The 44,200-nt window shown below is 69.7% G+C and carries 34 protein-coding genes, 1 tRNA gene and 1 pseudogene; 13 read left to right on the top strand and 23 right to left on the bottom strand.

Annotation, left to right across the window (positions count from 1 at the left end):
- Positions 1-180 precede the first annotated feature (180 nt).
- The 5 genes from SD455_RS14290 to SD455_RS14270 form a co-directional block, all read right to left on the bottom strand.
- Positions 181-267 (bottom strand) — tRNA-Leu (locus SD455_RS14290).
- A gap of 112 nt (positions 268-379) precedes the next feature.
- Positions 380-1,477, bottom strand: a complete 1,098-nt coding sequence (locus tag SD455_RS14285; RefSeq protein WP_445508497.1) for a lipoate--protein ligase family protein — start codon at positions 1,475-1,477, stop codon at positions 380-382.
- Positions 1,478-1,746: 269 nt separating this feature from the next.
- Positions 1,747-2,004 carry a type B 50S ribosomal protein L31 gene (locus tag SD455_RS14280; RefSeq protein ID WP_070158779.1) on the bottom strand — a complete coding sequence of 86 codons (258 nt, stop codon included), beginning with the start codon at positions 2,002-2,004 and terminating at the stop codon, positions 1,747-1,749.
- A gap of 139 nt (positions 2,005-2,143) precedes the next feature.
- Positions 2,144-3,493 carry a flavin monoamine oxidase family protein gene (locus SD455_RS14275; protein WP_445508496.1) on the bottom strand — a complete coding sequence of 450 codons (1,350 nt, stop codon included), beginning with the start codon at positions 3,491-3,493 and terminating at the stop codon, positions 2,144-2,146.
- The gene (locus SD455_RS14270; protein ID WP_070158796.1) at positions 3,490-4,326 is read right to left on the bottom strand and encodes an NAD-dependent epimerase/dehydratase family protein; all 837 of its coding nucleotides are present in this window, start codon (positions 4,324-4,326) and stop codon (positions 3,490-3,492) included. The genes SD455_RS14275 and SD455_RS14270 overlap by 4 nt, the downstream gene beginning before the upstream one ends.
- A gap of 135 nt (positions 4,327-4,461) precedes the next feature.
- Between SD455_RS14270 and SD455_RS14265 the strand changes: the two genes are divergently transcribed.
- On the top strand, positions 4,462-5,139 hold the full coding sequence (locus SD455_RS14265) for a Type 1 glutamine amidotransferase-like domain-containing protein (RefSeq protein WP_445508495.1): 678 nt from the start codon (positions 4,462-4,464) through the stop codon (positions 5,137-5,139).
- 98 nt (positions 5,140-5,237) lie between these two features.
- Here SD455_RS14265 and SD455_RS14260 read toward each other — a convergent pair whose 3' ends face one another.
- From SD455_RS14260 to SD455_RS14250, 3 genes are read right to left on the bottom strand one after another with little or no spacing between them, the layout of a single operon-like run.
- Positions 5,238-6,113, bottom strand: a complete 876-nt coding sequence (locus tag SD455_RS14260; protein ID WP_445508494.1) for a TrmH family RNA methyltransferase — start codon at positions 6,111-6,113, stop codon at positions 5,238-5,240.
- Positions 6,110-6,952, bottom strand: a complete 843-nt coding sequence (locus tag SD455_RS14255) for a sulfite exporter TauE/SafE family protein (RefSeq protein ID WP_344743946.1) — start codon at positions 6,950-6,952, stop codon at positions 6,110-6,112. The genes SD455_RS14260 and SD455_RS14255 overlap by 4 nt, the downstream gene beginning before the upstream one ends.
- Positions 6,953-6,959: 7 nt before the next feature.
- On the bottom strand, positions 6,960-7,748 hold the full coding sequence (locus SD455_RS14250) for an ABC transporter ATP-binding protein (RefSeq protein WP_344685487.1): 789 nt from the start codon (positions 7,746-7,748) through the stop codon (positions 6,960-6,962).
- A 39-nt stretch (positions 7,749-7,787) separates the two neighbouring features.
- Between SD455_RS14250 and serB the strand changes: the two genes are divergently transcribed.
- The 7 genes from serB to pgl all read left to right on the top strand — a co-directional run bounded on the left by serB (position 7,788) and on the right by pgl (position 17,905).
- The gene (serB, locus tag SD455_RS14245) at positions 7,788-8,840 is read left to right on the top strand and encodes a phosphoserine phosphatase SerB (protein WP_445508493.1); all 1,053 of its coding nucleotides are present in this window, start codon (positions 7,788-7,790) and stop codon (positions 8,838-8,840) included.
- A gap of 323 nt (positions 8,841-9,163) precedes the next feature.
- On the top strand, positions 9,164-11,290 hold the full coding sequence (gene tkt / locus SD455_RS14240; protein ID WP_445508492.1) for a transketolase: 2,127 nt from the start codon (positions 9,164-9,166) through the stop codon (positions 11,288-11,290).
- Positions 11,291-11,360: 70 nt separating this feature from the next.
- Complete coding sequence (gene tal, locus SD455_RS14235) at positions 11,361-12,482, top strand: transaldolase (RefSeq protein ID WP_311024132.1); 1,122 nt, start codon at positions 11,361-11,363, stop codon at positions 12,480-12,482.
- Between the two features lie 325 nt (positions 12,483-12,807).
- Positions 12,808-14,448: a glucose-6-phosphate isomerase gene (locus SD455_RS14230; protein ID WP_445508491.1), complete on the top strand. Its 1,641-nt coding sequence runs from the start codon at positions 12,808-12,810 to the stop codon at positions 14,446-14,448.
- Positions 14,449-14,498: 50 nt separating this feature from the next.
- Complete coding sequence (gene zwf / locus SD455_RS14225; protein ID WP_070158775.1) at positions 14,499-16,097, top strand: glucose-6-phosphate dehydrogenase; 1,599 nt, start codon at positions 14,499-14,501, stop codon at positions 16,095-16,097.
- Positions 16,098-16,121: 24 nt separating this feature from the next.
- The gene (locus SD455_RS14220; RefSeq protein WP_070158774.1) at positions 16,122-17,066 is read left to right on the top strand and encodes a glucose-6-phosphate dehydrogenase assembly protein OpcA; all 945 of its coding nucleotides are present in this window, start codon (positions 16,122-16,124) and stop codon (positions 17,064-17,066) included.
- A gap of 32 nt (positions 17,067-17,098) precedes the next feature.
- On the top strand, positions 17,099-17,905 hold the full coding sequence (gene pgl, locus SD455_RS14215; RefSeq protein WP_311024128.1) for a 6-phosphogluconolactonase: 807 nt from the start codon (positions 17,099-17,101) through the stop codon (positions 17,903-17,905).
- Here the strand turns inward: pgl and SD455_RS14210 are convergent.
- The 12 genes from SD455_RS14210 to uvrA form a co-directional block, all read right to left on the bottom strand.
- Positions 17,896-18,636 carry a metallophosphoesterase family protein gene (locus SD455_RS14210; RefSeq protein WP_445508490.1) on the bottom strand — a complete coding sequence of 247 codons (741 nt, stop codon included), beginning with the start codon at positions 18,634-18,636 and terminating at the stop codon, positions 17,896-17,898. The genes pgl and SD455_RS14210 overlap by 10 nt on opposite strands.
- Positions 18,637-18,837: 201 nt before the next feature.
- Entirely contained in the window at positions 18,838-19,089 is a 252-nt protein-coding gene (gene secG, locus SD455_RS14205; protein ID WP_070158772.1) for a preprotein translocase subunit SecG, read from the bottom strand.
- A 55-nt stretch (positions 19,090-19,144) separates the two neighbouring features.
- A complete protein-coding gene (gene tpiA / locus SD455_RS14200) occupies positions 19,145-19,969 on the bottom strand; it encodes a triose-phosphate isomerase (protein WP_311024124.1) in 825 nt (274 codons plus the stop codon).
- 69 nt (positions 19,970-20,038) lie between these two features.
- The gene (locus SD455_RS14195; protein ID WP_311024122.1) at positions 20,039-21,265 is read right to left on the bottom strand and encodes a phosphoglycerate kinase; all 1,227 of its coding nucleotides are present in this window, start codon (positions 21,263-21,265) and stop codon (positions 20,039-20,041) included.
- Positions 21,266-21,388: 123 nt separating this feature from the next.
- Positions 21,389-22,396: a type I glyceraldehyde-3-phosphate dehydrogenase gene (gap, locus tag SD455_RS14190; RefSeq protein ID WP_070158770.1), complete on the bottom strand. Its 1,008-nt coding sequence runs from the start codon at positions 22,394-22,396 to the stop codon at positions 21,389-21,391.
- Between the two features lie 314 nt (positions 22,397-22,710).
- Complete coding sequence (locus SD455_RS14185; RefSeq protein WP_311024121.1) at positions 22,711-23,334, bottom strand: superoxide dismutase; 624 nt, start codon at positions 23,332-23,334, stop codon at positions 22,711-22,713.
- 185 nt (positions 23,335-23,519) lie between these two features.
- A complete protein-coding gene (gene whiA, locus SD455_RS14180; protein WP_311024119.1) occupies positions 23,520-24,500 on the bottom strand; it encodes a DNA-binding protein WhiA in 981 nt (326 codons plus the stop codon).
- A 140-nt stretch (positions 24,501-24,640) separates the two neighbouring features.
- Positions 24,641-25,705, bottom strand: a complete 1,065-nt coding sequence (locus SD455_RS14175; protein WP_311024117.1) for a gluconeogenesis factor YvcK family protein — start codon at positions 25,703-25,705, stop codon at positions 24,641-24,643.
- 2 nt (positions 25,706-25,707) lie between these two features.
- Positions 25,708-26,601, bottom strand: a complete 894-nt coding sequence (gene rapZ / locus SD455_RS14170; protein ID WP_070158767.1) for an RNase adapter RapZ — start codon at positions 26,599-26,601, stop codon at positions 25,708-25,710.
- Between the two features lie 42 nt (positions 26,602-26,643).
- Entirely contained in the window at positions 26,644-28,665 is a 2,022-nt protein-coding gene (gene uvrC / locus SD455_RS14165; protein WP_344685463.1) for an excinuclease ABC subunit UvrC, read from the bottom strand.
- On the bottom strand, positions 28,658-29,347 hold the full coding sequence (locus tag SD455_RS14160) for a lysophospholipid acyltransferase family protein (protein WP_311024435.1): 690 nt from the start codon (positions 29,345-29,347) through the stop codon (positions 28,658-28,660). The genes uvrC and SD455_RS14160 overlap by 8 nt, the downstream gene beginning before the upstream one ends.
- Positions 29,348-29,577: 230 nt before the next feature.
- Positions 29,578-32,478 carry an excinuclease ABC subunit UvrA gene (gene uvrA / locus SD455_RS14155; RefSeq protein ID WP_445508499.1) on the bottom strand — a complete coding sequence of 967 codons (2,901 nt, stop codon included), beginning with the start codon at positions 32,476-32,478 and terminating at the stop codon, positions 29,578-29,580.
- Positions 32,479-32,671: 193 nt separating this feature from the next.
- On the opposite strand from uvrA, the gene SD455_RS14150 reads away from it, so the two are divergent.
- The 4 genes from SD455_RS14150 to SD455_RS14135 all read left to right on the top strand — a co-directional run bounded on the left by SD455_RS14150 (position 32,672) and on the right by SD455_RS14135 (position 38,409).
- Complete coding sequence (locus SD455_RS14150) at positions 32,672-33,541, top strand: HAD hydrolase-like protein (protein ID WP_445508489.1); 870 nt, start codon at positions 32,672-32,674, stop codon at positions 33,539-33,541.
- A 10-nt stretch (positions 33,542-33,551) separates the two neighbouring features.
- Positions 33,552-34,214: an MBL fold metallo-hydrolase gene (locus tag SD455_RS14145; protein WP_085437397.1), complete on the top strand. Its 663-nt coding sequence runs from the start codon at positions 33,552-33,554 to the stop codon at positions 34,212-34,214.
- 8 nt (positions 34,215-34,222) lie between these two features.
- The gene (locus SD455_RS14140) at positions 34,223-36,811 is read left to right on the top strand and encodes a DEAD/DEAH box helicase (protein WP_445508498.1); all 2,589 of its coding nucleotides are present in this window, start codon (positions 34,223-34,225) and stop codon (positions 36,809-36,811) included.
- A gap of 200 nt (positions 36,812-37,011) precedes the next feature.
- A complete protein-coding gene (locus SD455_RS14135) occupies positions 37,012-38,409 on the top strand; it encodes an alpha/beta fold hydrolase (protein ID WP_070160142.1) in 1,398 nt (465 codons plus the stop codon).
- A gap of 74 nt (positions 38,410-38,483) precedes the next feature.
- On the opposite strand, the pseudogene SD455_RS14130 reads toward SD455_RS14135, so the two are convergent.
- The 3 genes and pseudogenes from SD455_RS14130 to coaE all read right to left on the bottom strand — a co-directional run.
- A pseudogene (locus SD455_RS14130) lies at positions 38,484-39,458 on the bottom strand (TerC/Alx family metal homeostasis membrane protein); the annotation flags it as partial.
- 238 nt (positions 39,459-39,696) lie between these two features.
- Positions 39,697-41,853, bottom strand: coding sequence for an excinuclease ABC subunit UvrB (gene uvrB / locus SD455_RS14125; RefSeq protein WP_070160143.1), 2,157 nt, complete (start codon positions 41,851-41,853; stop codon positions 39,697-39,699).
- Between the two features lie 167 nt (positions 41,854-42,020).
- A complete protein-coding gene (coaE, locus tag SD455_RS14120; protein ID WP_237090015.1) occupies positions 42,021-42,578 on the bottom strand; it encodes a dephospho-CoA kinase in 558 nt (185 codons plus the stop codon).
- Positions 42,579-42,761: 183 nt separating this feature from the next.
- On the opposite strand from coaE, the gene SD455_RS14115 reads away from it, so the two are divergent.
- Positions 42,762-44,096 (top strand): cytochrome P450, encoded by a 1,335-nt coding sequence (locus tag SD455_RS14115; protein ID WP_445508488.1) that lies wholly within the window; start codon positions 42,762-42,764, stop codon positions 44,094-44,096.
- Positions 44,097-44,200 lie beyond the last annotated feature (104 nt).

The following is a 44,200-nucleotide window of genomic DNA, read 5'->3' as shown; positions in this document are numbered from 1 at the left end:
AGGCCTCTGGACCCGCAAAGGCTGGGCCGGAAGGGGATGACACGCCCGGGCCATACACACATTCTGGCCAATAACCCCCCTGTGAGCCACCGGTCACGCCGAGGACGGGCCGCTGGCCTGGATGACGAAAGACCCCGGTCTGGTCAGGATCTCGCCTGATCAGACCGGGGTCTCGAGTCGTGCGCGGAGCGGGACTTGAACCCGCACCCTCATTAATAGAGGACTAGCACCTCAAGCTAGCGCGTCTACCTATTCCGCCACCCGCGCAGGGGGTGAATGCCTTGCGGCAACGACATGAGACTCTAGCACGGCCTCCAGGCGCTCCACCAATCGAGTGACCTGCCTCTCACTGGGAGCCGCGGTGTGCGGGCCGAGCCGATCAGGGCACTCGCGCCGTCCATGCCTCGGTGCTGAACTTCTCGTCCACGAGCTGATGCGCGCGAGCCAGTTCGTGCTCACGGATCTCCGCGGTGCGCGCGCCGTAGCGGCGGCCGAAGACCTCCATGAACGTCTCGAAGATCTCCAGGCGGCTGCGTCCTGTCTGGCTGCGCAGCGGGTCCACCCGCTTGACCGCCGAGGCGATGCCCTTGTCGGAGATCTTCTCCCGGCCGATGCGCAGGACCTGGAGCATCTTCGCCGCGTCGATGTCATAGCTCATGGTGACGTGGTGCAGCATCCCACCGTTGGCGAGACGCTTCTGAGCGGCCCCGCCGATCTTCCGCCCCTGTCCCTCGCCCTCGGCGGCGGACACGATGTCGTTGAGCGGCTTGTAGGCTGCCTCCACGCCGATCTCTCGCAGCGCCTCCATGACCCAGGAGTCCAGGAACGGATAGGAGTCCGCGAAGCTCATGCCGTCGACCAGGGACTGCGGGAAGCACAGGGAATAGGTCACGCAGTTGCCGGGCTCCATGAACATCGCGCCGCCTCCGGAGATGCGACGCACCACGGTGGTCTCCGTGGCGCGGGCCGCTTCGGCGTCGACCTCATTGGCCAGCGACTGGAAGGAGCCGATGACCACGGCACGTTCGTTCCAGTCCCACAGCCGCAGCAGCGGCGGGCGGGCACCGCGTCCGACCTCCTCGGTGAGGACCTGATCCAGAGCCACGTTGACCGCGATCGGCAGCGCCACCGGCGGCAGGATCTCCCACTCGTGGTCGGTCCAGGTGGTGGCGTGCCCGAGCGCCCGCCGGACCGCGACGCCGACCGCGTCGGCGTCGAATCCGACCATCTGCGCATCCACGGGCAGCCCGGCCTCCACGGCGCGGGCGATGGTCTCACGGGTCGAGCCGACGTCGAGCCCGACCAGCGAGCGGTTCAGGTCCTCGAGCGCCTCGTCGGGCTCCAGGAAGAAGTCACCGTTGACCGAGGCCGCGGCGATGCGCCCGGCCTCCTCGTCGACCGTCAGATCGACCACCACCAGCTTGCCGCCGACGACCTTGTACTCTCCGTGCCGGGTGGTGGACGCGGTGGGATCCACCGGGCCTGCCGCCGGCGCAGGGACACTGGACGCCGGACCTCCAGACGCCTGACCTGCGGATGCCTGACCTGCGCTGCTCTGCTGTTCGCTCGTCACGGCCTCCATCCTACTGACGCTGGGCACAGCCGGTGCACGAGACAGCACTCCTGAGGGGCCTGCGACGGTGCACGGGCCGGTCGTGCGCCCGCAGACACGACGAGGGCCGCGGCAGATGCCGCGGCCCTCGTCCGTGCTGCCCCCGACGGATCGTCAGGGGCGGCGGCGCCATGTCACTTGCTGCCGCCGAAGCCCTTGAAGCGCTTGTTGAACTTGTCCACGCGACCGGCGGAGTCCATGATCCGCTGCTTGCCGGTGTAGAACGGGTGCGAGGCCGCGGAGATCTCGACGTCGATGACCGGGTAGGTGTTGCCGTCCTCCCACTCCATGGTCTTCTCGGAGGTGGCCGTCGAGCGGGTCAGGACCTTCTCGCCGGAGGAGAGGTCATGGAAGATGACCGGCCCGTAGGTGGGGTGGATGTCAGACTTCATGGTTCGGATGTCCTTCGTGTCTGCCGCTGGATTTTGCCAGAAGCTCGTGGATCAGGGGGCCCTCTGCGGACCAGCACACCATGCTATCCCAGACCGGTCCGCCGACCCAACTCCCCTGGCCCGATTCCTCCGGGCACCCTCAGGCCCCCGTCTCCTGCTCTGCGGCGGCCCCGCCGCCCGCGCCCGCCCACGTCTCGCAGATCGGGATCGGGCGGCCCAGCACGTTCTCGGCCGCGCGGTGACCGGAGCACAGGGCCGCGGTGACGGTCGCTGGATCATCGCTCCAGGTCGCCTCGCCGGCGAGGTGCAGCACACCGCCGACCGGAGTCGCGAGGGTGTCATGGTCCTCCGGTCGGGACCCGACCGGCAGATAGGCGTAGGACCCTTGGGCGAACGGATCCTCGCTCCATTGGGTGACGTGCACCTCGGTGGGAGCGGGGACGTCCGGATGCAGCCGTCGCAGCTGATTCAGCACGGACTCGGCGACCTCCTCCTCGCTCCAGGAGCGGATGGCCTGCGCGGCCGGTCCGGCGGCGAAGGTCAGCAGGGTGGGCACGCCGTCCAGCCGGGTGAGGTCATACCAGGAGTGCCACCAGTGCCCTGCGGGTCCCAGCTGTCGCAGGGCATAGGCCTCCTCGTCCCAGAACCGGTGCGGGAAGCGCAGGATGATCTTCTCGAAGGCGTTCATCTCCAGGCGCCCGAGGGCTGTGGAGACCGGCTCGGGCAGCGGGGGCTCCACCCGGAGCAGGTCGGACCTCAGCACACCGACAGGAACGGTCAGGACCGCGGCGTCCGCGGCGAACCTGCCCCGGTCGGTCTCGGCGACGACGCCGTCGCCGCCCCAGACGAGCCGCGAGACCGGATGCTTCAGGCGGACGTCGAGTCCGGAGGCGAGATACGCCGGCAGCGCGGCATAGCCGCCGGGGAAGATCACCTCGTCGCCGATGATCTCATCGTCGTCGAGTCCGTGCGCGGCGAGCTCCTCGATCCCGACGCCGTACTGCTCCTCGCTGCGGTGCGCGAGATGCTCGCGGACCCTCTGGGCGCGATCAGGGGGCCACGCCTGGGCAGCGAGGGCGGCCTCGGTGACGTCGTGGTACGAGTCGGCCGGGCCGGAGGATTCGATCAACGGCAGGAGCTCCCGGTCGATCGCATGCACGTCCGCCGCGAAGGCCCGCACCTCCTCGACCGGCAGACGCGCGCCGTCGGGCCCGAAGTACGCGATCGGGCGGCCGTCCACCTGGTACCCGCCCACCGTGAACTCAATCATCGGCATGCCGAGTGCCGCCGCGGCCGCGGCCACCGGGTTGTCGTCCACCCCGTGGATCCAGCTGGCCCCGAGGTCGAGCCCGTGGGCGGTGTGCACCCGCCCACCGATGCGGTCCCGGGCCTCCAGCACGATGACGGACCGCCCGGCCCGGGCGAGCAGCCGGGCTGCGGTGAGACCGGCGACGCCGGCCCCGACGACGATCGTGTCGCCACGGGTCATGGGCGCCAGGTGTGCCGTGGCTCGAAGCCGAGCAGACGGCGTGCCTTGGCGATGGAGAGCATCGTGTCGTGCTCACCGAGGTCGCCGCGGATCGGCACGTCGGGGAACACGTCGGCCACGAGGTCGGCGTTGCTGCGCGTGGTGACGGTGTCCGCGGCGGCGATGATGAAACGGTCGAAGCCGGCAGGTGCGGACTGCAACGCCCTCTCGACGGCCTGCGCGCCGTCACGGGCGTCGATGTAGCTCCACAGGTTCCACTTGCGCTGCCGCGGATCCTCATCGAAGGGGAACGCGGCGTAGTCCTCGGGCCACATCACGTTGGAGAAGCGCAGGGCCGTGATGGACACCTGCGGATTCCACCGGACGAGCTCGATCGCCATCTGCTCCTCGAGGTGCTTCACCAGCGAGTAGACCGACTCGGGGCGCGCCGGGTACTCCTCGTCCACCGGGATGTAGGGCGGGGGCACGTCGAACGGCAGGCCCAGCACGGTCTCACTGGACGCATGCACGATGCGCGTGATCCCCAGCTTCGTCGCCGCCCAGAACACGTTGAACGTGGCGAGCATGTTGTTGTGGAAGGTGGCGACGTCGGGCGCGAGCCCCGGAGCGGGGATGGCGCCGAGGTGCACTAGCGCGTCCACTCCGTCGTGTGTGTCGTTGACGGAGGTCAGGGCGTCGACGACCTCGCCGTAGTTCATCAGGTCGATCTGGACGAAGTCAGGATCGCGCTCACCGACGCGATCGAGCCCGACCACCCGGTGGCCTGCGGCACGGAGCTCGCGGGCCACCACAGATCCGAGCTTGCCTGAGGACCCTGTCAGTGCAATGCGCATGCGCACCAGTGTGGCACAGGTCATGGACCCATGAGCCTGTGAGCCGGAGCGCGGACGTCCAGCACTCCCCCGCCGCCGTGCCCTCTGGCAGGATCAGATCACGGAGCCATCCCCTGAGAGACCCTGGAGGACCTGATGAAGCTGCTGCTGACCTCCGGAGGCATCACCAACGCGACCATCCGGTCCGCGCTCACCGACGTGCTGGGCCGACCGACCGACGAGAGCCGGGCGCTGTACATCCCCACTGCGATGCATGGCCATCCGTCGTGCACGCCGCAGATGACCTGGCAGGGCATCGCCGGACAGGGTCCGGCGGGCCGAGGTCTCATCGACGCACGGTGGGGCTCCGTCGGCGTCCTGGAGCTGACGGCGCTGCCCAGCATCGCCCGTGAGCGCTGGCTGGGCTGGGTCCAGGAGGCCGATGTCCTGCTGGCCGCCGGCGGTGACACGATGTACCTGTGCCACTGGATGAGGACCTCCGGGCTCGCCGAGGTCCTGCCCGAGCTGTCAGAGACCGTCTGGGTGGGGATGAGTGCGGGCAGCATGGTGATGACGCCGCGGATCGGCGAGCGCTTCGTGACCTGGCCCGAGCCGCGCGGCGACGATCAGACGCTCGGGTTCGTGGACTTCTCCCTCTTCCCCCATCTGGACTACCCGGGATGGGACCATCAGACGGCAGAGAAGGCCGCGGAATGGGCCGAGACTCTCACGGGAGGGGCCTACGCGATCGATGACGACACCGCGATCCGCGTGGTGGACCGCGACGTCGACGTCGTCTCCGAGGGACGGTGGCTGCGCCTCGGCGCAGTCTGACCGCAGTCTCACCACAGTCCGACCACAGTCTGACCACGACGCCTCCGCGCCGCGCACGTCACCGGGTCGAACAGCGGATCACCGGGTCGAACAGCGGGTCACCGGGTCGAATAGAACGCCACGGCGGAGGCGGCGGCCACGTTGAGGGAGTCCACGCCGCGCATCATGGGGATCGTCACCCGCGCGTCCAGACGCCGCTCGGTCTCCTCCCGCAGCCCGTCTCCCTCATTGCCCAGCACCAGGGCGAGCCGACTGTGGTCCTGAGCCACCAGGTCGTCCAGCGGCACCGAGCCCTCCCCCAGCGAGAGTCCGGCCACCACGAAGCCGGCGGCCTGCAGGGACGCCAGGCCGTCCGGCCACGGGTGGACCCGGGTCCACGGCATCTGGAACACCGCCCCCATCGAGACCCGGATCGCCCGCCGGTACAGCGGGTCGGCACACGCCGGGGAGAGCAGCACCGCATCCGCGCCCAGCGCCGCCGCCGAGCGGAACACGGCCCCGACGTTCGTGTGGTCGGTCAGATCCTCCAGGATGCCGACTCGCAGGCGCGCGTCCTTCTGATCCGCATCGATGCCGTCCAGCACCTCGTCCAGACGCAGCTCGGCCGGCCGATGCATCGCTGCGAGCGCGCCACGGTGCAGATGGAATCCGGTGATCTCCTGCAGGACCTGCTGCTCCCCCAGGTACACGGGCGCCTGCGGCCAGCGGGCGACGACGTCGGCGAGACCGGCCAAGTGACGGTGCTCCATGAAGAAGGACCGTGGTCGGTGCCCGGCGTCGACCGCCCGGCGCACCACCTGGCTGGACTCCGCCATGTACATTCCGTGGGCGATGTCCTGGCGGCGCCGCAGCGCCGCGTCGGTCAGGGACCGGTAGTCCGTGGCCCGCGGATCATCGGCGGAGTCCAGCACCACGATCGGATTGGGGACCGACGCCACAGCGTCGCGCTCGGGCCCGGAGACGCCGCCGCTCATGCGCCCAGCAGGTTGCGGATCATGACGACCAGGGCCACCACGCCCAGGGTGACGATCACCAGCCGCAGCACCAGCGGCTTCATCCGCCGCCCGACCCAGGCTCCGGCGAAGCCGCCGATGGTGGAGCCCACGGCGATGATCGCGACCACGATCCACTCGATCCGGTCGATGGCCAGGAACAGGTAGCTCACCGCGGCGGTGAGGTTCACGGTGAGGACCAGGGCGTTCTTGACCGCGTTGGCCTGCTGCAGGGTCGCGGCCAGGAAGACCCCCAGGATGCCGACCAGCAGCACGCCCTGGGCCGCGACGAAGTACCCGCCATAGACGCCGGCGAAGAACACCAGGGCGATCAGCAGCGGGCCCACCTCGGGCCGCTCAGGCGGCGGAGCCTCCCCGCTCTGCACGGCGATCTCGGTGCGGCGCTCCTGTTCGGCGGCCTTGCGGGCCCGGACCCAGCGCTGCAGCCGCGGCTGGAAGATCACGAAGAACAGCGCGACCACGATGAGCGCCGGGGCGACGGTCTCGAAGACCTCCTCGGGCAGGGTCAGCAGCAGCAGGGCACCGACCACGCCACCGAGCAGCGAGACCGGCACCAGACGCAGCAGCGTCCCACCGACCTGGGCGATCTCCCGTCGATAGCCCCAGGTGCCGGTGATGTTCCCGGCGATGAGCCCCATGGCGTTGGAGATCGTCGCCGTCACCGGGGGAAAGCCCATGGCCACCAGCACGGGGAAGGTCACCAGGGTCCCGGAGCCGACGACGGTGTTGATCGCCCCGGCCCAGACGGCGGCCAGCGCGATGATCAGGACCTGGTCCAGGCCCAGCCCGAAGATGTCCACTCCCACGTCAGCGGGAGGCGGCGAACGCCGAGAAGCGCCCGTTGCGGGTGTGGAGCTCCAGCGGCATGTCGAAGGTGGTCGACAGGTTCTCCGAGGTCAGCACCTCGTCGATCGACCCCTGGGCGACCGACCGGCCGTCGCGGAGCAGCAGCACGTGGGTGAAGCCCGGAGGGATCTCCTCCAGGTGATGGGTGACCAGCACCGTGGTGGGAGCATCCTCGGAGGCCACGAGCTCGGCGGTGCGGTGCACCAGCGACTCCCGCCCGGCGAGGTCCAGCCCTGCTCCCGGCTCGTCGAGCAGCAGCAGCTCCGGGTCGGTCATCAATGCCCGGGCGATCTGCACCCTCTTGCGCTCCCCCTCGCTCAGGGTGGCGAAGGGGCGGTCGAAGACGGTGCCCACTCCCCAGGTGTTGAGCAGCTCGAAGGCGCGGCGCTCGTCCAGGCGCTCGTACTCCTCGCGCCAGCGGCCCGTCACCCCGTAGGCGGCGGTGACGACCATGTCCAGGGCCTTCTCCCGGGTCGGCATCGTGGAGGCCAGGGCGTTGGAGCACAGGCCGATGCGCGGCCGCAGCTCGAAGACGTCGACCGCACCGAGACGCTCGTCCAGGATGCCCACCTGCCCCTGGGTGGGGTGGAGACGCGCCGCGGCGATCTGCAGCAGAGTGGTCTTGCCCGCACCGTTGGGGCCGAGCACCACCCAGCGCTCGTCCTCTCCCACGGTCCACGTGACGTCGTCGAGCAGATGCTTCCGGCCGCGGCGCACACTGACGCCCTGGATGTCGAGGACAAGACTCATGAGCCCCAGACTATCGAAGCCCGATACCCTGGTCGCACTATGACTCCTTCCTCCGGCCGCGTGTCTCCCAGCCCCTCGTCAGCACCTTCCACCGAGGCTCCCGCCTCTCCGGATCTGCCGCCCGGCACCGTCGCGATGATCGCCGCCCGGCGCCTCGACGTGCCGCTGCTGCGCTCGCTCACTGCGGAGCTGGAGCGCCGCGGGGCCGTGCACAGCGTCGAGTCCCGCACGGTGGCCGTGCGGGACGCCGCCGGTGACGGCGAGGTCGAGGTGGCCCGCTGGTCGGTGACGTTGGATGACGCCGACGACTCGTACGGCACGCAGCTGCTGATCGCCCTGCTGCAGGACGTCGCGGACCGCATCGGTGACCTGCTGGAGGCCGAGGGCCTCGGCGAGGAGGGCCTCGACGGCGCGGCCGCGGTGACCACCACCGTCCTTCCGGCGGCCATGCGCCCGCCGGGTCCGCGGATGCTGCTCATGGACGTGGACTCCACCCTCATCGACCAGGAGGTCATCGAGCTGCTCGCCCGGCATGCCGGCCGTGAGCAGGAGGTCGCCCAGGTCACGGAGCGGGCGATGCGCGGAGAGCTGGACTTCGCGGCCTCGCTCCACGAGCGGGTCGCCGCGCTCCAGGACCTGCCGCTGTCGGTCATCGACTCCACTGTCGACGCGGTCTCCCCCACCTGCGGCGCCGAACGGCTCATCTCCGGATTCCGGCGTCGCGGCTGGACGGCCTGCGCGGTCTCCGGAGGATTCGTCCAGGTCCTGGACCCCCTGGCGCATCGGCTGGGCCTGGACCGCGCCGACGCCAACACCTTGGAGATCGAGGCCGGCCGCCTGACCGGCCGTGTGGCCGGCGCCGTGGTGGATCGTGCGGCGAAGCGGGACCGTCTGCTCCGCTGGGCCGCCGAAGACGGCGTCGAAGCCTCCTCCGTGGTGGCCGTGGGCGACGGCGCCAACGACCTGGACATGGTCGCCGCCGCCGGCGTCGGCGTCGCCTTCTGCGCCAAGCCTGCCCTGGCGGAGCAGTCCGACCTGGTGATCCGACACCGCTCCCTGGAGCTGGTGTCCCTCGCGCTCGGTCTCGACTGACCCTTCTGCACGCTCATGTGCGCCGCTCATCTGAGCATGTTCCTTCCGATGACGCCCCCTGGCGAAGAAATCGGAAACCGCATTCCCATTGCCCTCACCCCCGCGGAGATTCCCGAGAATCCGCGGAAGTTCTCGTCTCGCCTGGCCAGACGCGCGATCGGAGCACCCACCCACCCTTTCTCACCTCACCCATGTGCTCGCGTGAGCAATCGGCAATCCCCACATGATGCGAGACACATATGCTCGACCCCGGTAGTCTGGACACGCGCGGCACGACGATGTGCAGCCTCGTTGTCATCCGTCAAAACCTTGGAGGAACCTCAGTGACCGAAACAGCCGTGAACGACTCCGCCGTCTTCAGCGATCTCGACGAGCGGGCCGTCGACACCCTGCGCGTGCTGGCCGCCGACGCCGTCGAGAAGGTTGGCTCCGGCCACCCCGGTACGGCCATGTCGCTGGCTCCCGCCGCCTATCTGCTCTTCCAGAAGGTCATGAGGCATGACCCGAAGGATCCCACCTGGATCGGTCGTGACCGGTTCATCCTCTCTCCGGGGCACACGTCGCTGACTCTCTACCTCCAGCTGTTCTTCTCCGGCTACGGCCTGGAGCTGGACGACATCAAGGCCCTGCGCACCTGGGACTCGCTGACCCCGGGGCACCCCGAGTACGGCCACACCGACGGTGTGGAGATCACCACCGGCCCGCTGGGCCAGGGGCTCGCCTCCGCCGTCGGCTTCGCCTACGGCCAGCGCCGCATGCGGGGTCTGCTGGACCCCGACGCCGCTCCGGGCAAGAGCCCCTTCGACCACACCGTGTGGGTCATCGCCTCCGACGGCGACCTGCAGGAGGGCGTCACCTCCGAGGCCTCCTCGCTCGCAGGCCACCAGCAGCTGGGCAACCTCGTCGTCATCTACGACGACAACAAGATCTCCATCGAGGACGACACGGACATCGCCTTCACCGAGGACGTCTCGGCCCGCTACGAGGCCTACGGCTGGCACGTCCAGCGGGTCGACTGGCTGAAGACCGGCGACTACGTCGAGGACGTGGCCGAGCTCGAGCGTGCCATCGCCGAGGCGAAGGCGACCACCGACAAGCCCTCGCTGATCAGCCTGCGCACCATCATCGGCTGGCCGGCCCCCACCAAGCAGAACACCGGCGGCATCCACGGCGCCAAGCTCGGCGGCGACGAGCTGGCCGCGCTGAAGACGGTCCTCGGCGTCGACCCCGAGGCACACTTCGCCGTCGACGACGAGGTCCTCGGCCACGCCCGCCAGGTGGTGGACCGCGGGGCCGCCGCCCACGCCGAGTGGGACCAGTCCTACCAGGCCTGGCGTCAGGCCAACCCCGAGGCCGCCGCGCTGCTGGACCGCCTGACCGCCGGCGAGCTGCCCGAGGGCTGGGAGGAGAGCCTCCCCGAGTTCCCGGCCGGCGAGGCCGTGGCCACCCGCGCCGCCTCCGGCAAGGTCCTCAACGCCGTCGGCGACGTGCTGCCCGAGCTCTGGGGCGGCTCCGCAGACCTGGCTGGGTCCAACAACACGCTGATCGCGGCCTCCCCCTCCTTCGTTCCGGAGGAGCGATCCACCTCGAAGTTCTCCGGTAACCCCTACGGCCGGAACCTGCACTTCGGCGTCCGGGAGCACGCCGCAGCGGCCATCACCAACGGCATCCAGCTCTCGACGCCGCTGCGCACCTACAACGGCACCTTCCTCATCTTCTCCGACTATCAGCGTCCGGCGATCCGCCTGGCGGCGCTGATGGGGATCGGCTCCATCTTCGTGTGGACCCACGACTCCATCGGCCTCGGTGAGGACGGCCCGACCCACCAGCCGGTGGAGCAGCTCGCCTCCCTGCGGGCGATCCCGGGACTCGACGTGGTCCGTCCCGGTGACCCGAACGAGGTCGTCGTCGCCTGGCGCGAGGTGCTGCGCCGCGGGGACCGTCCGGCCGGCCTGGCGCTGACGCGTCAGGGCATCCCCACCTACGAGCGCGGGGAGGGTGCGGCGACCGCGGAGTCCTTCGGCTCGGTCGAGGGGGCCGCCCGGGGTGCCTACGTGCTCGCCGAGGCCGTCAGGGATGGCCAGGCCGTCACCCCCGATGTGATCCTGATCGGCACGGGGTCCGAGGTGCAGCTGGCCGTGGAGGCTCGCGAGCAGCTGGCCGCCAAGGGCGTCGCCGCCCGTGTGGTCTCCGCTCCCTGCCTGGAGTGGTTCGCCGAGCAGGACGGCGCGTACCGGGAGCAGGTCCTGCCCTCCTCGGTGAAGGCCCGTGTGGCGGTGGAGGCGGCGCACCCGATGAGCTGGCACCGGCTCGTCGGCGACGCCGGCCGCGTGGTCGGCCTCGACCACTTCGGCGCTTCCGCCGACTATCAGACCCTGTACCGCGAGTTCGGCATCACCTCCGAGGCCGTCGTCGCGGCCGCCGAGGAGTCCGTCGCGGCCGCGCGCTGACCGCCGCCCCGCAGTTCCGACCCCCAGGGCGACTCCGTCGCCCGCTGACATGTCATCAGGAGACATACCCATGACGAACCCGAACACCCAGGCGCTCTCCGACCAGGGCGTCTCCATCTGGCTGGACGACCTCTCCCGCGAGCGTCTCGACTCCGGCTCGCTGGCCGAGCTCATCGAGAGCCACCACGTGGTCGGTGTGACCACCAACCCGACGATCTTCGAGAACGCTCTGGCCAAGGGCGAGGCCTACGAGAAGCAGCTCAGCGAGCTCGCCGCCGCCGGCGCCGATGCGGAGAAGGCCGTCTTCGAGATCACCACCGCCGATGTGCGCCAGGCCTGCGACGTCTTCGCCGGCGTCTACGAGCGCACCGACGGCGTGGACGGCCGGGTCTCGATCGAGGTCGACCCCCGTCTCGCCCGCGACACCGAGGGCACCATCGCGCAGGCCAAGGAGCTCGCGGAGGCGGTCGGGCGTGAGAACGTGCTGATCAAGATCCCCGCCACGGTGGAGGGCATCGAGGCGATTGCCGCAGTGCTCGCCGAGGGCATCAGCGTCAACGTCACGCTGATCTTCTCCCTGGAGCGGTACCGCGCGGTCATCAACGCGTTCATGCTCGGACTGGAGAAGGCCCACGCCGAGGGCAAGGACATCTCGACGATCCACTCCGTGGCCTCCTTCTTCGTCTCGCGCGTCGACTCCGAGGTGGACAAGCGTCTGGAGCTAGCTGCGGAGGAGGGCAAGCCGGGCACTGAGAAGCTCCGCAGCGCCGCGGCACTCGCCAATGCCCGGCTGGCCCACCAGATCGCCGGCGAGTCGTTCAGCTCCGAGCGCTGGCAGCTGCTGGCGGATCGCGGCGCGCGCCCCCAGCGCCTGCTGCTGGCCTCCACCGGCACCAAGGACCCCAACCTCTCGGACACGCTGTACGTGACCGAGCTGGTGGCCGCCGGCGTGGTCAACACCATGCCGGAGAAGACCCTCATGGCGCTGGCCGACCACGGCGTGGTCGAGGGCGACACGATGACCGACACCTATGTGGAGTCCAACCGGGTCCTCGACGGCATCGCCGCGGCCGGCATCAGCTACCGCGACGTCGTGGACACCCTCGAGACCGAGGGGCTCGACAAGTTCGTGCAGTCCTGGGAAGGCCTGCTGGGCACCATCGACGCGGGTCTGCGTCGCGTGGTGGCCTGACCCTCCCACGGACTCGACCGTCCCCGGACGCCCGGGAGACGCCGCAGACCGCGGCGTCTCCCGGGCCACGGGGCCGGTCCCCCGGCCCGCCCCACGGCGTCCGCTCGCCGCGGACCAGCCTCTGCTCCACGAGACCCGGCGCCGCAGCCACAGCGCCTCCTCCTGCTCCACCCCTGATTCCCCGCTCCACCTCTGACCCTCGCCGACGCTCGCTGACCCTCGCTGACGCGGAGTCGGCCGTTCCGGGGCTCCCGTCAGCGGCCCGCGCCGGCGAGGGCACTCCCCGAATCCGTCCGGCAGCTTCCGCTTCGAAAGGATGCACACCATGAGTTCGCTCTCCCTCACCCTGCGCGGGGCCGCCCGCGACGCCGTGGACGCCCAGGTCCCTGGACTGATCGACCACGAGTTCGCCAGCCGTCTGGCCGCCCAGGACCACACCCTCTGGGGTGCGGCCGCCGAGGACGAGGCCTCGAAGCGTCTCGGCTGGGTGGCTCTGTTCGCCGACTCCCGGGAGCTGCTCCCCCGCATCGCCGAGTTGCGTGACCAGCTCGCCGCCGAAGGAGTCGACCGTGTGGTGCTGGCCGGCATGGGCGGATCGTCGCTGGCCCCCGAAGTCATCTGCGCCACCGAGGGGGTGGAGCTGACCGTGCTGGACTCCACCGACCCGCAGCACGTGGCCGCCGTCGTCGGCACGGCTGTGGAGCGCACCGTGCTGGTGGTCTCCTCCAAGTCCGGCTCCACCGTGGAGACCGACTCGCAGCGCCGGATCGTCTCCGCGGCGTTCGCCGCGGCCGGCATCGACGCCGCCTCCCGCACCGTGGTCGTGACTGACCCCGGCTCCCCGTTGGCCGAGTCCGCGGCGGCCGACGGGGTGCGGGCGGTCTTCGAGGCCGATCCCACCGTCGGGGGTCGCTACTCCGCCCTCACCGCCTTCGGCCTCGTCCCCTCCGGGTTGGCCGGCGCCGACATCGAGGCCCTCCTCGACGACGCCGAGGAGGCCTTCACGGTCCTGGCAGGCGACGACGACGCCAACCCGGGGCTGCAGCTCGGCTCCGCGATCGGCGGCACCCAGCCGCTGCGCAACAAGCTGGTCATCACCGACGCCGGCTCCCCGCTGGTGGGGCTCGGCGCATGGATCGAGCAGCTCATCGCCGAGTCCACCGGCAAGGAAGGCACCGGCGTGCTGCCGGTGATCGTCTCCGACGGCGAGCCGGAGCTCACCCGCGAGCTGGACGACGTGCTCGTGGTGCAGATCATCGACGCCGACGCCGAGGAGGGTTCCTCGGTGGACGGCGACACCGCGGACACCGTCGTCACCCCGCATGTCGTGCGCACCGGCGGGAGCCTGGGGGCGCAGTTCGTGCTCTGGGAGGTCGCCACCGCCGTCGCCGGGGCACTGCTGGGCATCAATCCCTTCGACCAGCCTGACGTGGAGTCCGCCAAGACCGCAGCCCGCGGTCTGCTGGACTCCCCCGCGCCTGAAGCCGGCGACGCCGTGACCGACGGTGCCGTGGAGATCCGTACCGCCGGAGGAGCACCGGTCGGCGAGGACCTGGGCTCCGCCCTGCGCGGCCTGCTCGCGCAGGTGCCCGGGGACGGCTATGTGGCCGTCATGGCGTACCTGGACCGCACCTCCGAGGCGCGTCTGGAAGATGTGCGCGCGCAGTTCGCCGCCCACACCGGACGACCCGTGACCTTCGGCTGGGGGCCGCGCTTCCTGCACTCCACGGGCCAGTTCCACAAGGGCGGCCCCCACGTGGGCGTCTTCCTGCAGATCACTGCGGACGCCGCCGAGGACCTCGAGGTCCCCGGCCGGCCGTTCACCCTGCAGAAGCTCATCGGCGCCCAGGCGGCCGGTGACGCCCAGGTGCTGGCCGGTCACGGGATGCCGGTGCTCCAGCTGCATCTGACCGACCGCGCCGCCGGGCTCCAGCAGGTGCTCGACGCCGTCGACGCCCTGTCCTGACCCACGGTCCAGATCCTGCCCTGACCAGGAGAGACACAGAGAGAGCTCGCATGAATCCGACCCTTCGGAGCACCCCGCGCAGCAGCCGCACCTCCCGCGGAGGCAATCCGCTGCGCGATGTCCGCGACAGGCGGCTGAACCGCATCGCCGGGCCCAGCGCCATGGTGATGTTCGGCGTCACCGGTGACCTGGCCCGGAAGAAGCTGCTGCCGGCGATCTACGATCTCGCCAACCGAGGACTGCTGCCGCCGAGCTTCTCCCTGGTGGGCTTCGGCCGCCGAGACTGGACCCACGAGCAGTTCGCCGCCGAGGTCCTCGACCATGTGAAGGCCTCGGCGCGCACCAGCTTCGACCAGCGGGTGTGGGACCAGCTCTCCGCGGGGCTGCGGTTCGTCCCGGCCGCAGGATTCGACGACGACGACGCCTACGCCCGCCTGGGCGAGACGCTGCGGGAGGTCCAGGAGTCCCGCGGGACCCGAGGCAACCACGCCTTCTACCTGTCGATCCCGCCGAACTCCTTCGACGTGGTCTGTGAGAAGCTCTCCGCCCATGGCCTCGCCTCCCGCCAGGAGGAGACGGCCGCCCGCAACGGGCGTTCCACGCCGTGGAGCCGAGTGGTCATCGAGAAGCCGTTCGGCCACGACCTGGCCTCCGCCCGGGAGCTGAACCGCGTGGTGGAGAAGGTCTTCCCCTCAGACTCGGTGTTCCGTATCGACCACTACCTGGGCAAGGAGACGGTCCAGAACCTGCTGGCCCTGCGCTTCGCCAACCAGCTGTTCGAACCCCTCTGGAACGCCCAGCACGTGGACCACGTGCAGATCACCATGGCCGAGGACATCGGCATCGGCGGACGTGCCAGCTACTACGACGGCGTCGGCGCGGCCCGCGACGTCATCCAGAACCACCTGCTGCAGCTGCTGGCGCTCACGGCCATGGAGGAGCCGATCTCCTTCGACGCCCGCGACCTGCGCGCGGAGAAGGAGAAGGTGCTGGCCGCCGTCACTCTCCCCGAGGACCTCGGCGCCGCCTCGGCCCGCGGGCAGTACGCCTCCGGCTGGCAGGGCGGCGAGAAGGTCGTCGGGTTCCTGGACGAGGAAGGCTTCAACCCGGAGTCCAGGACCGAGACGTTCGCGGCGCTGAAGCTGGACATCAACACCCGCCGCTGGGCCGGGGTGCCCTTCTATCTGCGTGCCGGCAAACGACTGGGGCGCCGGGTCACCGAGATCGCGGTGATCTTCAAGAGGGCACCCAATCTGCTGTTCCTGGACCACGACGACCACGAGTTCGGCCAGAACGCGGTGGTCATCCGCGTCCAGCCCGATGAGGGCGCGACGATCCGCTTCGCCTCCAAGGTGCCGGGGACCCAGATGGAGGTCCGCGACGTGACCATGGACTTCGGCTACGGCCACGCCTTCACGGAGGACAGTCCAGAGGCCTACGAGCGGCTCATCCTGGATGTGCTGCTCGGCGAGCCTCCGCTGTTCCCCCGCCATGAGGAGGTCGAGCTGTCCTGGAAGATCCTCGACCCGTTCGAGGAGCACTGGGCCTCCCTCGACGAGCAGCCGGAGCCCTACGCTCCGGGCAGCTGGGGGCCCGCGTCGGCCCACGAGCTGCTGGCCCGCGACGGACGCACCTGGCGCCGGCCGTAGGCGCGCGAGACGAGGAGATGACCTGTGATCGTTGACATCCCGGACACCACCACCTCCAAGGTGTCCAAGCAGCTGAACCAGATGCGAGAGGCCGGCGGCGTCGTCGCGCTGACGCGGGTGCTGACGCTGGTGATCCTGGCCTCCGAGGAGAACGCGGAGCCGGCCATCGCGGCGGCCAACCTGGCCTCCCGGGAGCATCCGTGCCGCATCATCGTGCTCGCCACCGGCGACGCCGCGGGCGACACCCGGCTGGACGCCCAGATCCGCGTGGGCGGAGACGCCGGAGCCTCCGAGGTCATCGTGCTGCGCGCCTCCGGTGAGCTGGCCGAGCAGAACGAGTCGATGGTGGCCGCGCTGCTGCTGCCCGATGCGCCGATCGTGGCGTGGTGGGCCGATGAGATCCCGGAGGACGTGAGCCGCACACCCATCGGACGGATCGCGCACCGTCGGATCACCGACACCGCGCGGGCCTCCCGTCCGCTGGAGGCGCTGCACACGGTGGCCCGCAGCTATCACGACGGCGATTCGGACCTCGCCTGGACGCGGATCACCGGCTGGCGCATCCAGCTGGCCAGCATCCTGGACACGATGGACCCCGAGCACGTCACCGGCGCGACCGTGGAGGCGGCCCCGGAGCTGCCGTCCTCGGCGCTGCTGGCCGCCTGGCTGCAGCTGGCCCTCGGTGTGCCGGTGACGCTCACCCGCCACACGGTGGACCGGGGACTGAGCGCCGTGCGGCTGCACACCCCCGACGGCGACGTCGTACTCTCCCGGCCCGTGGGGGACATCGCGTCCCTGCACCTCCAGGATGCCCCGGTGCAGCGGGTGCCGCTGCCGCACCGTACGCTGGAGGACTGCCTGTCCGAGGAGATGCGTCGGCTCGACGCCGACGAGGTCTTCGGCGAGGTCCTCACCCGGGGCCTGCCCGAGACCGACCTGCGCGCCTGTGTGGAGCAGTCCGCGATCTGATGCCCCGTCACCCCAGCAGAGAGGCCGCCTCCATGACCGTGCCCCTGAACACCGCCGCCGCAGCGCCCCGCACCGAGCTCTTCGAGGACAAGGACTCGCTGTGCCGAGCCGTGGCGGAGCGTCTGATCGATCTGCTGCGCCGCACCGTGGCCGAGGACGGCGCGGCCCATGTGGCGCTCACGGGCGGCGGTGCAGGCATCGGCACCCTCGTCGAGGCCGCCCGGCTCTTCCGCTCGGGAGCCGCCGAAGGACTTGACCTCTCCGCGGTGCACCTCTGGTGGGGCGACGAGCGGCTGCTCCCAGCCGGCGACGCGGAGCGCAACGCGCAGCAGGCCGACGAGGCCCTGCTGGACCTGCTGGTGGCCGAGCACGGCCTGCCGGCGGCCAACATCCACCGGATGCCGTCCTCGGAGGACGCCGCCTCCCCGCGGGCGGGGGCTGAGCTCTATGCGGAACAGCTTGCCCTCCACGCCCCTGAGGGAGGCCGTGCGGGGCTGCACCTCCCGCGGTTCGCCGTCATCCTGCTCGGCGTGGGGCCCGACGGGCACATCGCCAGCCTCTTCCCGGGCAAGGCCGCTCTGCAGGTGACGGGCCGGACCACTGTGGGAGAGGACGACTCCCCCAAGCCACCGCCGCCCCGGGTGTCTCTGACGTTCGACGCGATCCACAGCGCCGAGCGGGTGTGGTTGGTCGTCGCCGGCCAGGACAAGGCCGAGGCCGTCCGCCGCGCAGCAGACGAGACCACGGAGGTCACCGAGATCCCGGCGAAGAACGCCCGTGGTGCCCGTGAGACCGTCTGGCACGTGGACCGCGCAGCCGCGGGGCACGCTCAGACCTGAGGCTCGACGGTCCGGTCCGCCCCCACGGTGCGCACCGTCGCCGACCAGCATCGGGACGACATCGACACGACGACGTACTGCCGTTGGCGAGCCCACGACGGAGCCGCCAGGAGGCCCGCCCCGGCGACTTCTCCCATGAGCGCGTGGCGCCCGTGCCCGGCGAGCACCACCCGGGTGTCGGTGCCCTCCAAGGCCTCGGTGAACGCCGAGGCGTCGGCCGCCACCGCCCTCAGTGCGTCCGCCACGCCGTTCCTGGGGAACGGGAACGGCGGCGGGGAGGCCAGAGACGTCGCCACCGGTGGATGGTGCAGGCACACGACGCTTCCCCAGGGCGCGTCCGTGGCGAGTCGACGTCGCATCCAGCGCAGCTGAGCCTCCCCCAGGCGTCCCCGGCCGCTGTCCAGCAGCACGAGCCGCAGCGGGCCCAGACGGTGCACCGTCCAGGACCCAGCACGCAACGACGGGATCGCCTTGGCTGCGATGGCGTCGTCATGGTCACCCAGAGCACACAGCACGGGAGCCGCCAGTCGCGTCTCGACGCACCGCAGCGCCGCCGCAAGCATCGGATAGGACTCGGCTGTCCCCTGGTGCACCAGGTCCCCAGTGATGATGACCGCATCGGGCGGTCGGCCGATGGCGGCAGGTTGCGTCAGCTCCTCGACCAGCAGTTCCAAGGACCCCAGAGCGTCCGTGCCGGGAGCGCCCACCTGCAGGTCGCTGAGGTGGACCAAGAGGCGTTCCTCCCGTCGCGGGGAGGTGAGCGGATCTCGTGGCATCCCCCTATGGTGTCCACCGGTGGTGACGGCAGGATGAACGCGTCCCGTCAGCGTGATGACGAATCGTCCGGACACGCGATGAGGCCCGTGACCCGACCGGACGGTCGAGTCACGGGCCCCATCCCGCGCGGTCCCGGAGGACGGCTCAGCGGAGGATCAGATGTCCACGTTGACCTGGATGAGCAGACCCAGGGCCACGACGATCAGGCCCCAGGAGACACCGAGGGCGATGGTCAGGCGGTTGAGGTTCCGCTCCGCCACGCCGGACGAGCCCAGCGAGGAGGTCACACCGCCGCCGAACATGTCAGACATTCCGCCGCCGCGCCCCTTGTGGAGCAGGATCAGCAGGATCAGCAGCAGGCTGATGACGGCCAGGAGGACCTGGAGAGCGATGGTCAGTGCAGACACAGCGGCCTTTCGTGGACGGTGGAGGTTTCAGCAGCTACCAGGATAACGCGGGAACTCAGCCCGCGTGGCCCGTGTCGATGTGCTTCTCGAACGAGACGATGTTGGCGAACTCCTCAGCCTCGAGGCTGGCACCGCCGACCAGCGCACCGTCGACGTCGGTCCCGGCGAGGATCGAGGCGACGTTCTTCGCCTTCACCGAGCCGCCGTAGAGGATCCGCACGCCGTCGGCGAACTCTGCGGAATACCGTTCGGCCAGGTGCGCACGGACCGCGGCCGCCATCTCCTGCGCGTCCTCCGGTCCCGCGACCTCACCGGTGCCGATGGCCCAGACCGGCTCATAGGCGACCACGAGCTCGCCGAGCTCATCGGCCGTGAGCCCCTCCAGGGCGCCGTCGAGCTGCGCCAGTGTGTGGGAGACGTGGTCCCCCGCCTGCCGGACCTCAAGCCCTTCGCCGACGCACAGCACCGGCGCCAGATCGTGGCGCAGCGCGGCGCGGATCTTGCGGTTGAGCAGCGCGTCGTCCTCACCATGGACCTCCCGGCGCTCCGAGTGCCCGATCAGCACCTGGGAGCAGCCCAGGCGGCTCAGGAACTGACCGGAGATGTCTCCGGTGTAGGCTCCCGAGTCGTGCTCCGAGAGATCCTGGGCGCCGTAGTCCAGGGAGAGCTTGTCTCCCGTGACCAAGGTCTGCACACCGCGGAGATCGGTGAACGGCGGGAACACGGAGACCTGGACACGCTCGTAGTCGTGTCCTGCGTCATCCAGCGTCCACGCCAGCTTCTGGACCAGGGCGATGCCCTGCATATGGTCCATGTTCATCTTCCAGTTGCCTGCGATCAGCGGGCGACGGACGAACTGCCCGTCCTTCTGAGCGGTCATGAGTCAGGTGATCCTTCCAGCGGTGGAGTCCAGCGACGGATATGTGGTGGGGTCGGTGAGGCTGGGCGCTCAGCGCTGCAGAGCCTCGATGCCCGGCAGGGACTTGCCCTCCAAGTACTCGAGGCTCGCGCCGCCGCCGGTGGAGATGTGGCCGAAGGCGGCCTCCTCGAAGCCCAGGCTGCGTACGGCGGCCGCGGAGTCTCCCCCGCCGACCACGGTGAAGCCCTCGGTCTCGGTCAGCGCGCGGGCCACTGCGGCGGTGCCGGCGGCGAAGGCCTCCATCTCGAACACGCCCATGGGGCCGTTCCAGAACACGGTGTTGGAGTCGGCGATCTCGCGGGAGAACGCCTCAGCGGTCTCCGGCCCGATGTCCAGGCCCAGCGCGGCCGCCCCGTGGGCCCCTGACTCGAGCGTCTCGACGGGAAGCACCTCGTGCTCGGCGTCGGCCGAGAACGCGGAGGCCATGACGATGTCGGTCGGCAGCACGATCCGGCAGCCGTGGCGTTCGGCCGCGGCCAGGAAGCCGCGGACCGTGTCCAGCTTGTCGTCCTCCACCAGAGAGTTCCCGATGCCGTATCCCTGGGCCTTCAGGAAGGTGAACACCATGCCGCCGCCGACCAGCAGCGTGTCCGCCCGGGACATGAGGTTCTCGATGACGGCCAGCTTGTCCGAGACCTTCGACCCGCCGAGAACCACGGTGTACGGCCGCTGGGGGGACTCGGTCAGCCGCTCCAGCACGACCAGCTCGTCCCGGACCAGGTCTCCCTGGTAAGCGGGCAGCTGCTCGGTGATGTCGGCCACCGAGGCGTGACGCCGATGCACCGCGCCGAAGGCGTCATTGACGTAGACGCCGTCCTCCCCCGTCAGGGCGGCCAGCTCCGTGGCCAGCGCGGACCGCTCGGCGTCGTCCTTGGAGGTCTCGCGGGGGTCGAACCGCACGTTCTCCAGCAGGAGGATCTCGCCGTCGGGAAGCTCGGCGGCGTTCTCCTGCGCGGACGGGCCGACCAGATCCTCGGCACGGCGCACAGGAACTCGGCTCAGCTCGGCCATGCGGGCGGCGACCGGCGCCAGCGAGAACTGCGGGTCGACCTGGCCCTTCGGGCGGCCGAGATGGGCGGTGACCAGCACCTTGGCACCGGCCTGGGCGAGCTTCTCGAGCACCGGCAGGGAGGCACGGATCCGGCCGTCGTCGGTGACGGTCGCGCCGTCGAGGGGCACGTTGAGGTCCGATCGGACCAGGACGCGGCGGCCGGAGACGCCGTCGGCCAGCAGGGTGTCCAGTGTGGAGGCAGTCATGGGGTTCAGAGTACCAATCGGTCGGAGGGGCGGAACGGCCGAGGCCCCGCCGACCACGTCCGCGCAGGCGGTCGGGCAGGCGGGGCCTCGGTCACTGAGTCGTCAGCTGCGGCAGCGGGCGTGTCAGAGCTTCGAGCCGACATGCACGGTCAGCTGGGCCAGGCGCGAGCTGTAGCCGTACTCGTTGTCGTACCAGGAGAACACCTTCACCGTGTGGCCGATGACCTTGGTGAGCGGGGCGTCGAAGATCGAGGAGTGCGAGTCTCCGACGATGTCCGAGGAGACGATCGGGTCCTCGTTGTAGGCCAGGATGCCGGCCAGCTCGCCCTCGGCGGCCTTCTTGAAGGCCGCGTTGACGTCCTCGGGGGTCACGCCGTCCTTCTCGACGGTGACGGTGAGGTCGGTGCCGGATCCGGTGATCACCGGGACACGCACGGCGTAGCCGTCGAGCTTGCCGTCGACCTCGGGGATGACCGCGCCGATGGCGGCGGCGGCGCCCGTCGAGGTGGGAACCATGTTGACGCCGGCCGCCCGGGCCCGGCGCGGGTCGCTGTGCGGGGCGTCGTGCAGGCGCTGGTCACCGGTGTAGGCGTGGACCGTGGTCATCAGGCCCTCGACGATGCCGAACTCGTCGTTGAGGACCTTCACCAGCGGGGCCAGGCAGTTGGTGGTGCAGGAGGCGTTCGAGACCACGGTGTGGTTCGCGGCGTCGAAGGTGTCCTCGTTGATGCCCACGACCAGGGTCGCGTCGACGCCCTTGGCCGGGGCGGAGACGATGACCTTCTTGGCGCCGGCCTCGATGTGCTTGCCGGCGGTCTCCTTGGTGGTGAAGAACCCGGTGCACTCCAGGACGACGTCGACGCCCAGTTCGCCCCACGGCAGGTTGGCCGGGTCGCGGTCCGAGAGAAGACGGATCCGACGGTCACCGACGACGAGGTGATCGCCGTCGAGAGAGACGTCCTGGGGGAAACGGCCGAGGACGGAGTCATACTTGGTCAGATTGACCAGCTGGCCGGGCTCGGTGAGGTCATTGATCGCCACGAGCTCCAGGTCATGGCCCTGGTCCTCGATCACACGCAGCACGTTGCGGCCGATTCGTCCAAAACCGTTGATCGCGATCTTCGTCGCCATGGGTTCCCTTCCTTGACTTCTCCGTCCGCCGGGTCGGCGGACCGATGAGGTGCGGATCCTGCGTGCTGTCGTCCCGCGCGGCCGAGGGCGGCGGAACGGCCCCGAGAAACACGTTGGGGATCAGCGGCCCGGGTCTTCACCCAGTGCCACTGACCCCCAACAACATCGTTGTTCTCAGGTTGTCCGTAGAACGCAGTCTTGAATTATCAGCTCATATTCTGTCACATGTCGGCGCATCGTGTGTGAGCCGATCGGCATGAGTCCGACATGTGGACCTCAGGACAGGGGCGCCGGGCGAGCATCCCGGCACTGAGTCACGGAGTGATCAGCGAAGCCGCGCCGGAGCGTGCGGCCTCGAGACGGCGCGCCACGTCCTCCCAGTTGATGATGTTCCAGAACGCCTTGACGTAGTCCGGCTTCACATTCTGGTAGTCGAGGTAGAAGGCGTGCTCCCACATGTCCAGCATCAGCAGCGGGACGGTCGCCACGGGGACGCCGTTCTGCTGGTCGTAGAACTGCTCGATCACCAGGTTGCCGCCGATCGGCTCGAAGGCCAGGATCGCCCACCCGGAGCCCTGGATGGTGAGCGCGGCCTGCGTGAACTGCTCCTGGAACTTCTCGAAGGAGCCGAAGTACTCGTCGATCGCGGCGGCCAGCTCACCCTCCGGACGCTCCTGCCCCTCCGGAGAGAGGTTCTTCCAGAAGATCGAGTGGTTGGTGTGCCCGCCGAGGTTGAACTGCAGGTCCTTCAGCAGCTTCGGCGTCGTGCCGTAGTCGCCGTTCTCCCGGGCCTCAGCGAGCTTCTCCAGCGCGGTGTTGGCGCCCTTGACGTAGGTCGCGTGGTGCTTGGAGTGGTGCAGCTCCATGATGCGCGCGGAGATGTGCGGCTCCAGCGCGGCGTAGTCGTAGTCGAGTTCAGGAAGCGTGTACTCAGCCATGCGGTGCTCCTTGCAGCAGGGATTCATCGGGCCGGGGCGTCGAGCCCCGCTCGCCCTCAATCCTATGACTCCGACCCAGAACGCATAAGGGGTTACCGACTATGACAGCCGATGTTCACCACGGGAGGAAACTTCCTCACGAGAGAAAGATTTAGGCATTCCTAATTATCGCGGGGCCACGCCCCTCAGGTCTCCAGCATGTCAGGAGTGACGTTGGCCTCGGTGCCTGGCACATCCAGCTCCTGCGCCCGCTTGTCGGCCATCGCCAGCAGACGACGGATGCGTCCGGCGATGGCGTCCTTGGTCATGGGCGGCTCCGCGAGCCGACCCAGCTCATCCAGGGAGGCCTGCTTGTGCTGCAGGCGCAGCTCACCGGCATATTTCAGGTGCTCGGGAGCCTCGTCGCCGAGGATCTCCAGCGCCCGCTGCACCCGGGCTCCCGCGGCGACGGCGGCCTGCGCCGACCGCCGGAGGTTGGCGTCGTCGAAGTTCGCCAGCCGGTTCGCCGTGGCCCGCACCTCCTTGCGCATGCGTCGCTCCTCCCACACCAGCAGGGCCTGATGGGCGCCCATGCGGGTCAGCAGCTGGGCGATCGAGTCGCCGTCCCGGATCACCACGCGATCCACGGAACGCACCTCGCGGGCCTTCGCCGTGAGTCCCAGGCGACGCGCGGCGCCCACGAGCGCCAGCGCGGCCTCCGGTCCGGGGCAGGTGACCTCGAGCGAGGATGAACGCCCCGGCTCGGTGAGCGATCCGTGAGCCAGGAACGCGCCCCTCCAGACCGCGACCGCATCAGCCACCGACCCGTTGACGATGACTGAAGGAAGCCCTCGGACCGGGCGACCCCGGGCGTCGAGCAGGCCTGTCTGTCGCGCCAGGGCCTCGCCTTCGCGGACCACCCGGACCACGTAGCGGCTGCCCTTCTTCAGGCCCGACCCGGAGACCACGATGATCTCACTGGAGTGTCCGTAGACCTCGGCGATCGCGGCACGCAGGCGGCGCGCGGTCGCCGCATGGTCCAGTTCCGCCTCGATGACGATGCGCCCCGAGATGATGTGCAGTCCGCCGGCGAACCGCAGCATGGCCGAGACCTCGGCCTTGCGCTCAGAGGATGTGGAGACCTCCTGGCGAGAGAGCTCTTCCTTGACCGATTCGGTCAGCGCCATATGAACGTTCCTCCGGTGGTTTCTGTCGCGGTGAGCACGGCATCGGGCTCCGACATGCTACTGGATGGTTCTGGGCACGGCGTCGAGGGTGTGATCCGCGCGACTCCCCCGACCCCCAAGGCGACCCGCGCCCTCGCCCGTCAGGAGCCGAAGACCTCGTCGAAGGCGATCGCCAGCCGGAGCGGGTCATGGACCTCAGGATCATCCTCCTTGCGCACCCGGTGATAGCCCACGCGCGCCCCGAGCCGCGCCGCCGCCTGCTCGAAGGCGGCACGGTCGTCCGTGCGCACGGAGTCCGGGTCGGCGATGATCCGGTCCACGTGGAGCTCAGGGGCATGGTCGATCAGCACCTCGAGGTGATCCGCCGGCGTCATCCCGACGGTCTCATCGGTGTCAGCTGTGAGGTTCATCACGATACACCGCTTCGCCTCGGTCTCGCACAGGGCCGCTCGCAGATCCTCGAGCAGCAGATGCGGCAGCACCGAGGTGTACCAGGACCCCGGGCCGAACACGACCCAGTCCGAGAGTTCGATCGCCGTGACCGCCTCGCTGCACGCCTGCGCCTCCTCGGGATGGATCCGCACATCGGTGAGCCGGCCCAGCTGACCCGCCCGGGCCAACTCCACCTGGGAGGAGACGCGCATCGGCGCTGACGGCTCCTGCCCGTCAGCGGCGGGGCGATGCACCAGGCCGGACATCGTCAGTGGCTCACGCGACATCGGCAGCACCTGCCCCCGCGCGCCCAGCAGCGCCCCGGCCCAGCGCAGACCGTCGACGGGATCACCGATGAGCTCCCAGAGCGCGACGATCAGCAGATTGCCCATGGCGTGGTCATCGAGGCTGCCGGTGACACCGTCCCGGGAGCGGAAGCGATGCTGCATGACCTGCGCCCATGTGCGCCCCCACTCGGTGTCATCGCACAGCGCCGCAAGCGCCATGCGCAGATCTCCCGGGGGCAGCACGTCCATGTCCTGTCGGATGCGCCCCGAAGAGCCGCCGTCGTCGGCGACCGTGACGACGGCCGTCAGGTGCTCGGCCGCGATGATCCGCAGCGCGGCCAGTGTGGCGGAGAGACCGTGCCCGCCGCCCAGCGCCGAGACACGGAACGACCGGCGGCCCGAGGGATGGGTGCCCCGGGACTCGGCCGTGGAGGGGACGATCGGCACCGGCCCGGTCGACTGGGGGGCCGGAAAGGAGGAGGCCATGCTCATTCACGCCCCAGGTCACGGTGCACGGTGTTCACCGTGACATTGGGGACCTGGGCCAGCCGACGGGCCAGCTCCTCGGAGATGGCCACCGACCGGTGCTTGCCCCCGGTGCAGCCCACGGCGAGCGTCGCATAGTGCTTGTTCTCCCGCCGGTACCCCTCCAGCACGGGTTTGAGCGCCTCCACGTACCGGTCGACGAATTCGCCGGCACCTTCGTCGACGAGCACGTACTCGCGGACCGGCTCGTCGAGTCCGGTGAGCGGCCGCAGCTCCGGCACCCAGTGCGGGTTGGGTACGAACCTGACGTCTGCGATGAAGTTCGCATCGGCCGGCACACCATATTTGAAGCCGAAGCTCATCACGTTCAGCCGCAGCTGGATCGGGCCGTCGTCGGTGAAGATCTCGGTGATCTCCCGGGCCAGCCCGTGGACGTTGAGCTCCGTGGTGTCGACCACGACCTCGGCTCCGGCCTTGACCTCCTTGAGCATGTCCCGCTCGGCGACGATGCCGTCGAGGATCCGTCCGGACCCCTGGAGCGGATGCGGGCGGCGCGCCTGTTCGAAGCGCCGGACCAGGAGCTCGTCCGAGGCGTCGAGGAACAGCATCCGGTAGGTCAGACCCGCCGCACGGACCTGCCCGAGGGCGTCCATCATGTCGCTGAACGGGCCGCGGGACCGGACGTCGATGACCACCGCGAGCTTCTCCACGGATCCGGGGTTCCTCGCGATGAGATCCATCATCGTCCCGATGAGCTCCGCGGGGAGCCCCTCCACCACGTACCAGCCGAGGTCCTCGAGCGCATGGGCCGCGGTGGTGCGGCCGGCGCCCGACATGCCGGTCACGATCAGCAGCTCGTTCTCGGGAGGCTTCACCGGAATCAGTCCATCGCTCATAGGAGGAAGCCTACGTCCCCGGCGGCACCCTCAACAATCGCTTCAGGCCCCGGCCTGACCTGGAGCGCCGGATCCGTGCTGATCCTCGTCGGCCAGGTGCTCCAGGATGCGTCGGGCGGTGGCCTCCCCGATGCCGGGCACCTCCGCGATCTGCTCCACGCCGGCCTGTCGGATCCGTGCCACCGAGCCGAAATGCTCCACGACCGCCCTCCGGCGCGCAGGCCCCAGCCCAGGCACCTCATCCAGCGCGGATGCGGTCATCTCTCGGGACCGCTTGCTGCGGTGGTAGGAGATGGCGAAGCGGTGGGCCTCATCACGGATGCGTTGGAGCATGTACAGCGCCTGCGAGGAGCGCGGCAGCACCAGAGGGAAGTCGTCGTCGGGCAGCCACACCTCCTCGAGCCGCTTGGCCAGACCGATGACCGGAAGCTCGGTGATCCCCAGGGCATCGAGGGCCTCACGGGCCGCGGCGACCTGAGGCTGGCCGCCGTCGACGACCACGAGGCTCGGCGGATAGGCGAAGCGGCTCCCCTCACGATCCACCGTCGTGTCCTCCACCGGCCCGGATCCCGCAGAAGCGTCGGGCACGTCCGACGCGTCAGGAGTCGCCGTGCCGTCGTCCGCGACGACGGCGGGCTCCCCGCCCGGTGCGTCGAGCCGCATCTGGTCGTCCAGGTAGCGCGAGAACCGCCGGGTGATGACGTCCCGCATCGCGCTGGTGTCGTCCCGGGCGGCGTCCCCCCGGACGGAGAACCGGCGATAGTCCTTCTTCTTCGGCAGGCCGTCCTCCATCACCACCATCGACGCCACCACATTGGTCCCCGACGTGTGCGAGATGTCGAAGCACTCGATGCGCAGCAGCGCGTCAGGGGCGTCCAGAGCCTCCTGCAGCTCGCGCAGCGCCTGGGACCGTGTGGTCAGGTCCGAGGAGCGCCGGGCCTTGTGCAGCATCAGAGCCTGCTGCGCGTTCTCTCGGACCGTGCCGAGCAGAGCGGCCTTGTCACCACGCCGCGGCACGCGCAGGTCGACGGCGGCTCCGCGACGCTGCCGCAGCCAGGCGCCGAGCTGCTCCGCATCCTCGGGCAGCTCCGGGACGAGCACCTCCCGCGGGATCCGCTCGGCGTCCTCCATGGACCCGTAGACCTGCAGCAGGAGCTGCTCCACCAGGCCGGCGGCGTCAGTCTCCTCGACCTTCTCCACGACCCACCCGCGCTGCCCGCGGATCCGTCCCTGCCGCACATGGAAGACCTGCACGGCCGCCTCAAGCTCGTCCTCCGCGAAGGCGAAGATGTCCGCCTCGGTCTCCTCTGACAGCACGACCGCATTGCGTTCGAAGACCCGTCGCAGAGCCTCGAGATCGTCCCGATGCCGGGCGGCGTCCTCGTAGCGGAGCTCCGCGACGGCTTCCTTCATCTCGGTCTCGATGCGGCGCATGTGCGGGCCGGGACGCCCGGCCATGACCTCGCAGAACTCCTCGGCGAGCCGGCGGTGGTCCTCCGGACTGATCCGTCCCACGCAGGGAGCGGAGCATTTGTCGATGTAGCCCAGCAGGCAGGGGCGGCCCGACGCCTCGGCACGACGGAAGACCCCGGCGGAGCAGCTGCGCACCGGAAAGACGCGCAGCATGGTGTCCACGGTCTCGCGGATCGCCTTGGCCGGGTGGAAGGGCCCGAAGTACTTGACGCCGGGGCGCCGGTCGCCCCGCATGACCTGCACGCGGGGGAACTTCTCGTTCATGGTGACGGCGAGGTACGGGTAGGACTTGTCGTCCCGATACATGATGTTGAAGCGCGGCGTGTGCTGCTTGATCCAGGTGTACTCCAGCTGGATCGCCTCCAGCTCGGAACCGACCACCGTCCACTCGACCTGGGAGGCGGTGTGCACCATGGCGTAGGTCTTGGGGTGAAGCCCCTCAGGGCGGGCGAAGTAGGAGTTGAGGCGGGCCCGCAGGTTCTTGGCCTTGCCGACGTAGATCACCCGACCGTGCGGGTCGATGAAGCGGTAGACGCCCGGCGAGGTCGGGATCTCTCCCGGCCGGGGTCGGTAGGAGGCGGGATCAGCCATCGGCGTCGGCGTCGTCCCTGTCCGCCGGCGGGCTGTTGTACGTGTCGACGCGCTCCTGCCCGGTCAGCGCGGCGATGGCATCCATGACGCGTGCCGTCGCCTCCCGACGCACCGGCAGCGGATGGCGCTGGCCGATGTGCTCGAAGTGCAGCGGGTCGCCCACATGCATCTCGAACGCCGCCGAACGCACGCGGTTGGAGTCCGGCGCCTGGAGGTTCTCGGTCCCCTTCAGTCCCACCGGCACCACCGGCAGTCCGGTGGCCAGCGCGAGCCAGCCCACTCCGTTCTTGCCGCGGTAGAGTCGCCCGTCCCGGCTGCGGGTGCCCTCCGGGTAGATCCCGACGCCGTGGCCCGAGGCGGCGATGTCTCCCAGCTGGTGCAGCGCCTCCACGCTCGCCGACTTCTTCTGCCGCTCCACCGGCACGGACCCGACCGACTCGAAGAAGATCTTCATGGCCCGTCCCTTGATCCCGGGCTGCGTGAAGTACTCAGCCTTGGCGAAGAAGCTCACGGGCCGCGGGAAGATCGCCTGGATCAGCACCGAGTCCAGGAACGACAGGTGATTGCTGGCGACGACGAAGCCCCCCTCGGCAGGGACCTTCTCCAGCCCGGTGATCGTGGGGCGACAGGTAAGCTTCACGTAGGCGGAGAACGCCTTGCGGATCGCATCGTGGGTGACCACGCGCTTCGGGGCGGGCGCGGTGGGGTCTGTGCTCACGTGCTGATCCTTCGAGTCGCCGGGCGCAGGGCGCCGTCTGTGCTGGGCCGCGGTTCAGTGTACCCGGTGCGAGGCCCGTCACGGCCACCGCCTCGGCCCTGCGCGCAGGTCACCGGGCGGGAGCGGCTGCTGTGCCGCCGCCACCCTCCGCCCGGGCGTCGCCCGGGCGCCGTCCGCCCGCAGGACGGGGTCGATCAGAGCAGATGCCCCAGGAAGCGACCCGTGTGCGAACCGGTGTGGTCCGCCTGCGCGGCGACGGCCTCGGGAGTCCCCTCCGCGACGATCCTTCCGCCGCCTGTGCCCCCTTCTGGCCCGAGGTCGATGATCCAGTCGGCAGACTTGATGACGTCCAGGTTGTGCTCGATGGTCACCACGGTGTTGCCCTTGTCCACCAGGCTCTGCAGGACGCCGAGCAGCTTGCGGATGTCCTCGAAGTGCAGGCCAGTGGTGGGCTCGTCCAGGACGTAGATGCTGCGGCCCTTGGACCTCTTCTGGAGCTCCGAGGCGAGCTTCACTCGCTGGGCCTCACCGCCGGAGAGCGTGGTCGCGGCCTGACCCAGGCGCACGTACCCGAGGCCCACGTCCACCAGCGTGGTGAGGTGCCGGGCGATGGGCGCGAACGCGGAGAAGAACTCTGCGGCCTCCTCGATCGGCATGTCGAGGACCTCGGCGATGTTCTTCCCCTTGTAGTGCACCTCGAGCGTCTCGCGGTTGTACCGCGCCCCTTGGCAGACCTCACACGGCACGTAGACGTCCGGCAGGAAGTTCATCTCGATCTTCAGGGTGCCGTCGCCGGAGCAGGCCTCGCAGCGGCCCCCCTTGATGTTGAAGGAGAACCGTCCCGGCTGGTATCCGCGGGTCTTGGACTCCTGCGTCTCGGCGAACAGCTTCCGGATGTGGTCGAAGACGCCGGTGTAGGTGGCCGGGTTGGACCGCGGGGTGCGGCCGATGGGGCTCTGGTCGACGTGGATGACCTTGTCGAGATGGTCCACTCCGTCGATGCGACGGTGCCGCCCCGGCACCTGCCGGGCGTTGTTGAGCCTGTTGGCCAGCGACTTGTAGAGGATCTCGTTGATCAGGGTGGACTTCCCGGAGCCCGAGACTCCGGTGACGGCCAGGAAGACGCCCAGCGGGATGTCCACGCTGACGTCGGCGAGGTTGTTCTCATGGGCGTAGACGATGCGCAGGCTGCGCTGGGGGTCCACGGGGCGCCGCGACGGCGGCACGGCGATCGCGCGCCGACCGGCCAGATAGTCGCCGGTGATGGACTCCTCATTGGCCTTGAGGCCCTCCACGGATCCGGAGTGCACGATCCGTCCGCCGCGCTCTCCGGCTCCCGGACCGATGTCGACGACCCAGTCGGCCTCGCCGATGGTGTCCTCGTCATGCTCCACGACGATCAGGGTGTTGCCCAGGTCCCTGAGACGCGTGAGCGTCTGGATGAGTCGGGTGTTGTCGCGCTGGTGCAGACCGATCGAGGGCTCGTCGAGCACATAGAGCACACCCACCAGCCCGGAGCCGATCTGCGTGGCCAGCCGGATGCGCTGCGCCTCGCCGCCGGAGAGCGTGCCGGCCGCCCGCTCCAGGTTCAGGTATCCCAGGCCCACGTCCAGCAGGAAGTTCAGCCGCGCCAGGATCTCCTTGAGCACCTGCTCGGCGATGGTCGCATCTCTGGCGGAGAGGCTCAGACCCGAGAAGAACGCCACGATCTCGTCCAGCGGGCTGCGGGAGACCTCGGCGATGGACCGACCTTCGATCAGGACGGACAGTGAGGCGGGGTTCAGGCGCTGCCCGTCGCAGTCCGGACACGGCACCTGACGCATGTACTGCTCGTAATGGTCCCGGGCGTTGTCCGACTCCGTCTCCTCGTACTTGCGATGGATGTAGGAGAGCACGCCTTCGAAACCAGTGGAGTACTTCCGCTCTCGGCCGAAGCGATTCCGATACTGGACGACCACCTTGTGGTTCCGCCCGTGCAGCAACGCCTTCCGGGCCTTCTTGGGAAGCTCTCGCCAGGGGACGTCCAGGGAGAAGTCGAGGTCTTCGGCCAGCGCGCGGATGAGCCGCAGCCAGTACTCACTGGAGGCCTTCCCCCGGTTCCAGGGGGCGATCGCTCCGTCGGCCAGGGAGAGCGTGTCGTCCGGAATGACCAGCTCCTCGTCCACCTCGAGCCGAGAGCCGATGCCCGAGCAGGTCTGGCAGGCGCCGAAGGGCGAGTTGAAGGAGAAGGAACGCGGCTCGATCTCATCGATCGACAGCGGATGCTCATTGGGGCAGGCCAGGTTCTCGGAGAAGCTGCGCAGCTTGGGGCCTTCGAGGCCGTCCGGCACCTTCTCGGGGTTCTCCGGCGAGCCGTCCTCCGCCAGGTCGACCAGGTCGATCACCACTCGTCCTTCTGCCAGACGCAGAGCAGTCTCGATCGAATCGGTGAGCCGCTGGCGCATGCCCTCCCGGATGACCAGGCGGTCGATGACCACGTCGATGTGGTGCTTGATCTGCTTCTCGAGCACCGGTGGGTCGTTGAGCTGGATCTGCTCGCCGTCCACCACGGCCCGGGCGAAGCCCTGTCCGGCCAGGTCTCGGAAGAGGTCCTTGAACTCGCCCTTGCGCCCGCGCACGACCGGCGCCAGGACCTGGAAGCGGGCTCCCACCGGCAGGTCCAGGATCTGGTCCACGATCTGCTGAGGGGTCTGCCGCTCGATCCGCTCTCCACACACGGGGCAGTGCGGAACGCCGATGCGGGCCCAGAGCAGACGCAGATAGTCATGGATCTCGGTGACGGTTCCGACCGTCGACCGCGGGTTCCGCGAGGTCGACTTCTGATCGATGGAGACCGCCGGCGACAGCCCCTCGATGAAGTCGACGTCGGGCTTGTCCACCCGCCCGAGGAACATGCGCGCGTACGCCGAGAGCGACTCGACGTACCGCCGCTGCCCCTCGGCGAAGATGGTGTCGAACGCCAAGGAGGACTTCCCCGAGCCGGAGAGGCCGGTGAAGACGATGAAGGCGTTGCGCGGAAGCTCCACGGCCACGTCGTGCAGGTTGTGCTCCCGGGCCCCCTGGACGACGATGCGGTCCGCCTCGGCGCGACCCACGGTGCCGTTGGCGCCGGACTTCCGGCGCGCACCCCGGCTGTAGTAGTCGTCGACGGATTCGATCACGGCGCCGTCGATCGCGGCAACTGGCTCAGACACGCGCACCAGTGTATGCCCGCACCTTCGATCGAACAAATATTCGATCACCCGGGCCGTTCGCCGGCCGCACGGACCCGGATGGCAGGATGGAGGCGTGACGACCCGCCCCACCTCCCCCGCCCTGCAGGACGACGAGCCCTCCGCAGACGACGGCGCTCCCCTCGTCCTCTTCGACCTTGACGGCACCCTCGTGGACCCCGCCGGTTCGATCACCGGCGGCATCGCCGCGGCCCTGGCCGCGCACGGGATCGACGTGCCCGACCAGCCCACGCTGGAGGGCATGGTCGGCCCGCCGCTCGCCGCCAGCCTGCTGTCCCTGCCGGGCGTGACCACCGAGATGCTGCCGGGCCTCGTGGCGCACTATCGAGCCGGCTACCTCGCCCACGGCATGGCGGCCTCCAAGGTCTACCCCGGACTCCGGCAGCTCCTGGCCGACCTGCGGAAGGCAGGCGTCGCCCTGGCGGTGGCCACCTCGAAGCCGCAGCCGCTGGCGGAGCGACTGCTCGAGGTCCAGGGCCTGGCGGGCGCCGTCGACGTCGTCGCAGGCTCGGATCCGGACGAGACCGTGCCCCATGCCGGCAAGGCGCCGATCCTCGCGGCCGCGCTGAGGGACGTGGCCCGCGCCTCGGACCGCGATCCGAGCGGCGGCCCCTCTCGGCCCCGAGCGGCGATGGTCGGGGATCGGATCTTCGACGTCGAGGGCGCCCAGGCCCATGGGATCCCCTGTGTCGGCGTGCGGTGGGGCAGCGCCCCGGCCGGGGAGCTCGAACAGGCCGGCGCCGACGTCGTGGTCGACGACGCGCAGGGGCTCCGAGATGCACTCGAGCACCTTCTTGATGTGCCGCTCGGGGACAGCGCAGCGAGGCCGGCCCCCAGCCTGACTCAGGACTCGACCCACAGCGCAGCCGAGGATCCGGCCGAGGGCTCGGCATCGCCATGGCGTCTGATCGACAGCAGACCATAGACTGTCACCCATGGCCACCGACAGCTCTCTGATCCATGACCTTCCGGCGATCACCGTCCGCCGCGTCGCGGTCTCCGAGATGAGCAACAACGTCTACCTGCTCACCGCGAAGAAGTCCGGGGTCCAGGTGCTCATCGACGCCGCCGACGACGTCCCGGCGATCCGCGCGATGCTGGCCGAAGCCGCCGTCGACACCCCCTGCGCGCCGCAGCTGCGCGCCGTGCTCACCACGCATCGTCACTGGGACCACATCCGCGCGCTGCCCGAGCTCGCCGCCGACGTGGAGACGGTCGCGGGACAGGACGACGCCGGTGCGATCGAGGAGGCCGAAGGCGTGCGGATCGACCGTCGGGTCGACCACGGCGACCTGGTGCAGTATGACGGCATCGCGCTGGACGTCATCCAGCTGCGCGGCCACACCCCTGGTTCGGTGGCCTTCGTGTACCCCGTCGAAGACGGCCCCACCCACATCTTCACCGGAGACTCGCTGTTCCCCGGCGGCGTCGGAAAGACCTGGAGCGCAGAGGACTTCCGCACGCTGATCGACGACGTCGAGGCGCGGCTCTTCGCGGCCTTCCCGGACGACACCGTCATCCACCCCGGACATGGCGACCCCACGACGCTGGGCGCGGAACGGCCCGAGCTCGCCGCGTGGCGGGAGCGCGGCTGGTAGTGGCGGCCCTGCGACTCGACTCCCTGCGTCCTGTCCCCGCTGCGGACGGCATCCCCGACCCCGAGAGCCTCGTCGAGGCCTTCACCGGATGGACCGCCCAGCGTGGGATCACCCTCTACCCCGCCCAGGAGGACGCTGTCCTGGAGCTCGCGGACCGGCGGCACGTCATCATGGCCACCCCGACCGGCTCCGGGAAGTCCCTGGTGGCCACGGCCGCCCACTTCTTCGCCCTGTGCCGCGGCGAACGCAGCGTCTACACCGCTCCGATCAAGGCGCTCGTCTCCGAGAAGTTCTTCGCGCTCGTGGAGATCTTCGGCGCGGAGAACGTCGGGATGGTGACCGGAGACTCGGCGGTCAACGCCCACGCCCCGATCATCTGCTGCACGGCGGAGATCCTGGCCAACGAAGCTCTGCGCGACGGCACGGAGGCCGACGTCGGGCCCGTCATCATGGACGAGTTCCACTTCTATGCGGACCCCCAGCGCGGATGGGCCTGGCAGGTGCCCCTGCTGGAGCTTCCCCAGGCCCAGTTCCTGCTGATGTCCGCCACCCTCGGCGACACCAGCCGCTTCGAGCGCCGCATCGCCGAGCGGACCGGCCGAGACGTCGTCACCGTCTCCTCGGTCCAGCGTCCGGTGCCGCTGCACTTCGAGTACTCCACCACGCCGCTGCAGCACAAGCTCGAGGACCTCGTCGCCGACGGACAGGCGCCGGTCTACGTGGTGCACTTCTCCCAGCGCGAGGCCGCGGAACGTGCCGCCGGGCTCGCCTCGCTGAACGTGGCCGGCAAGGAGGACCGGGAGCGCATCCGGCAGCGTCTGGAGACCTTCCGCTTCGCCAAGGGGTACGGCAAGGTGCTCAATCGGCTGCTGCGGTCCGGCATCGGCGTCCACCATGCCGGGATGCTCCCCAAGTACCGGCGCCTCGTGGAGCAGCTCGCCCAGGACGGGCTGCTGAAGGTCATCTGCGGCACCGACACCCTCGGCGTCGGCATCAACGTGCCCATCCGCACCGTAGTGCTCACCGCCCTGAGCAAGTACGACGGCGAGCGGACGCGCCAGCTCAACGCCCGTGAGTTCCACCAGATCGCCGGACGGGCGGGGCGCGCCGGCTTCGACACCGAGGGCCGGGTGGTCGTGCAGGCCCCCGAGCATGTCATCGAGAACGAGCAGGCGCTGCGCAAGGCGCGGGCCAAGCACGGGGACGACGAGAAGAAGGTCGCCCAGGCGGTCCGCTCCACGGGGAAGAAGAAGCCGCCCGACGGCTTCGTCTCCTGGTCGGAGAAGTCCTTCGACCGACTCGTGGAGGCGACGCCGGAGCCGATGGTCTCACGCATGCAGATCAGCTATGCGATGGTGCTGCAGCTCCTGCAACGCCCTGAGGACCCGATCCTGGCCATGCGTCGGCTCATCCGCGGCTCCGACGAGACCCCGGCCCGGCAGGCGATCCTCCAGCGGCGGGCGCTGCAGATCCTGCGGGAGCTGCTCACCGCTGGCGTGCTGGAGCGACTGGAGGCTCCCGACGAGGACGGGCGCACAGTGGACCTGACGCTCGACCTGCAGGACGACTTCGCGCTGAACCAGCCGCTGGCCCCCTTCGCCGTCGCCGCGCTGGAGCTCCTGGACCCGGAGTCGGAGACCTACGCCCTGGACGTCATCTCCGTGATCGAGGCGATCCTGGAGACTCCGTATCAGGTGACCGGCGCCCAGGTGAAGAAGCTCAAGTCCGAGAAGATCGGTGAGCTGAAGGCCGAGGGTGTGGACTATGTGGAACGGATGCGCATCCTCGATGAGATGACCCATCCCCAGCCGCTGGGCGAGCTGCTGACCCAGCAGTTCGAGGTGTATCGGACCTCGGCGCCCTGGGTGGGCGACCATGAGCTGTCGCCCAAGGCTGTCGTACGGGACATGGTCGAGCGGGCCTTCGGCTTCGTCGACATGGTCAACCACTATCAGCTCACCCGCTCGGAGGGAGTGCTGCTGCGGTATCTCACCGACGCCTACAAGGCGCTGCGCCAGACCGTGCCGCAGCAGAAGGTGACCGAGACGCTGGAGGATCTGGTCGAGTGGCTCGGCGAGATGATCCGCCAGACCGACAACTCGCTGCTCGAGGAGTGGGAGCGGCTGGCCTCCGGGGCCGAGGACTCCACGGCGGAGGATCTCGAGCTCAGTGCCGAGGCGCCGGCAGAACCGGAGGGCGTGACCCACAATGTGCGGGCCTTCCGCGTGATGGTGCGCAACGCGATGTTCCTGCGGGCCGAGCTCTTCGCCCAGGAGAAGGAGCAGCAGCTCGAGCAGCTCGACGGGGACTCCGGGTGGGACGCCGAACGGTGGGGGAAGGCCATGGACACGTTCTTCGACGTCTACGACGATGTGTTCACCGATGCTTCCTCCCGCGGCCCGGCGCTCATCCGCATCGATGAGTCGCCGGAGGGCCGCCCGGGCTTCTGGCGGGCGGTGCAGGTCCTCGACGACGCCGACGGCAATCACGACTGGGCGATCCACGCCTGGATCGATCTGGCCTCCTCCGACGAGGTCGGCGCCCCGGTGGTGCTGGTCGATCACGTCGGCGAGGTCCACCACGAGCCGGCAGCCTGACCGTCGTCGCAGCCCACCAGTCCGGCGGGATGACCTCCGGCTGTGCCGTGTGCCACACTTGATCCGCGGTGGGAGCTGACCACCTCGCCCGAGTCAGCTCCCATCGTCCCACCTCAGCGGCAGAGCACCGCTGAGGAGCCCCACGACGACGCACGCCCGGCCAGCCGACAGAGCGGGACCGGCCAGCAGAGAGAGACAGCATGACCTTGACGTCTTCCCCTGTCCGCACCCTCCTCGACGGCACCCGCCTGACGGAGCACCGGCTGCGGGTCCCCCTGGACCACGCGGCCCCCGACGGTGAAGGCCTCGACCTGTTCGCCCGTGAGTTCGTCACGCCGGAGGCCGCCGCCCGTGGTGAGGACCACGTGGCCCGGATGCCCTGGCTGCTGTTTCTGCAGGGCGGGCCCGGCGGCAAGGGCACCCGTCCGGCGCGGACCCCGGCGTGGATGCAGGAGGCCGGCAGCCGCTTCCGCATCCTGATGCTGGACCAGCGAGGCACCGGCCTGTCCACCCCGCTGACCCGCCATTCGGTGCTCCGCAGGGGCCGCGCAGCGGAGCAGGCCGCCTATCTGCGACGCTTCCGGGCTGACGCCATCGTCCACGACGCCGAGGCCTTCCGTCGGCACCTGGGCCTGCAGAGCTGGAGCGTGCTGGGGCAGAGCTTCGGCGGGTTCTGCACCCTGACCTATCTGTCCCTCTTCCCCGACTCACTGGACAGGGCACTCATCACGGGCGGCCTTCCTCCTCTGACGGGCCACGCCGACCGGGTGTACCAAGCCACCTACGCGAAGATGGCGGCCCGGAACCGGGAGCACTTCGCCCGGTTCCCCGAGGACCGCGACAGGCTGGACGAGATCGTCGATCACCTCCACCGCCACGAGGTGCTCCTTCCGGACGGCTCCCCGCTGACGGTCCCCCGTCTGCAGTCGGTGGGCATGCTGCTGGGTGGGAACACGCGGGCCGACTCTCTGCACTACCTGCTCGAGGAGGCCTTCGTCGCGCCGGGGACCGACGCGCTGTCCGACACGTTCCTGCACGCAGTCCACCAGCAGATCTCCTTCGCAGCGGCCCCCATGTATGCGGTGATGCACGAATCGATCTACGGTCAGCCCGCCGAGATGACGGACGGCCGCGGCGACACCGGCTGGGCGGCTGAGCGCGTGCTCGAAGACCACCCCGAGTTCTGCCCGACCGGGACCTCCCCGATGCTCACCGGAGAGATGATCCTGCGCCACCACCTGGCGCTGGACCCCGCGCTGGCACCCCTGGCGGAGGCCGCAGACCGACTGGCCGACGTCGACGACTGGGAGCCTCTCTACGACCTGGATCAGCTGGCACGGAACGAGGTCCCCACGGCGGCCGCCGTCTACACCGACGACGTCTATGTGGCCCGCGAGCTCTCCCTGGAGACCGCCTCCCGGGTCCGCGGGCTCAGCGTGTGGGAGACCGATGAGTTCCACCACGACGGTCTGCACGACGATGGAGCGAGGATCCTGCGGGAGCTGCTGCACCGCACTGACGCCTCAGCAGGCGCCCGGGACGGCCGGGCTGACGCCGCGGAGGAGGCTCAGGCGCCGTCAGCGCGGTACTCCACATGAGACGATCGTCGGGCAGCTCCGCTCAGGAGACGCCTCCCTCATGAGCTCTGCGCGGCGTGCTCCTCGTCCTCGCGCCGCGCGCGGGCTGCCGAGGTGAGCAGCGAGCTGATCACGGTGACGGCCAGCACCGCGACGATCACGATGAGCGAGAGCCCCGTGGAGATCTCCGGCACGGGAACGTTCTCGCCGCCGTTGATGAACGGCAGGTTGTTCTCATGCAGGGCGTGGAGCACCAGCTTGACCCCGATGAAGCCGAGGATCACCGCCAGACCGTAGGACAGGTGGACCAGCCGGTCCAGCAGCCCGTCGATCAGGAAGTACAGCTGCCGCAGCCCCATCAGCGAGAACGCCGTGGCCGCGAACACGATGTACGGCTCCTGGGTCAGCCCGTAGATCGCCGGGATCGAGTCCACGGCGAAGAGGATGTCGGTGCCGCCGATGGCCACCATGACCAGCAGCATCGGCGTGAGCATCCGTTTCCCGTCCACCCGCGTGACGAGCCGGTCGCCGTCGTAGTGGTCGGTGGTGTGCAGGAAACGCCGGGCCAGACGAATGATGATGTTGTCCGCCTCCTCGGCCGCGTCCTCTCCCGCGGCGCCCTTCTTCAGCAGCTGGACGGCGGTGACCAGCAGGATGAGGCCGAAGAGGTAGAACACGTCGGAGAAGGCATGGATGAGGCCGGCCCCGACCAGGATGAAGGCGGTGCGGGCGATCAGGGCGAAGACGATGCCGAACAGCAGGACCTTCTGCTGGTCCTCCCGGGGGACGTTGAAGCTGGCGATGATCACCAGGAAGACGAACAGGTTGTCCACCGAGAGCGCCTTCTCGGTGACATAGCCTGCGTAGTACTCGGTGGCCAGGGCAGGGTCGCCCATGGCGAGGAACACGAGTCCGAAGGCCAGGGCAGCGCCGATGTAGAGGGCCGACCAGACCGCGGCCTCCCGGATGCTAGGGATGTGCGCCTGGCGCACGTGGAAGACGAAGTCGAAGGCCAGCAGGCCGACGATGAGCAGGATGGTGAGTCCCCAGACCAGGGGTGTGATCTCCACAGGAGAGGGTCCTTTCGACAGTCACGAGGATGTGGGTGGTCCTCGCGAGTCTCTCCCCCGGACGCCTGCGCGATCCTGATGGATCTGCCGGCTCCCGACCGCTGTGCCCGGCAGGTCGACGACGACCCGCGTGCTGACGTGCACACCGCTGACGGATACTCCCTCACGCAGAGATCAGCATACACCCGCAGGCGCGGGCGGGCCCTGAAGGAGCCAGGAACCGGATCCCTGGCCGTGCTCAGTCGTGTCCGGCCTGCTGCATCTGGCGCAGCTCCTTCTTCAGGTCCCCGATCTCGTCCCGGAGCCGGGCGGCCAGCTCGAAGTTCAGCTCTTCGGCGGCGTGGTGCATCTGCCCGGTCATCTGCTCGATGAGGTCCGCCAGGTCGGCCGCCGGCGTCGTCGACGCGATGCTTCCCGCCGAAGCCGCCTCCGGGGACCCGGCATCCTGTGCGGCCGCACCCGAGGCGGAGCCCTCGAAGCCGGTGTAGCCGCGATGGCCCTTGCCGTACTCGAAGCCGGTGGCCAGCCCGCCCATGCCCTGCAGCAGGTCCGCCGTGTCGGCGTCCTCGCGGGCCAGCTGGTCGGTGATGTCGGCGATCTTCTTCTGCAGCGGCTTGGGGTCGATGCCGTGCTCGTCGTTGTAGGCCTTCTGGATCTGCCGACGCCGTTCGGTCTCGTCGATGGCCTGACGCATGGAGTCGGTGATCCGGTCGGCGTACATGTGCACCTGTCCGGAGACGTTGCGGGCGGCGCGGCCGATCGTCTGGATCAGCGAACGGGTGGAGCGCAGGAAGCCTTCCTTGTCCGCGTCCAGGATCGACACCAGGGAGACCTCCGGCAGGTCCAGACCCTCCCGCAGCAGGTTGATCCCCACGACGACGTCGTGGACGCCCCTGCGCAGGTCGCGGAGGATCTCCACACGCTTGAGGGTGTCCACGTCGGAATGGAGGTATTCGACCTTGATCCCGTGGTCCAGCAGATACTCCGTCAGGTCCTCGGCCATGCGTTTGGTCAGCGTGGTGACCAGCACCCGTTCGTCGCGCGCCGTCCTCTGGCGGATCTCGCCGAGCAGGTCGTCGATCTGGCCCTTCGTCGGCTTCACCACCACCTCGGGATCGATGAGTCCCGTGGGGCGGATGATCTGTTCGACCACGCCGTCGGAGATGCCGAGCTCGTAGGGGCCCGGAGTCGCCGAGAGGTAGACGGTCTGCCCGATCCGCTCCAAAAACTCGTCCCATGTCAGCGGCCGGTTGTCCATCGCCGACGGCAGACGGAACCCGTGCTCCACGAGTGTGCGCTTCCGGGACATGTCCCCTTCGTACATGCCGCCGATCTGCGGGATCGTGACATGGGATTCGTCGACGATCAGCAGGAAGTCGTCCGGGAAGTAGTCCAGCAGACAGTGCGGAGCGGATCCCGGAGGCCGGCCGTCGATGTGCCGCGAGTAGTTCTCGATGCCGTTGCAGAAACCCATCTGCTGCATCATCTCGAGGTCGTAGGTCGTGCGCATGCGCAGCCGCTGGGCCTCCAGCAGCCTGTCCTGGGACTCCAGCTCGGCCAGCCGCTCGCGCAGCTCGTCCTCGATGGCGGTGATGGCCTTCGCCATGCGGTCGTCGCCGGCCACGTAATGGCTGGCGGGGAAGATGTACATCTCCTCCTCCTCACGCACCACGGTGCCCGTGAGCGGATGGAGGGTGTGGATCGCCTCGATCTCGTCGCCGAAGAACTCGATGCGCACCGCGAGCTCCTCGTACATGGGGATGATCTCCACCGTGTCCCCGCGCACCCGGAAGGTCCCTCGGTGGAAGTCGGTGTCGTTGCGCACGTACTGCATCCCCACGAATCGGCGCAACAGATCATCGCGGTCCAGCGTGTCCCCACGCCGCACCGGCACCATCTGGGCGATGTACTCCTCCGGAGTGCCCAGACCATAGATGCACGAGACCGTAGCCACGACGACGACGTCCCGGCGGGTCAGCAGCGCATTGGTGGCGGAGTGCCGGAGCCGCTCGACCTCCTCATTGATGGATGAGTCCTTCTCGATGAAGGTGTCCGTCTGCGGAACGTAGGCCTCGGGCTGGTAGTAGTCGTAGTAGGAGACGAAGTACTCGACGGCGTTGTGCGGCAACAGTTCGCGGAACTCGTTGGCCAGCTGGGCGGCGAGCGTCTTGTTCTGCACCATGATGAGCGTCGGGCGCTGCACCCGCTCCACGAGCCAGGCGGCGGTCGCCGACTTGCCGGTGCCCGTGGCGCCCATGAGCACGACGTCCTTCTCGCCGCCTTCGATGCGTTCGGCCAGCTCCTCGATCGCCTTCGGCTGGTCGCCGGAGGGCTGATAGGGGCTGACCACTTCGAAGGGAGCCACTGTGCGGCTGATCTTCGGCGCCAGAGACATCGTCCACTCGCCTCCCGTCCATGGGTCTCGCGGGCCAGGTTCCGGCCCCCAGGACAGCCTACCGCCTCACGCTCGAAGATGTCTTCGATCCGGGACCGTCGATCCCGCACAGCTGATCCGGACCGCCCATCCCGGACTGTCCGGGCGCCCTGCCCCGCGACGCCCGTTCAGGCTCGGCCGATGAGACCTCCGCGGTCGGAGCGGGACAGCCGGTCCATCAGCTCGTCCACCCGAGCCTCCAGATCCTCCAGACTCCCGGAGTTGTCCAGCACGACGTCGGCGACCTCCGCGCGCTGCGCATCAGTGGCCTGCGCCTCGATCCGCGCTCGGGCGTCCGCCTCGGTGCCGTCCCGATCCTCGACGATGCGGCGGACCCTCTCCTCCTCCGGGGCCTGGACCACCACGACGAGGTCGAAGCGGTCGGCCTGCCCGGTCTCGACGAGCAGGGGGATGTCCTCCACCACCACGCTGCCGGGCGGAGCCTGCTCGCGCAGCGCCCGAGCCTGCTGACGCACCCGGGGATGGACGATGCTGTTGAGCCGCCGACGCGCCTCGGGGTCGGAGAAGACGATCGCGCCCAGCGCGGCCCGATCCAGCGCTCCCTCGGCGGTCAGCACGGACTCTCCGAAGGCCTCGGCGACCTCCGCCAGGCCCTCACCCCCGGGCTGCAGCGCGTAGCGGGAGAGGACGTCGGCGTCGATCACGACGGCGCCCCGGGCGGCCATCCTCTGAGCGACCGCCGACTTCCCGGAGGCGATCCCTCCGGTCAGGCCCACCAGCACGGTGCCACCGGGCCCGGGGGCCGGAGTCGAGGGCGCAGGTGACTCCACATCCGGGTCGCCGCCGGGGCCGGGCCGGCGGGCGGAGGAAGGTCGGGTCATGGGACGAGTCTATGCAAGAATCCGCCCATGACGCTTCCACCCGGTCCTCGCCTGCCGGCCACGGCCCAGACCCTGATGACCTACGGCGGAAGGATGCGTGCCTTCCCTCGGCTGCGTGCCCGCTATGGCTCCACCTTCACGCTCCGGCTGCTGCCGGGTCCGCAGACCGTCGTGCTGTTCTCGGACCCTGAGGACATCCGTCAGATCTTCGCCGGCGACTCCTGGGAGTTCAGCGGAGCCGGGGGCAATGAGGTGCTGCGTGCCGCCATGGGTGATCAGTCGGTCATGCTCACCGACGGCCAGGATCACCGGGCCCTGCGCCGAGCGCTGATGCCCGCGTTCTCACCCCGTGCGGTCCAGGGTCACCGAGAGACGGTCCGACGCCTGGTCGCCGCGGAGGTCTCCGGCTGGCGGCCCGGAGACCGGATCGACGCCCTGGACCGGATGAGCGCGGTGACCTTGGACATCATGCTCCACGTCGTGTTCGGCGTGACCTCGGCCGACCGTCTCGAACGTCTTCGGCCGCGGGTGCTGCGGCTCGTGGAGGTGGGGCCGGTGGTCGCCTTGGGCTGGCTGTATCCCCGACTGCGCGGGATTCCTCCGTGGCGCGCCGAGCGCAGGAACCTGCGGCAGCTCGACGAGATCATCGCGGAGGAGCTGGCCGCCCGCCGGACCGCGGCTCCCTCGGGAGCCCGACCCGAGGACGGATCCCGACCCGACGCCGGATCGGGAGTCGGCGGTTCGGGAGCCGGCAGTTCGGGGGATGACGTGCTGTCGATGCTGATCGACGCCGGGCTGGACGACGCCCAGCTGCGCGACCAGCTGATCACCCTGGTGCTGGCCGGGTACGAGACCACGGCCTCGGCGCTGGCTTGGACCCTGCATGAGCTCGGCCGCCATGACGAGGTGCGGCGCAGGGCGGGGCATGCCGCCGACGTCGGAGACGACGACTACCTGGAGGCCTGCCTGAAGGAAGCGATCCGGCGGCACCCCATCATCGACTTCGTGGCACGCACCCTGCGCACCGAGCAGCACATCGGCGGCTGGAGGATCCCTGCCGGGGTCACCGTGGCCCCGGCCATCATGCTCACCCAGATGGATCCGCAGCTCGTGCCGGACCCGGAGGACTTCGCCCCCGAGCGGTTCCTCGACGGAACTCACGACCCGGGGGCTTGGATCCCGTTCGGAGGCGGCGTCCGCCGATGCCTCGGGGCGGCCTTCGCCCAGATGGAGGGCGTGGAGGTCCTCAGAGAGGTGCTCCGCCGTGTGGATCCGGTGGCGGACCGGCCGGCCGGGACGCGGCTGCGCAACATCACCAACGTCCCCCGGGACGGGGCTCCGCTGCGCCTCCGGCCCCGGTGAGGGGAACAGGCGGCGAGGTCCAGGGGGACGTTGGTGATGTTGCGCAGCCGCGGCCCGGCCGGCCGGGCCGCCCCCCCCGCCCCACCCCGGGGCCCCGCTCAGAG

This window comes from Nesterenkonia sp. K-15-9-6 (assembly GCF_052656005.1).
This window is presented reverse-complemented; position numbering and strand designations above follow the sequence as displayed.

Excerpts from the sequence above, each read along its gene's own strand:
- SD455_RS14270 (WP_070158796.1), bottom strand. The coding sequence starts at position 4,326 with ATGCGCATTGCACTGACAGGGTCCTCAGGCAAGCTCGGATCTGTGGTG.
- serB (WP_445508493.1), top strand. The coding sequence starts at position 7,788 with ATGACTCCTTCCTCCGGCCGCGTGTCTCCCAGCCCCTCGTCAGCACCT.
- SD455_RS14195 (WP_311024122.1), bottom strand. The coding sequence starts at position 21,265 with ATGACTGCCTCCACACTGGACACCCTGCTGGCCGACGGCGTCTCCGGC.
- SD455_RS14135 (WP_070160142.1), top strand. The coding sequence starts at position 37,012 with ATGACCTTGACGTCTTCCCCTGTCCGCACCCTCCTCGACGGCACCCGC.
- SD455_RS14265 (WP_445508495.1), top strand. The coding sequence starts at position 4,462 with ATGAAGCTGCTGCTGACCTCCGGAGGCATCACCAACGCGACCATCCGG.
- whiA (WP_311024119.1), bottom strand. The coding sequence starts at position 24,500 with ATGGCGCTGACCGAATCGGTCAAGGAAGAGCTCTCTCGCCAGGAGGTC.
- zwf (WP_070158775.1), top strand. The coding sequence starts at position 14,499 with ATGAATCCGACCCTTCGGAGCACCCCGCGCAGCAGCCGCACCTCCCGC.
- uvrB (WP_070160143.1), bottom strand. The coding sequence starts at position 41,853 with ATGTCTCTGGCGCCGAAGATCAGCCGCACAGTGGCTCCCTTCGAAGTG.
- SD455_RS14250 (WP_344685487.1), bottom strand. The coding sequence starts at position 7,748 with ATGAGTCTTGTCCTCGACATCCAGGGCGTCAGTGTGCGCCGCGGCCGG.
- SD455_RS14275 (WP_445508496.1), bottom strand. The coding sequence starts at position 3,493 with ATGACCCGTGGCGACACGATCGTCGTCGGGGCCGGCGTCGCCGGTCTC.
- pgl (WP_311024128.1), top strand. The coding sequence starts at position 17,099 with ATGACCGTGCCCCTGAACACCGCCGCCGCAGCGCCCCGCACCGAGCTC.
- uvrC (WP_344685463.1), bottom strand. The coding sequence starts at position 28,665 with ATGGCTGATCCCGCCTCCTACCGACCCCGGCCGGGAGAGATCCCGACC.
- coaE (WP_237090015.1), bottom strand. The coding sequence starts at position 42,578 with ATGGCCGCCCGGGGCGCCGTCGTGATCGACGCCGACGTCCTCTCCCGC.
- SD455_RS14145 (WP_085437397.1), top strand. The coding sequence starts at position 33,552 with ATGGCCACCGACAGCTCTCTGATCCATGACCTTCCGGCGATCACCGTC.
- rapZ (WP_070158767.1), bottom strand. The coding sequence starts at position 26,601 with ATGAGCGATGGACTGATTCCGGTGAAGCCTCCCGAGAACGAGCTGCTG.
- tpiA (WP_311024124.1), bottom strand. The coding sequence starts at position 19,969 with ATGACCGCTCAGAAGGACGGGCAGTTCGTCCGTCGCCCGCTGATCGCA.
- gap (WP_070158770.1), bottom strand. The coding sequence starts at position 22,396 with ATGGCGACGAAGATCGCGATCAACGGTTTTGGACGAATCGGCCGCAAC.
- tal (WP_311024132.1), top strand. The coding sequence starts at position 11,361 with ATGACGAACCCGAACACCCAGGCGCTCTCCGACCAGGGCGTCTCCATC.
- SD455_RS14260 (WP_445508494.1), bottom strand. The coding sequence starts at position 6,113 with ATGAGCGGCGGCGTCTCCGGGCCCGAGCGCGACGCTGTGGCGTCGGTC.
- SD455_RS14175 (WP_311024117.1), bottom strand. The coding sequence starts at position 25,705 with ATGGCCTCCTCCTTTCCGGCCCCCCAGTCGACCGGGCCGGTGCCGATC.
- SD455_RS14115 (WP_445508488.1), top strand. The coding sequence starts at position 42,762 with ATGACGCTTCCACCCGGTCCTCGCCTGCCGGCCACGGCCCAGACCCTG.
- SD455_RS14280 (WP_070158779.1), bottom strand. The coding sequence starts at position 2,004 with ATGAAGTCTGACATCCACCCCACCTACGGGCCGGTCATCTTCCATGAC.
- SD455_RS14230 (WP_445508491.1), top strand. The coding sequence starts at position 12,808 with ATGAGTTCGCTCTCCCTCACCCTGCGCGGGGCCGCCCGCGACGCCGTG.
- SD455_RS14185 (WP_311024121.1), bottom strand. The coding sequence starts at position 23,334 with ATGGCTGAGTACACGCTTCCTGAACTCGACTACGACTACGCCGCGCTG.